We start from the raw sequence: 57,671 nt of genomic DNA on the forward strand, positions 1-57,671 counted from the left end.
ACTCTTTTTTTTTTGCCCTAGACCAAGCTAAATCACCTCCCGCCTTAACAGTTTTGAAGAATTCCACAAATCCGGCATCTATGCTGCCAAACATCCCCCATGCAGCACAATCCTCATACATAGATTCCAAAGTAATTCGCATAACATACCTGTAAAAAACCTTAAGCTTGCATAAAGACACCTGCAAGCAAATCACCCTTCTAATTCTATTCGGTTCCACCATAGCCCGGAAACAAAAGAAGCAGGGAATGAAAATCATCCCTGCTTCTTTTAAGTTCGTTTTATCTAATAAAGGCTACTTCTGTCTCTTTTTCCGGTCGCCTTTCATAAAAGCCATTGGATTGTAGAAGATGTTGTCGCGCAAACGTGCCTGACGTGCCAGTCGCCAGTTCTCAACGTAAGTCAGCGCTTTGCGCAAGACATCGAAATAAAGGGCTACCATCAACACAAAAGTCAGAAGCCACATTACCCCAATATTAAATACAATCGTATCAATCCGCCAGTTGCCGATTAACTTATACGAGGCATAAAAATGAGCAGCTCCATTGTCATGAACCGGCCTGCGAAATATCGGCTCATCGCCCTGATAAATCCGATTATTGAACAAATAAGTTTTGTACGTGCTGTATTTATCCCGAACCAAGGCTTCCAGTTTTTTATTGGAATAGCGCATGCGAAAAGCATTCAGCTGCTCTTTGTCGCCATCAAAGCGATCGGCTAACTCCTGGTACTTATGTTCCAGTTCCCGTGACTTATCGGCATATTCCTGCTTGTAATTTTCTTGCGAGTGGTCGAGGTAACGATCCAAAACTGCTCCCTGTCTGGGTGTAAATTCCGAACTTCCAAGAGTGGCAAAGGCCATCGGTACCGAGTCATTCTGAGGCCCAACTTCCTCCATCAAATCCCCAAAGGAATTCTTAAGCAAAGGGACTAAAGAAGCTGCTTTTTCCTCATCATGCTGCTGGGTCAAACGTCGATAGGCTTCCAGGTATTTGCCAACCTCGGGCACCCAATAATAAGCCTTAAATCCCAAATCATTCTTGTCCTGTTCTTCCCTGAAAAACTCCTTACGATAAGCGTTGTTCTTAAATTGATTCACCGCCAACGCCTCATACGACCATCGTGACACCATCGCATCGCCAATCACAGGCGTGCGATCATAGCTACTCAAGGAAGCGTGCATCTTGTTAAAATCAATAATTACACCACTAAGCAACAGTTGTGGAACCAACATCAACGGAATTAGGATATAAATAGCTACCGCTGAATTTAAGCCCGCCGATAAGTTCAATCCCAACAAGTTGGCAAAGCAGGCCGTGGAAAACAAAATGGCCCAATTGGAAAAGGTGAGATCCCGTATTTCAAGCATGTAGTGCCCTATCAGCACGAAGGACAACACCTGAATGGCCGAAATCAGAAACAAGATGATTATTTTGGATGAAATATAGGCTCCACGGCTCAGGTTCAGGAATTCTTCCCGCTTAAGAATCCTTCGGTCTTTAAAGATCTCTTCAGCACTTATACTTAAACCAATAAACAAAGCCACGACCACACTCATAAATAAGAAAGCCGGCAGGTTATCATTATTGCCCAGCCAGTAAATTTTTTCGGCCGAAAACTTAGAGAAAAAACCAAGAATTACTGCCAGAATAGGAGCTTCGAGCAAGGCAATAGCCAGGTACTGCTTATTCGATCGCTTGGTCTCAAAGTCACGCTTAATAAACAATTTTAACTGACTAAACCAATCCGGAATTTTAAAATGAACCTCCGGGAAAACTTCCTTTTCAGCCGGATTCGTCTTCATGAAATCAATCACCCGCGGCTCCACATGTTTCTTATAGCGCTCATACCAATCTTCAGGTGATATTTTACGCCGACGAATACTTTTCCCGAACGGATTCACCATCCGGGTTTCAATAATGCGCAAAGGCTGTTCTGTCTTCACATTACCACAGCTCAAGCATTCACTTTCATCCGGATTGATATAACTCGCTTGATTTTTAAAGTACGTAATGGCATCCATGGGATTACCAAAGAAAACCACACGTCCGCCTTTATCCATCACAATCATGCGGTCAAACAACTTATAAAGGTCGCTCGAAGGCTGGTGAATATTAGCAAACACCAACCGGCCTTTCAGGCATTGCTTCTTCAACAAAAACATCACCTTTTCCGAATCGGCAGACGATAAACCCGAAGTTGGCTCATCGACAAACAAAATGGCCGGTTCGCGCATCAACTCAAGGGCAATATTCAAACGCTTACGCTGTCCGCCACTCAATATTTTTTTCAGCGGATTACCCACAACCAGGTCACGGGCCTCCACCAAATCAAAGTCGTTCAAGGCCTGATCAATCTTGGCTTCAATTTCCTCATCGTTCAGATCGCCAAAACAAAAACGGGCGTTAAACTCCAGGTTTTTGTATACGGTCAAATCCTCCAGCAGCAGGTCATCCTGCGGAACGTAACCAATCACCCCTTTCAGCAATTCCTCATTGCGCGGATCATGCAAATCGTATCCATTGATGGTGATCGTTCCGCTGTTGGGTTTCAGTTTGCCATTGAGTACGTTCAGCAAAGTGGTCTTCCCTACTCCACTTCCACCCAAAATACCCACTAAATCACCCGAACGCTCCTGAAAGCTCAGCGGATGAAGGCCATAATTCTTTCGGCTAAAGCGGTATTCAATATTTTCAACATTCAGTACAATTCGGGGTTTCCCCTTTTCCTGAATAAAGCGAGTCATCACACTGCTGTAATAGATGGGAATAATCCGGGAAGTTTTCAGAATAGCCCCGGGAGGAAATACATACAGCCGGTGCTGCATCAGCCGGTGTCCGTTCATGTAAAGGTTTCGTGGTCCCCAATACTTGAAAAAAAGCGTATTGATACTGGCTATACGAATTAACTCCAGCTCGACCTGCTGGTTCTCACGAAACAGGTGTTTAATTTCCTTGTCATGATACTCTTCGTTGCCGTTTACCACAAAGAGACAAGACTTGTCCTTTACCCGTTGAATGGAATAAAGGTAGAAGCGATACAGGTTATCATACTCCTTCGGGTTGATTTTGAGTCCACGGGCAACCAGGTTGACTGTTTTTAAATCATCAAGCGTAAATCCCCCTTCTTTTCGGATGAAATTCAGCAGCTGGGCAACAATCATGAACCGGGTTCCCAAATCAAACTGGCCTACAATGTCGTCACAAATCTGACTGAGGTAAGCCTTATTGATTATTTTCCGGCCATTGCCCTGCTGCTCATACAGAATGTCCCGATTGGTGATATGGTAGTGTTCAACAAACTCGAGGTAATGCTTATGATATATTTCAACCAGTTCGCGATTAAAATTCTCATGAAGAAACGATCCGACCAAATCCGATGAATTCTTTTTAGATTCTTCATCGTGGTAATCTGTAATGATCGCAAATAACCTGATCAGCGTTTCAATGATTCCTTCATACATAAGCCCATAGTTTATGAAAAAACGGATTTCTGCATTCCTGATTCAATAGCGGAACAACAAAAACCCGTTTTGTATTTTTACAAGTTAAAAGCGTTACTGCACAAACTTTGCCCTTACCGAAGTTAACAATTCGGTCAACTTAACAACTTGCTCTTTAGTCATCGATGTAGTTCCTTCCTCCAAGGCGTAAATAGCGTTTATGCTAACAATATCAGCATAAACATCAGCTAACAACTCTGAATCTTTGTATGTTTTCATCATGTTTTCCAACTTCAACAAAGGCTCTTTTTGAAACAGGATGGCCTCAATCAATTTTGGATTCTGGAAGGTATTTTCTGAAATATGTGTGGTCAAATACAAACCTTCAATCACCGTTCCGTAAAGTACCAGGTATGAAACTTCCGTTCTTCCTTGCTGGTTCAGATACGAATAAGCGTTTTGAAACATGTCGGTAATAATTTCAACCAATTGGTCTTTGTTATCCAGGTTGGCTTCAATTTTATCGGCCAAATCCTCATCAAAAGCCGAAGTTAAATCCAACTCGCGCACCAAGGTTTCGCTGGCTTTAAAATAAGCCTGAACATCTGACTTTTGGTTGTAAGTTGTAGCATAAGCCAGGTCAGCCGTATAAACCCCCAAATTAACAGCCCGCTCTTTTTCTGAAAAGTAGCTGCCTGCTTTTTCCGGATCGCTGGAAATTCCGACAATGTAGCTGGCCTCAATTTCGTTTAGCATATTGGCTACGTCGAAAGCTGAAGCGATGGGATATGAATATTCTTCAATTTCTTCTTTAATCGTCTCCTCAACAACCTTCGGATCTGCTTTTTTATCCTTTTTGCTGCCGGTACACGAGCTAAATCCGAAGGCAATCAAGCCTGAAAAAATAGCTAAAGAAACAAATTTGTATGTTCTTGTTTTTCTCATGTTTATGGTTTTTAATTATACGTTATTTTCTTCTTATTAAAGCCTGTTCTTCTTGGCGACACAAGTTCAAAAAAAACTCGTTTTAAAATTTTAAGCTAAAATAATATAAAATTGCTCGTAGTTGTATGAATTAACAATGATTTTTCAGTTAAATAATGCGCCCTTAGCCTTCTTCCGATACATCTTCAACCAGCCGTCAAATGGAGGACTCAGGCCAAACACACAACCTTGAGCTTAACAAACAAGAGCTTACGAAAGCTTCGAGCTGATCAGCTTGATAAATTCTTCACGCGTTGCCACGCGTTCAAAGGCCCCCGTAAAATCAGAGGTTGTTGTTATGGAATGCTGCTTTTGAATTCCCCGCATTTGCATGCACAGGTGCTGCGCTTCAATTACCACAGCAACCCCCAACGGATTCAGCGTTTCCTGAATACACTCCTTGATCTGCAAGGTTAAGCGCTCCTGTACCTGCAAGCGACGTGAAAAGGCATCAACAACCCGCGCAATTTTACTCAGCCCGGTAATGTAGCCGTTCGGAATGTAGCCGACATGAGCTTTTCCAATAAAAGGCAACATGTGGTGTTCGCACATCGAATAAATTTCAATGTCTTTCACAATAACCATTTGCTGGTAGTTCTCTTTAAACATTGCCGAACGAAGCATCGCCTCAGGATCCTGCTCATACCCCTGTAACAAAAACTGCATCGCTTTAGCTACCCGCAAAGGCGTCTTTTCCAAGCCTTCCCGACTAACATCTTCTCCCAGCAAACCAATGATCTCCCGGTAATGATCACGTATTTTCTCAGTACTCGGACCATCAAACTTTTCAATCCGTTGGTACCCGCTTTCTTTTCCGTTAAATGATTCTTCCATGTTAATATTTCGAGATGACAGGCCGGTTGCCTGTCGCAGTTCATTAGACAAAAGTATAAACTTATCTTATAAATTACCTGCTATCGTTTGACAAACCAGCCCAATGCTAAGGAACAATAACATTTCCGCTCCCAACAACCCAATTGAAAAAAACAATTGCCTTGGATTTTAGCTGTTCCAAAAACATGCTTCGTCAGAATGCCCAGACAATAAATATTATTTCAGCTAAACGTGGCAATATTTGAACATTTCTTAAGTTTGACTTTTAAACATACCAAGCGTATTACTAATTTTGCCCTATGATTGTTGTTACCGGAGCTGCAGGATTTATTGGAAGTTACTTAACTGGAAAACTCAACCAGTTAGGCTATGAAGACCTCATTTTAGTCGACAAGTTTAACGATCCGCTGAAGATATCCAACTACATTTCGAAAACCTACACCCGCTTGATTGACCGGGATGATTTTTTCAAATGGCTTGAAAACAACCACGCGCAAGTTCAACACATCATTCACCTGGGCGCCCGCACCGACACCATCGGACAGGAAGAAGAAATCTACACCCAACTCAATTTGGAATACTCTAAACAAATTTGGAACAGCTGTATTCGATTTGATTTGCCGCTGATTTATGCTTCTTCAGCTTCAACTTACGGAAATGGGGAATTGGGATTTGATGACCGACACAGTCTGACCAGCCGATTTAAACCCTTAAATTACTATGCCCAGTCCAAACACGATTTTGACTTGTGGGCTTTGGAGGAAAAGCAAGCTCCCCGGTTTTGGGTTGGATTGAAGTTTTTCAACGTCTTTGGCCCTAACGAATACCACAAAGGGCGCATGGCATCGGTCGTCTACCAAGCGTTTCAGCGCATAAGTGAGACAGGCGAAATGACGCTTTTTCGCTCGCACCATCCCGATTATGCCGATGGAGAGCAAGCCAGAGACTTTATTTACGTTGAAGATGTGGCCCAGGTCATTCTGCATTTCATGAACAAGCAAACTTCTTCCGGCATTTACAATGTAGGCACCGGAGTTGCCCGCAGTTTCCTCGACTTAACGCAATGCGTATTTCGGGCGATGAACGTAAAGGAGCAAATCCGGTTTGTGGACACGCCTGCGGATATTCGCAACAATTACCAGTATTACACCTGTGCAAAAACCGACAAACTTCGACAAGCAGGTTATAACAAACCTTTTACGGCTTTAGAGAATGCAATTGAGGAATACATCAATGCGTTTCTGAGAGCTGAGTTCTGTTACTAACCCCCTTTCAAAAAACAAATTTGACTACGCAAACGGCTTAATGATCGCGTGTAAACACCCAGTTTTTTCCTTTGGAAAGTTCGTTGTTGAAATAATAACCATCAAGATCGAAAGCTTTCAAGTCTTCCGGATTCGAGATATTGTTTTGCACGATAAAACGGCTCATTAAACCACGTGCTTTTTTGGCGTAGAAAGAAATGATTTTGTACTTCCCGTTCTTCAAATCCTTAAAGGCCGGGCTTATAATTTCCCCTTCGATTTTTTTCGGATCAACAGCTTTGAAATATTCATTTGAAGCCAGGTTAACCAGCACACCAGTATTTTTTTTCAACTCGCTATTGATGGCCTGACTTATTTTTGACTGCCAAAACTCATACAAGTTTGTACCGCCGTCAATGCCAAATTTCGTACCCATTTCCAGTCGGTAAGGCTGAATCAAATCCAGCGGTTTTAGCACACCATAAAGCCCGGAAAGAATCCGAATTTTTTCCTGAGCCACTTCAAAATCCCTCTCAGAAAAATGACTGGCATCCAGCCCCTGGTACACATCGCCGGTAAAAGCCAATATGGCTTGTTTGGCATTGTCCGGTGTGAACGGTGTTTTCCAGGTCTGATTCCGCTCAAAATTAAGTTCTCCCAGCTTATCCGAAATGCTCATCAACTGAGACAAATCATTGGGCGAAAGCTTCCTCAGTTCCTTATTAATTTGCCGGGCTTCTTTTAAGAAGACCGGCTGTGAATATTTATCGGTTACCGATTTGGATTCAAAATCCAAGGACTTGGCTGGAGAAATAAGTATGAGCATAATTTCAGTTTTTTGTGCATTTAAAACAAGCCAAAAATCAAAATGTTTAGCTATTTCAGCTCAAGTAAAACCACATTTTCCACGTGATGCGTGTGTGGGAACATATCCACCGGCTGAATTTTCACCACCTGGTATTTCTCGTCCAGCAGAGCCAGGTCGCGGGCCTGTGACGCCGGATTACAACTAACATAAACAATTTTCTGCGGAGCAACCGTTAAGATGGTTTTAACCACATCCTCGTGCATTCCGGCTCTTGGCGGGTCGGTAATGATTACTTCCGGCTGCCCGTTTTCAGCAATAAACGCCTCATTTAACACAGCCTTCATGTCGCCTGCATAAAAAGAAGTATTGTCAATACCGTTAATTTCAGAATTGATTTTGGCATCCTCAATGGCTTCCGGTACATACTCCACGCCCACCACTTTTTTGGCTTTCGATGCCACAAAATTAGCGATGGTTCCTGTGCCGGTGTACAAGTCATACACCACCTCATCACCAGTCAGATTCGCAAAACCGCGGGCTACCTTATACAATTCGTAGGCTTGTTCTGAGTTGGTTTGATAAAAACTTTTGGGCCCTATTTTAAAACGTAGCCCTTCCATTTCCTCAAAAATATGATCGCGCCCACGATACGTAATAATCTCCTGGTCGGTAATGGTATCGTTTCCTTTGGTATTGATCACATACATGAGCGAAGTTAAATCCGGAAATTCCGAAGCAATGGCGTTCAGCAAACCTTCCCGCTTTTCAACATCTTCCTGGTAAAAAGCCAGAATCAGCATGGTTTCACCCGTTGAAGCGGTACGTACAATCATGTTGCGAAGAAAGCCCTCCTGGTTGCGGATATCAAAAAACGCCAATCCGTGCTCCAAGGCATAAGCCCGAACAAAGTTGCGGATTTGGTTCGACGGATCAGGCTGCAGCCAGCACTTTTCAACATCCACAATTTTATCGAACATGCGGGGAATATGGAAGCCCAGCGCATTCATTGCTTCAGGCTCTTCTTCGGCATCCATCTCGTCCTTGGTCATCCAGCGTTTGTTTGAAAAACTAAACTCCAGTTTATTCCGATAAAAGGTGTCTTTTGACGATCCCATGATGGGCATGATCTCAGGCAACTCCACCCGTGCCAGCCGTTGAAGCTGATCCACGACTTGTTTCTGCTTGTAAAAAAGCTGCTTTTCATACGGTAAAAACTGCCATTTACAACCTCCACAAATTCCAAAGTAAGCACAAAAAGCCTCGACACGGTCGGCTGATTTTTCATGCACGTGCATTACCCGGGCCTCTTCATAACTTTTACGTTTTTTAGTAACCTGTAGGTCAACAACATCACCCGGAATAACGTGGGTTGTGAAAACAACTTTCTCATTTACACGTGCAATGGCTTTCCCTTCAGCACCAATATCCGTTATTGTAACTTGCTCATAAAAAGGCTTTTTTCTGCGGCTTCGTCCCATGATCTCATCTATATTTTCTGCAAAAATAGAAAAATGAATGACACTCCAAGCTTGGATTCTTTGCAGACTTGAGCAGAATCCCCGGAAAACCTCTCAAAGTTCGTGGATGAAGCCTTTGTTTGAAGGAGGATTACTCTCCAAAAAACATGGAAGTAAGCCCACTCTGTACAGCGAAACAGAATAAACCGAAATTTTCAGCGGGATTGTCTTATCTTTGCACCTCAATTTTCGAATAATTATGATTTCAGTTGATCAGTTAGTTGTCAGTTTTGGCGGATTTGAGCTATTAAAAAAGATTTCGTTTTTAATCACCCCCAAGGACCGGATTGGTCTGGCCGGGAAAAACGGGGCGGGAAAATCCACCCTGTTAAAAATGATTGCCGGGCATCAGCTTCCCAGCGAAGGCTCGGTGGTTGTACCCAAAGACATCCGGGTAGGTTACCTTCCCCAGCACATGAATGTTGCGGACAACCAAAGCGTGTTTGAAGAGGCCAAAACCGCCTTTGATGAAATCCTTCAAATTAAAAACCAAATTGACCACATCAACCATCAAATTTCTACCCGCGAGGATTACGAGTCGGACGAATACATGAACCTGATTACGCAGGTTACCGAACTCAACGATCGGTACCACCTGGTTGGCGGGGTTAATTTTGAAGCGGAAATTGAACAAACCCTTTTGGGGCTGGGATTCAAGCGAAGTGATTTTACACGAGCGACATCGGAATTCAGCGGAGGTTGGCGAATGCGAATCGAACTGGCCAAAATCTTATTGAAAAAGCCGGATGTCTTCCTTCTGGATGAGCCGACCAACCATCTTGACATTGAATCCATTCAATGGCTGGAAGACTTCCTGAAAGTGTATCCCGGAGCGGTAGTGTTGGTTTCGCACGACCGGGCCTTTTTGGATGCCGTAACCAACCGGACCATCGAAATTTCACTGGGAAAAATATACGATTACAAAGCCAACTACTCGCGCTACCTTATTTTACGGCAAGAAAACCGCGAAACTCAGCTGGCTGCCTATAAAAATCAGCAAAAACTGATTGAAGACACCGAAAAGTTTATTGAGCGTTTTCGGTACAAAGCAACCAAAGCTGTTCAGGTTCAATCGCGGACTAAAATGCTCGAAAAGCTGGATCGCATTGAGATTGAAGAAGAAGACAACTCGCGCCTGAATATTCGCTTTCAGCCGCCCGAACGCTCCGGAACCATCGTTGCTGAATGCAAGCACCTGACCAAAAAATACGGGGACTTGCTCGTTCTGGATGACATTCACCTGATGATAGAACGGGGTGAAAAAGTAGCCTTTGTGGGTAAAAACGGAGAAGGAAAGACAACCCTGGCCCGCATCATTCTAAACGAACTGGAATACCAGGGAAACATGAAAATAGGCCACAATGTGAAAATTGGCTATTTCGCACAGGATCAGGCTCAACGTTTGGATGAAAACCTGACTGTTCTGGAAATCATCGACCAGATTGCCGTAGGCGATATTCGGACAAAAATCAGGGATATCCTTGGTGCCTTTATGTTTTCGGGCGAAGATGTTGAGAAAAAAGTGAAAGTGCTTTCCGGTGGAGAACGCTCGCGGCTCGCCATGATCCGCCTGATGCTGGAACCAGTGAACTTTCTGGTGATGGACGAACCGACCAACCACCTCGACATCCGCTCAAAAGAAATGCTCAAGCAGGCTTTGGCCAGCTATGAAGGAACTGTCTTGGTTGTATCGCACGACCGGGAATTTTTGGATGGCCTGGTGAATTGTATTTACGAGTTTAAAGACCGAAAGATCAAACAACACCTCGGAGGCATTTACGAGTTTCTGCGCCGAAAAAAGCTGGACTCCATGAAGGAACTGGAGCGCAAAGACCGAAGCAATCCGGTTGCTGACAAGAAAGAAAAAACGCAGTCTGTTGAAAATAAACTGAGCTACGAAGAACGTAAAGAGATCAACAAAAATATCAGCCGGCTGGAAAAGCAAATTGCACAGGCAGAAGAAACCATCACCGAGATGGAAGCTAAGCTGGAAGAATTCGACTTAAAAATGGCTCAACCGGAAAACATCAACGATTCCGACATTTTTGAACAATACGATCAGTTAAAAACCAGGCTGGAGCAAGTGATGCACGAATGGGAAGCCAACCTGGAGGAATATGAATCTTTGAAACTACAAAAAACATGGTAAACATGAACCGACCACAAAAAAATACCGATGACTTTATTTTTGGCATCCGTGCCGTTATTGAAGCCATCGACTCAGGAAAAGAAGTTGAAAAAATACTGATCAAAAAAGGATTAGGCGGAGAGCTGTTCAAGGAACTTTTCGAAAAAATCAAAGAAAACCAGGTTCCGTTTCAATATGTTCCTCAGGAAAAGATCAACCGGGTTACCCGCAAAAACCACCAAGGCGTATTGGCCTTTATTTCGCCGGTAACATTTTATGATGTGGAGAATTTCCTGCCCGGGCTGTTTGAGGCCGGTAAAAACCCATTGATTCTTGTACTTGATCAGGTGACAGATGTGCGAAACTTTGGAGCGATTGTACGAACGGCTGAATGCGCCGGAGTGGATGCGGTTCTGATTCCTGAAAAAGGTGCGGCCCGAATCAACGCCGATGCAGTAAAAACATCAGCCGGCGCCTTGCACTTGGTGCCTATTTGCCGAACCAAAGACCTGAAGAAGAGTGTCCTTTTCCTCAAGGAATCCGGTTTGAAAATTGCGGCTGCCACGGAAAAGTCATCAGACAACTATACCCAAGCCGACCTGACGGGGCCAACAGCCATTGTGATGGGTTCAGAGGAGCGGGGAATTGAAAAGCAAATTTTGAATTTAGCCGATGCGCAGGTCCAAATTCCAATTCTTGGAAAGATCGAATCGTTAAATGTATCTGTCGCAGCCGGCTTATTGGTCTATGAAGCTGTCAGGCAGCGGCTTCATCATTCATGAATCGGCACCTGACGCTTAAAGGTTTCTTCCAAGGAAATAAAAGTTTCCGTACTTGATATTCCGGGAATTTTCTGCATCTTGTCACTTAAAACCTCTTTGAGGTGTTCATTATCACGGGCATACACTTTTACAAAAATAGCGTACTGCCCCGTGGTATAGTGGCATTCAACAATTTCCGGAATATCCTGAAGTTGCTTGGCAACATCTTCGTAAAATCCTCCCTTTTCAAGGAACACCCCCACATAAGTGCAGGTTTTGTAATCCACCTTCTTCGGATCAATGTGGTAGCCCGAACCGGTTATCACCTTCATCTCAATCATCCGGTTGACGCGTTGATGAACAGCAGCACGTGAGATCCCCACCTCTGCAGCAACATCCTTAAAAGGAATCCGTGCATTTTTAGTTATAATGTCCAGAATGTGTAAATCAATCTGGTCCAAGTTGTTTCGTAGTGTCATATTCTATCTTCTGACTTAATTTATTGCGCCCAAAAGTACGCATTTTTTAGCAGATAGTTTAATTACAGGTGCCCAATCATTCAAAATGAAAATAAACCGTTTCAAACTCACGGAACTACCTTTGCAAAATCCATTCTCAAGCAAGGCAAACCAAAGGAATAAGATGCCCACGACTGATCAATTCTTCCAAACAAAAAAGACTCCCATAATTGGGAGCCTTTCATCTATACGAATCTATCTAAAATGATCTTCAACTAAAGGACAGGCACCAACCTTAGAATTTTTCCAGGGTTCTCAATCGCCACATAAACATAGCCATCCGGGCTCATCTCCACATTCCGAACACGGCCAATTCCCTCCAGTAGTTTTTCCTGATGCGTAACCTCGCCACCTTCCATCACCACGCGCTCAACATACATAAAACGCAGCGAGCCAACCAAAATATTGTTTTTCCAGTTTTCATACCGGTTTCCTTTCACAAAAGTGGTTCCGCAAGGAGCGATGGACGGTACCCAATAAGTTACCGGCTGCTCCATCCCCTCTTTCTCGGTCAGCTCGGTAAAAGTGGTTCCATCGTAATTGATTCCATAAGAAATGACAGGCCAGCCATAATTCCGTCCGGGCTTGATCAGGTTCAGCTCATCGCCACCACGTGGGCCATGCTCTGTTTCCCAAATCTCGCCAGTTTCCGGATCCATGCAAGTACCTTGAGGATTGCGATGTCCGTACGAATAAATACTGCGCATGGCGTTGGGCGTATCGATAAATGGGTTGTCTTCGGGAATAGCTCCGTCATCATAAATCCGGTGTATCTTACCACTGTGATTACTTAAACTTTGTGGGTTTACATCACGGCTTCCGCGATCGCCAATGCCAAAAAATAAATAGCCATCCTTGTCAAACTCCAGCTTACAGCCCCAGTGATGCCCCTTGTTGGAATCAGGCGTTCCGTTAAAAATAACTTCCTGATCTACCAGCTGATTTCCGTTAAGCCGGGCACGCATCACATTGGTGCAACCTTCCTCGCGGTTATCATCGGCATAGCCGGAATATGAAATATAGAGCCAGCCATTTTCCTCATAATCAGGGTGCAGCTCCAGGTCCATCAGTCCCCCCTGCCCTTTCACCATAATTTCAGGCAAGCCGGATATTTCCTGCAACTCATCATTGGTAAAACGGAAAAGCTTTGCCGAGCGCTCAGCAATCAACAAGTCGCCATTGGGAAGAAACTCCAGGCCCCAGGGAACTGCTAAACCGGAGACCACTGTGTCAACCAAAAAGTTTTGCACTTCAGACTTCACCACTTGATTGCCGGAGAGAGCCGGTTTCAAGCTTGCTTTATCCTCCGGAATACCTGCCTTCACATATTCGGCAAGTGCCGAAATCTCTTCGGTGGAAAAGGTGGCTTCAAAGCCCGGCATCCCCATTTCCTCCTGGCCAAAAGTAATGCTGTGAACAATGGCGACATTGTCTTCGCCATACATCCAGTCTTTATCTTCAAATTTTTCAAGCTGATTGCCGTGACATCCGGCACAGTAGTTTTGATAATTTTCTGCAGCCTGTTTCATCTGCTGTTCGCTGTGCTGGCCGTTGCCCACCGAGCAACTTCCAAACAAAAAAAGCAAAGCAAGCAACGAAACAGAAAATTTAGGTACGTTTTGATTCATTTTTTTAGCGCTTTAAGTTTTCATTCATCCCAACAACAATTGGCCTAAAAAGTTAGTGCTTTTGTTGCAATTTTCAGGACTATTTAGTTGATATTAATCAAGCTATACCCGCACTACGAACTTATTTTACCCAAAACGTCAAACAAACAGGTTCCGGAATCTCAAGATTTTGCCCGGTATAGCTAAGCGCTCCGGTTGCCGGATCCACCTGAAAGACACTCACATTGTTACTCTTCTGATTGGCTACCAACAGAAAACGTCCATCAGGCGACAGCGCAAAATTACGTGGCCAGTCTCCCTGAACTGGCTCTGTTTCCTGCAACTTCAGCGTGCCATCATCATTTCTGGAAAAAACAGCAATGGAGTTGTGCCCACGATTTGAACTGTACACAAACTGCCCATCGGCACTCACATGAATATCAGCTCCGTAGCTGATTCCCTCAAAGCCCTCAGGCAAAGCCGACACACTTTGAATCCGCTCAAACGTTTCGCCATCTTTTGCCAGAACACTCACTTCTGAATTCAACTCGTTCATCACATAGATGAACTGCCCGTCAGGAGCAAAAGCGAAATGACGGGGTCCTGCCCCTGACGTCATGGCCACATAAGCCTGTTCGGCAGGTTCAAACTGCCCGGCACCTTTATCATACCGGTAAAACTCCAGCTTGTCGGTTCCCAAATCTGCTGAGATCAACAGCTCGCCGGAAGAGTCAAATAAGGCAGAATGCGCATAAGGCGCAGTTTGCCGGATCGAGTCCTTCCCCGAACCAACATGTTGAATTTGCTGAAACGAGTCGTTTAACCGGCCATCGTTTTCTACCCGAAAAAAACTCAAACTACCACTGCTGTAATTGGAAGCTACCACAAACCTGCCATCGGGCGAAACCGTCACATGACACGGGTGATACCCTTTTGTTGCTTTCTGATTTAATTTTTCAAGCTCACCCGACTTCCCAATCCGGTAAGCGGTTACCGAACCACTATCAATCTGCGGGCTTTCCTTCACCTCCGAAACCGCATACAAGTAGTTTTGATCTGGCGAAAGAGCCAAAAATGAGGGATTTTCGCGATTGGGAGTCACAAATTTCGACAACAGCTGTCCGGTTTCGCTGTCAAAACGGTAACAATAAATTCCTTCGCTATCGCCTCCAGTGTAGGTTCCAACATACAAGAGGGTTTCTTTGGGTGAATTACACGAAACCAATAAAATGGTTATCAACACAATAAACAGCAGTGAATTTTTCATAGAGATATTTTTTGAAGTCAAACTAAATGGTCCAATGCCTTGTTAAATGATTTAGAATTAAACTTTAAAATAACAGAAATGAACCTAAAAAAAACATTTATCGGTGTATTAATTTTATTTTTTTCACTGAATAGTTACAGCCAAAAATTGGTTGAAGTTTGGCGCACAGGCCCAAACATGAAAACTCCTGAATCGGTTTATTATGATTCCAACAATGACCTGATTTATGTGGCCAACATCAATGACAACCCGTCAGAAAAAGATGGTAACGGGTTCATCAGTCAGCTGAATCCCGATGGAACGGTCAAAAAAATGGAATGGGTAACAGGCCTGAGTGCCCCAAAGGGCATGGCCGTCTTCGAAGGTAAACTTTATGTTTCGGACATCGACGAACTGGTTGAAATTGATATCGACAAAGCAAAAATAATCAACCGCTATCCGGCTCCGGGAGCCATTTTCCTGAATGATGTTGCCGCCTGTGGCAACGGAACCATCTTTGTAAGCGACAGCCGGACCAATAAAATCCATGCCCTCTCAAACGGTAAGTTCGAGGTTTGGAAAGAAGGAGATGAGCTGGAGGGGATCAATGGTCTGTACACCGAAGATGGGAAGCTATACATTGGCTCTCAGAAAATTCAGGTGGCCGATGTTAAAAGTAAAAAGTTGAGCACGTTGCAAACCGACTGTCAGGGCGTTGACGGGCTGGAAAAAGACAATGAAGGCAACTTTGTGTTTTCCAACTGGCCCGGACGCATTTTCTACCTGGAAGATGGACAGTTAACCAAACTTTGGGATTCAACAGCGGATAAAATCAATACTGCCGATGTGTTTTTTGCCAAGGAACTAAACCTGCTGTTGGTGCCAACCTTTTTCGACAACCAAGTGGTTGCGTATAAGATTGAAAAATGATACCTTGATGGCTAATCCCAAAGTCAAATTAACCAACGAACTCAAAAAAACAACAAATTATGCCTAAAGGAAAAATAGCCGCAAAAAGTCCGATCATGATGGAAATGCAACCGGGAACCTACTACTGGTGTGCCTGTGGAAAAAGCAACAACCAACCATTTTGTGACGGCTCACACAAAGGCAGTGAATTCACGCCTAAAGAAGTCAAAATTGAAGAAGTACAATCGGTTTTTTGGTGCCGCTGCAAACAAACCAGCAACCCTCCCTTTTGCGATGGGTCGCACAACGACCTGTAAAAATGCAGCATAAATCCCAAAGCAGTCTAACGGAATTTTAAAGATCAGGCAGGCTGCTTTGGGACAATTCACTTTCCTCAAAAAGTAAAAGCAACTATTTCGCGCCAAGCAGTTCGGCATGACGGTAGCAGCTCACCAAGTGATCATTGACCATGCCGGTAGCCTGCATGTGCGCATAAACAATGGTAGATCCCACAAACTTGAAGCCCCGCTTTTTCAGATCCTTACTAATCAAATCGGACAGAGCGGTTTTGGCAGGAAGCTCAGCCAGAGTTTCAAAATGATTCACGATCGGCTTGAAATCAACAAACGACCAGATATACTTGTCAAATGAGCCAAACTCCTTTTGGACTTCCAAAAAACACCGGGCATTGGTAACGCTGGCTGCCACTTTCAACCGGTTACGGATAATACCTTCATTTTGCAGGAGTTCCTGCATTTTAGCATCACCATAAGCAGCCACTTTTTCCGGATCAAAATCATCATAGGCCTTGCGATAATTTTCGCGCTTGCGTAGCACCGTCAGCCAGCTCAATCCGGCCTGTGCGCCTTCCAGCAACAAAAACTCAAACAACTGCCGGTCATCATGAACAGGGACTCCCCACTCCTGGTCATGGTAGTCGATGTACAAATCATTATTCAGGCACCAGTCGCAACGATGTTTCATTGGTCTAATTTTTGTAAAAAATTCAAAATTTGAATAAAAATACGAAAAACAAAGTGATCCGGGTTTAAATATTATTTTTGCTCTTTGTAAATTGCGCTGCAAGAATCGGCTTCAGTATAAAACAACTAAACCAAAGCGTGCGGATGTGACTCCTTCAAAGCACTGAGAGCAAACAAACCAGGAGCTTAAGAGAACAGACACATCTTTCAACTTTGCAAGTAAAGACTTAATCGATGAAAATCAAGTTATCCCTCTTATTTTTACTGCTTTCAAATCTGGCGTTTAGTCAATTAAACATCAGCCACTATATTCGGGTAGGACAAACCCGCATCCAGATTGGCAACTATGTTGGAGCCATTGAAAACTTTAACATTGTTATCAAATTTAAACCCCAACTGCCTGAACCTTATTATTATCGCGGAGTGGCCAAACACCAGCTGGAAGATTTCAGGGGGGCTATAAAAGACTACAACACAGCTATCAGTATCAAGCCCTATTACCCCAACGCATTTATGCACCGCGGGCTGGCTTACCTTGAACTGAAAGACTACGATGCTGCCATTGATGATTACAACCGGGCACTGGAACTGGATCCGAACAATGAAGCGATTTACAACAACCGGGGGATTGCCAAACTTTCGCTAAAAGATATTGACGGAGCCATTGCCGACTATGACAAAGCCCTGGAGCTTAACCCCAATTTCATCAATGGGTTCATCAACCGAAGCAATGCCAACATCCTGAAAGGCGATATTAGAGAAGCTATTCGCGATTTGAACCGTGCCATCATCATCCGTCCGCACTACGCCAATGCTTATCTGCTGCGCGGACTGGCCCGTTTTGAGCTGGAAGATTTTGCAGCGGCTCTGCGCGATTTTGATCAAACCATCAAACTGGATCCGCAAAATGCCTATGCCTACAACAACCGGGGGATCGTGAAGCAGCGGCTGGAAGGTTACCAGGGTGCCATTATGGATTATGACATGGCCTTGTCGATCAACCCCACTTTGCCGAATGCCTATTTTAACCGGGGAATTGCCAAAGAGATTCTGGAACAGCCCGGATTTGAACAAGATTACCAAGTGGCTGCCAAGCTTGATCCGCGCTTAAACATCCGGCAGCGTGCACTGGAAGAAGATGCCTTGGCACAACAGCAACAAGCATCTCAAGGCCAACAGCACTCAACCTCAGCCGGGCAACAACAAGCACAAAACACCCAGCAAAAACCGCCGGCCCAAACGCCTCAACGTCCCAACACCCAGCAAAAAAAAGAGGAAAAGCAAGAGGAAACCCAGGAACAACGCGACCGACGCCGTTTCCGGCTCTCGCTGGCAGACACACGTAACCTACCAACCGACGAAGACGAGGAAATTGAAGACGGACGAATTCAAAACCGAAATATCATCATTGAATTACAGGATATTTTTGTGATCTCCTCATACAGCCAAAACAAGGTGGATTACGACAGGCTGCAGTATTATAACCTGTCGCTGGAAGAGTTGAACCGTTTCAACAACTACACCCCACAAATGACAATCAGCAATAGCGAGAACGCTGATTTTGAAGAATACTTCAGAAATAACATCCTGTACTTCAACGAAAAAATAAAAACCAATGAAGTCGCCGAACACTTTCTGAACCGCGGAATCTTCCGTTTTCTGGTTAAAGAGTACAGCGATGCAATGGATGATTTCAACAAAGCCATTGAACTGGATGAGAAAAATACGTTGGCTCATTTCAGCCGGGCCAACTGCCGCACAGAGATGGTTCAGTTGCTGGAGTCGCTGCCCGATTTTTCAGAAGACTTAACAATCCCTGTAGGCACTTCGAACAATGCCCAAAGTCAGCATGAAGAGTTTATTCATGACTACGAAACAATTCTGGATGACTACCAGGTTTGTGCGTTTATCGATCCCAACTTCCCCTTTGCGTATTACAACAAAGCTTATATTCTTTGTAAGCTAGGGCGTTACCAGGAAGCCATTCGCAACCTCGATAAAGCCATCGAATTGCAGCCCGACTTTGCAGAGGCTTACTTTAACCGTGGGTTAACCAAGATCTACCTTGATGAACTGGAGGGTGGTGCCAGCGACTTAAGTAAAGCCGGAGAGCTGGGAATTCAGGATGCTTACAACATCATCAAACGCTATTGTAACTAACCACTTGCAGCGGTTAAAAAGAATAAAGGGCGACCAAAGCGCGCCGAGAAGAAAAACGAAGTAACTTTGCGGCAAACATTTTTTAAAGCATAGATTAATGAGTTTATCTCCACTTGCAGAACGACTGCGTCCCAAAAAACTGGATGACTACATTGGACAGGACCACCTGGTTGGTGAAGGAGCTGTTTTGCGTAAAATGATTCAATCAGGCAACATTTCTTCCATCATTTTATGGGGACCTCCGGGCGTTGGCAAAACCACGCTGGCCAAAATCATTGCCAATACCCTTGACCGGCCTTTCTACACGCTTAGTGCCATCAATTCGGGGGTTAAAGATGTTCGGGATGTGATTGATAAAGCCCGTAAACAGCAGTTTTTCAATCACCCCAACCCCATTTTGTTCATCGACGAAATTCACCGGTTTAGCAAGTCGCAGCAAGACTCACTGCTGGGAGCCGTGGAACAGGGAACGGTTACGCTCATTGGCGCCACCACCGAAAACCCTTCTTTTGAGGTCATCTCGCCCCTGCTTTCGCGTTGCCAGGTTTATGTGCTGCAACACCTGGACAAGGAAGGACTCATTAAGATTCTGGATCTGGCTATTCAGAAAGACACCGATCTGAAGACGAAGGACATTGTGATTGAAGAGTACGAGTCGCTGCTTCGTTTTTCCGGAGGTGATGCCCGCAAGCTACTCAACATTCTGGAGCTGGTGGTACTGGCCGAAGAAGGTCCCAAAATTGTCATCACCAACGACAAGGTCACCGACCGTTTGCAAAGTAACTCGGCCATTTACGATAAAAACGGAGAAATGCACTACGATATCATCTCGGCCTTTATCAAAAGTATCCGAGGAAGCGATCCGGATGCTGCAGTATACTGGCTGGCCCGCATGATTGAAGGAGGTGAAGACATCAAATTTATTGCTCGTCGGCTGCTTATTTCAGCCGCAGAAGATGTCGGCCTGGCCAATCCCAATGCTTTGTTGCTAGCCCAAAGCTGCTTCGATGCCGTTCATAAAATCGGACCGCCCGAATCTCGCATCATTTTATCGGAATGCACCATTTACCTGGCTACCTCCCCAAAGAGTAACTCGGCTTACGAAGCTATTAATATGGCACAGCAGCTGGTAAAACAAACCGGCAACTTACCGGTTCCGCTGCATATTCGAAACGCCCCAACCAAGCTGATGAAACAGTTGGGCTATGGCAAAGAATACAAATATGCCCATGCTTATGAGGGGAACTTTGCTGAACAGGATTTTCTACCTGAACAGATTAAGAAGGAACGCTTGTACCGTCCGCAACAAAATGCTTCGGAACTAAAAATTAGGGAACGCCTGAAAGCCTGGTGGGGCAAACGTTTTGAACGATAGCCCTTTTGCAACCTTCGTTTTCGCGAAGGCTCAGCAGTATTAAAAGCGGCTGGGAGTAATTGTCTGGAGCTCGGTTAATGCTGAAATAGGGCAAGATGCCAACACGCTAAAAACAATTCGACAAATCGGTTGTTTTTCTGAAAAAAGACAGTCCAAGACAATTCAACCAATGGGAAAAACAGCGTGCAAAAAGAAGGATTATGAAGAACCTGAAAATCCAAAATATTATTGTAAAAAGTGCCTACTGAAAGCCAAAAAGGAAAGTAAAGTTTGTAAACCAAAAAAAATCAAATAGCCTGTTATGAAAAAATGGCTTCTCTCCTTCGCGGCCTTGGTTTTTATTTTTCAGTCTTATTTTTCACATGCTCAGGACACCTGGCAGCAAAAACCAGCTAGTTTGCTGAATGATTCTGTCTTTTCGATTGATGAAGTCACCGTGCATGCTTTTCACTACGAAAGAAAGCTGCAAGAAGTGCCGGCAGCCATTTCCATTCTTTCGGCCAAACAGCTGGAGCAAAATGCCCTGCAATCCATTGATTTTGTATTGAACCAAGTGCCCGGCGTTTACATGCAAAGCGCCAGCCTGACCACCAATCGACTGACTATTCGAGGCATTGGCAGCCGCACGCCTTATGGTTCGAATAAAATCAGGGCCTACTATGCTGGCATTCCGCTAACCAACGGTGTGGGCGAAACCTCAGTCGAAGATTTAAACCAGTCAATTTTATCCAGTGTTGAAATCATAAAAGGCCCTGCTTCGGGCTTTTATGGTGCAGGCTTAGGAGGTACGCTGCTGTTTGAGGCGATTCACCCAACACAAAACCGCTTTGTGGTTGATTACGGTCTGGGCTCGTACCAAACCCAGGAGTTTAACGGAAACCTTTTTCTGACCGGAGAAAAGAACAGCAGCCAACTTGCCATTGAGAAGCTGAACTCGGCTGGCTATCGCGACAACAATGCCACCGACCGGGTTAACCTGAACTATGTAGGACGGTTTGAAATTGGAAAACACGAACTAAACTTTTTGGTAAACCATACCGACCTGAAAGGCTATATTCCGAGCTCACTGGATTGGGAAACTTTTCAGCAAAACCCACAAAGCGCTGCTCCCAACTGGGCGGCTATCCGGGGATATGAAGACTACCAAAAAACACTGATGGGGACTTCCCTCCTGTCGGAATGGAGCAACAACTGGCGATCGACCGTCAGCCTGTTTGGGCAAAACAGAGCCGCTGATGAATTACGCCCTTTCAATTTCTTGACGGAAGAAAGTCGTTATTATGGCGGTCGGGTCGTGCTTGAAAAAACAATTCGAACCCGCCAAGGAAGCTGGAAGCTGATGCTAGGCAACGAAAGCTTTTGGGAAGACTACGACTGGAGCACCTTTAAAAATGCAGACAATGAGCCTACCGATGAAATTCTGTCTGACAATCAGGAAAAACGCAAATACCTCAATTTTTTCGGACAGGTGGATTACCTGCTGACCAGCCAACTGCGGTTTTCTGCCGGACTCAATCTGAATAAAACACATTACGACTATACCAACCTTCTGGAAACAAGTGGTGAACAGTCGGGCAAACACACCTTCAACGCAGTACTTTCGCCACGGTTGGCCATCAACTATACCCTCAGCCAAAACCACAACCTTTATGCACAGATGAGCCATGGGTTCTCGCCGCCAAGCCTCGAAGAGACGCTGCTTCCCGAAGGAGGACGCAACACGGATATTCAGCCGGAAACAGGATGGAATTATGAGTTGGGCAGCCGGGGGCATTTATTTGACCAGTTCTATTACGACGTTTCAGCCTATTTTATGGCCATAAAAAACCTGCTGGTTGCCCGGCGCGTTGGCGAAGATGCCTACCTGGGAGTGAATGCCGGAAAGACGACTCATCCCGGGTTTGAATACTACCTGCAGTTCAAACTTCCAACAATGGGTACATTTATCCAACACCAGCTTACGGCCAACGGAAGCTATTCGCCCTATTATTTTGTGGATTTTGTAGATGGTGAAAACGACTATTCAGAAAAGAAACTGACCGGAACTCCGCGCTACCAAGCCAATTGGGGTTACCACTTCAGTTTCAAACAATGGGCCCATCTTCAACTGCATTATCAGCAAGTGGGCAAAATCCCTTTGCGCGATGACAATTCGGTTTATTCGGATGCTTACGGGCTACTGAACGCCAACCTTCAATTTTTAAAATCATGGGGCAATTTGCAGGCAAAAGCATTGTTTGCCATAAACAACCTCACCGATACACATTATGGTTCGATGGTCCTGATTAATGCCAGTTCTTTTGGCGGAAATGCTCCACGCTACTATTATCCGGGCGCACCTCGAAACTATAGCTTTCGACTGAAACTGACCTACCTTTTCTAAGGTACAAAACCAACGCCTCTGCGAAATGATATCTTGATTATGGTTTCTTTGAAAGTAGCAATCTGGCCTAGATCACGAATTTAAGGTTCAGGCCTAATACATCGGAGGGCCTCCATTGGCCGTTACGTTTTGTTTCCTGCCAAACGTAATAAGCATCAACTTTAAGAATGTCAAGCTCCAACAAATGCAAACCACCATACACACGAGTCAAATACAGTCGCTCATTATTGAGTTTGGTAAATAATTCTTCACCAATATATGGTTTGGGACACCCCGGAAAAGAAGGGAAATGAATAAAGATGTTGTGGTAATACCGAAAATGTGCTTTGCCTTTGCTAAAGGTACGGTATTCAATCCGGTTCGTACTTTTGCAGTTCACTTTCCCGAATTTGTAATGCACGCCTGTCAGAAACTGAGGACGATACTCGAGGATATTTCCGCTCAGCTTTCCAATTTCTGCTCCGCGAAAAGAAAGCCCCAGGTTAAGCCATGGGTTCATTCGTCGCGAAACGGTAAAATCCACATAAGTAAAATCGCGAAAATTGTCATTGGCCCGATATTGAACTTTTGCTTTAAAACTGAACGTATAGTTTTCATCCAACTTCAAACCAAATCCGGTTTCCTGCCACAAATAAAAATCCCGTTCTTCCTGAGCAAACAGCGCTTGACTACCCAAAAGAAACAAACAAAAAACAATAAGCTTTCTAACCATTTTTCTCCCTCTCATTTTCAGCCCGCAAAGATAAGCTTTCGTTTAAAATTAGATATATTCGTAAGCAGAAATCATTTCAAGCTTAATACTATGAAAACAATCATCCCCTTTGTCTTCCTGCTTTTGTTTGTGCTGCTGTCCGGATCATCAGCAACGGCTCAACCGGCAAACTCCTTAGCCTCATTGATCAAGCAAAAGGCAGTGCTGGAAAAAGTAGCTTCGGGCTTTTCGTTTACCGAAGGCCCTGCTGTCAACTCGAAAGGGGAAATCTACTTTACGGATCAGCCCAACAATAAAGTTTACATCTGGAACGAAAAGGATGAAATCAGCACGTTCCCGGTAGACGGTGAACGAGCTAACGGACTGTACTTCGATCAGAATGACCACTTGGTAGCCTGTGCCGACTACCGGAATAAGTTGATTCGTATTGATGCGCAGGGCAACAAAACAGTATTGGCCGATGGTTTTAACGGCAAGCACCTCAACGGCCCCAATGATTTATGGATTCATCCCGATGGTACTATTTTCATCACCGATAGTTATTACCATCGCCCCTGGTGGCCCGAAGGGCAGCAACAGGAGCAAGATGAACGGGCTGTTTACCGGGTATCTCCTGAAGGGGAAATAAAACGGGTAGCAAGCGGTTTTAAAATGCCCAACGGAATTGTTGGAACGCCCGACGGCCAAACCTTATACGTTGCCGATATTCAGGATGGAAAAATCTGGCAATATACCATACAGGAAGATGGTAGCCTGACCAACAAAAGCTTTTTTGCTCCTGAAGGATCGGATGGAATGACTATCGATGATAAAGGCAATGTTTACCTGACCAATAAAACAGTCTCAATTTACTCTCGTAACGGAGTAAAACTTGGTGAAATTGCGGTTCCCGAGCAGCCTGCCAATATTTGCTTTGGCGGAAAAAACCAAAAAACACTGTTTATCACAGCCCGCACTTCTGTTTACAAACTCAGCATGAAAGTTCAGGGTGTCCATTAAGCACTGGCGATTATTCTGAAAGCAAGACAATTACTCCTTTTTTACTGCCAAACAAATAGAAAAGGGTTGATGGCATACTTGTATGAATTTCTGCTAAGCCCACCGAAAATTCCTTTCCCAAAATGATCGTTCATGAGTCGGGAGCGGTCATTTACCCCCCTAAAACATGCCGTTCATGAAATAAACTACTTTATATAATGCCCATTGAATTAATTTATTAATTTTGTGACGACTAATTTCAAAACTAAACTCTGTGAGTATCACTCTTTTATCAAACATCATTCTTAGTTTTATTATTACTTACGCTGTCATTCCGCCCATTGTCAGGGTTTCAAAAGCTAAGAACCTAATGGATGTGCCCGATCAACGCAAGTTGAACAAAACGGTCATTCCAACATTGGGTGGCGTGGCCATCTTTATTGGGGTAAACATTAGTACACTGGTTTTCCTTCCCAACATTCGTTTAACAGAGCTACGTTTTCTGTACGCCGCCATCATCATGATGTTTTTTACCGGTTTAAAAGATGATTTGCTCATCATTTCAGCCCGTAAAAAACTGATGGTTCAAATTGCTGCGTCCACCCTTCTGGTGGTGCTCGGTGGTTTCCAAATCACGCAAGCTTACGGTTTGGGAGGCATCAGCGAATTCAGCCCCTGGGTAAGTATTCCATTGTCAATTATGGTGTTCCTGTTTTTGATTAACGCCGTCAATTTAATTGATGGAATTGACGGGCTGGCTGCCGGCATTGGCGTACTGGTGAGTGCTACGGTCGGTGTCTGGTTTTATATGACAGGCTTTATTGGCTATGCCATTATCAGTACTGCACTTGCAGCTAGTCTACTAGCATACCTGCGCTTTAACCTTTGGGGAAACAGCAATAAAATATTTATGGGCGATACCGGTTCGCTTATCTTAGGTGTTTTGCTGGGAGCCATCATGATTAAATTCAACGAACTAAATGTACTCACGGCCAATCCGTTTCATTTTCAGCAGGCGCCGCTATTTGTTGTAGCCATGCTAATTGTTCCGATTACGGATACCTTAAGGGTGTTTGCCGTGCGTATATACCATAAAAAGTCGCCGTTTTCACCCGACAACAATCACATTCACCACTTGCTGATTAAAGCCGGATTGTCGCATATTGCAGCCACTGCTTTCCTGATTGGCTACACGGCTTTGTTTGCCTTGCTGGCCTTGACTTTTCAGCTGTATATCAATATTTCTGTCAGCTTCATCCTTTTGCTTAGCATGAGTTTTTCAGCCATCGGTTGGCTCAACTACAAATCAAAACAATACCAGAAAAACCAGGAAAAAGCAACAGAAGAAGAATCCAGCAAAATTATTCGTTTGCTGCCACTTGGCACAAAAGTCGCAGAAGAGCCAGGCAAACTCTCTAAAAAGAAACTATTGAAAGTGTAAAAGAAGCGAAATCAAACAAACAACAATTCTTTCATATCAATCAAAAGGAGGCCATCAAAAGTCTCCTTTTTTTATTTCACAAACAGGCACTTCTTGCCGAATACGAATCCAGTTTCGTTCAATTGGTATAATTTACCATATTAAAATAGTTTCGTTCCGAGGCCTCTTTCTGGGCAATAATTCCTAAATTGGAAAACAATAAAAAAATGAAGTCATCATGAAAAATGAAGATCAACTCATTCCTGTTTATACCGGGAGCCAGGTTTCGGTTGTACTACTGAAAGCTAAGCTGGAAGACATCGGCATTCCGGCAATTATCCGTAACGACTTTCAATCAGGGATTGCCGCCGGATTTGGAGTTAGCACGCCCAACGCCGTTGACTTGTACATTCAAGAACGAGACCTGGAGCAGGCTGAACCGATTCTTCAGAATTTTAAGGAATAGTTACAAAAAACACATTCGAAAAACGACAAATCAGATTAACCCAAGAATTATGAATAAACAACTAACCGACACGCTAATGCATGTGCTTTTGGTCTTGTCTACCGTTAGCATTTTAGCTGGAGTGATATTCAAAATACAACATTATCCCTATGGAAGCGAACTCATGTATTATGGGCTGATTGCCCATTTTGTAATTGGCAGCCTGGAAATGAATCGTTTGAGAAAGAGGCTTAAAGAATTGCAGGGAACCCCAAAAGCCCCGGAAGAGACCAATTCAAGATCTTAAAATACACCGTACGAATCAGAAGCCGGAAGCTGGATTACTCCAGTTTCTTGGCTTCGTCCCAATATTTGTCCATTTCGGCAAGCGATAAACCTTTCAAGTCCTTCCCTTTTTTCAGGGTTTGACTTTCGAGGTAGTTAAAACGTTTGATAAATTTCAGATTCGTTCGCTCCAAGGCAGCTTCCGGATCAACACCATAAAGTCGGGCTGCATTGACCATGGCGAAAAACAAATCGCCAAATTCGGCTTCAATTTCATCGCGGTTATCAGCTGTCAATTCGTCCTGCAACTCATTCACCTCCTCTTTCACCTTGTCCCATACCTGCTCCGGATGCTCCCAGTCGAAACCCACTCCGCTGGCCTTTTCCTGTATCCGGTTGGCTTTAACCAAAGCTGGAAGTGAAGCAGGGACACCTTCCAACACCGTTTTCTTTTTGCGCCCCTTTTCTTTCAACTTCAGGCTTTCCCAGTTTTGCTCTACCTCGCGGGCATTGGTTACATCCACCTCTCCGTAAATGTGCGGATGCCTGTAAATCAGCTTTTCATTCAAACTGTTGATCACATCTGCTATGTCAAAAGCCTTTTTCTCCTCTCCAATTTTAGCGTAGAACACAATGTGCAGCAGCACGTCTCCCAGCTCTTTCTTGATTTCCTGCAGGTCAGCCTGCAAAATAGCATCCCCTAACTCGTAGGTTTCTTCAATCGTCAGCTTTCGTAACGATTCAAAAGTTTGCTCCCGATCCCAAGGACATTTCTCCCGGAGTTCATCCATAATTTTCAACAACCTGCCAAAAGCTTCCAGTTTTTCATTCATCTGCCTGCACCTTTTATTTTTGAATGATCAAAATTACAATCTTTCTTTAGAAAATAGGTCTTCGGGGTTCTTTTGAACCAATTTCGAACCTGTCAGGCTCAACCCAAAAACAGAACAAAGGAAGACCTCGGTCAAAAGCCTTGCTTTGTTCAAATCCGGATAAGTAATACATAATAGAACCTGACGAGCTATAAAACCGGTTTTAGTCCACCATATTCAATACCGTCCGTCCTTTCAATTCTCCACGAAGCATTAAGTCAATCTTATCATTGAGCTCATTCAAGCTGATTTCGGTACACGTATCGGCTAAATTATCCGGTTTCCAGTCGTTTGCCAATTTACTCCAAACCTGCTCCCGATAGCGCATCGGATAGTTTTGAGAATCGATTCCAATCAAAGTTACCCCCCTCAAAATGAAAGGAAACACCGTTAGCTCAAGTTTTGGTGAGGCCACATTGCCACAGCAAGTAACCACCCCCATGGGGTTTGTTGATTTTAGTATATTTTCTAAAATAACTCCACCCACCGTATCTATGGCTCCGGCATAAACAGGTTTTAATAGCGGCTTATTCGCCAAAGCTTCAAAATCGCTTCGCAGGATAATCGTATCAGCTCCCAACTTCATCAGAAAATCACGCGCTGTTTCTTTGCCGGTAATGGCTGCTATTCGATACCCCAGTTTATTCAGAATGGAAATACTTAAAGCTCCTACGCCACCCGTAGCCCCCGAAACAATGATTTCGCCATCCTCTGGCTCGATTGTTTCAGTGAGTCTTAATACCGACATCCCGGCTGTCAAACCAGCTGTTCCAATAATCATTGCCTCTTTCATGCTCAGGTTTTCAGGTAACTTAACCGCCCAATCTTCAGGAACGCTGATCAATTCGCTAAAACCGCCATCGGTATTCATTCCCAAATCATAACTGGTTACAATGACTTGATCTCCTGATTTAAATCGGGCCGACTTCGAAGACAACACTGTGCCAACCGCATCAATACCGGGCGTATGCGGATATTTCCGGGTAACACCTTTATTACCGCTCGCCGAAAGCGCATCTTTGTAATTCAGCGAAGAATAGTGAACCTTAATCAGTAAATCGCCCTCAGGTAAGTCACTTACTAACTTTGATTTTATCTCTCGTGTAAAAGCCCCATCCACTTCCTCAACGACCAATGCTTTAAATGTTGATTGTCTATTCATGATTACTATTTTATCGTTTTAAGTAACTTTACGGCAAAGTTCTATGAAAATATACAGACCAACAAGAACTCACACCAAGTACGCTTACGAACATTTCATACCGTTTTGTTCTGCCACAGGATATTGAAAGAAAAAATAAATGAAAAAAAGTTATTGTCCGATAGATACGTTCATCAATACAATTAAGGGAAAAAGAAAAGGAACGATTATTCTTCATTTGTTTCAGGGGAAGAAGCGATACAGTGAATTGGTAAAGCTTTTGCCGGACATCAGTGAGCGCATGCTCACCAAACAACTAAAAGAGCTGGAGGCTGATGGTTTGATTAGCCGAACGGTATATCCGGAAGTTCCACCTCGCGTAGAATATAGCCTAACCGCACTTGGTGAGGAAATACAACCTGTTTTAAAGGGAATGTACAAGGGCGGTTTGCTTTTTGAAAAGAGCATTGCTAAAGACGAAGACTAATTCCCATAGTCCCAACTGAATGCCTCATCATTTCAGGAACTATGAAAATGAATGCCCCCGGAGAATGATAAAACCTATCTTTGCCGGTATCTAAAAGAAGCAAAGCAATGAGTAATGCCGTATCCCGAATTTTATTGAAACATGATGAGCGTATTATCGCAAGCCGCCAGCTAAAAGCCCGTCCGGCCATTTTTGTTGAACCACCGACAAGCCTGCATCCTGAATTACAAAATTGGATGACACAAAACGGATACGAAAAACTCTACTCGCACCAGGCTGAAATGTTCGAAAAAGCATACGCCGGCAAAAGTGTCGTGATTACCACCGGCACGGCCAGCGGAAAGTCTTTGTCGTTTTACCTGCCCGTGGTGCAACGCATTCTGGAAAATCCAGCACGCCGGGCTATTTTTATTTACCCAACTAAGGCCTTGGCGAAAGACCAGTACCGCAACATCAAAGAGTTTGTCGCATTCTTTGGCAAAAACAAAATACAAGCAGGCGTTTATGATGGTGATACGCCTCCCAATGAGCGCAGCCGGATTCGTGAGCAGGCCAACATCATTCTGACCAATCCGGATATGATGAATGCAGGCTTTTTGCCCAACCACAATAAATATGGGTTTCCGCACCTATTTGCCAATCTCGACACGCTTGTGATTGATGAGCTTCATGCCTATCGTGGCGCATTTGGTTCGCATGTTTCCAATGTATTTCGACGGTTGTTGCGAATTTGTGATTATCATGGCAACCGACCTCGCTTTTTATGCAGTTCGGCAACCATTGCCAATCCACAGGAATTGGCTGAAAATATTTGCCACACCCCCTTTGAACTGGTTGATCAGGATGGATCGCCCTCGCCGACCAAACACATTCATTTCTTTCAACCGGAATATTTAGAAAAAGCCCAGCGCAAAAAAGCAGTTACCGAAGAACTCAAAGTGCTACTCCCCCAGTTGGTGCTGTCGGGCGTCCGTTCCATTACCTTTTGTCAGTCGCGTCGCGAAACCGAGATTGTGACCAAAGAGAGTCGCGACATTTTGGCCTCCGATCCAATGGAATATGGCATCAACATGTCCGATAAACTATCAGCCTATCGAGGAGGATATACGCCTGTAGAACGAACCAAAATTGAAACAGACCTGGTTGAAGGGGCTCTGCTGGGAGTTGTTTCAACCAATGCACTGGAGCTGGGGATTGACATCGGAAGTCTGGATGCCGTTGTAATGGGTGGATTTCCAGGAACACGTGCCAGCTTCTGGCAACAGTTAGGCCGGGCCGGAAGAAATGGCTCTGAGGCACATGCCATTGTCTTGCTCAAAGAGAAACCCTTGGATCAATACGTGGGGAAACACCCCGACTGGCTATTACAAGCCGATTCTGAGAATGCCATCATTGACCGGGACAACCTTTATATCCAGCTGGCTCATATTCGGGCAGCCTCTGCCGAACTGCCATTAACCATTGACGATGTAGCTTCATTTCCCGATTTGGGTGAAATAATCCCTTTGTTGCAGCATGAAGGTGAGCTGGCTGAACAAAACAACACTTATCAATGGAGTGGAGACATTTCGCCTGCACATGAAATCAGTTTGCGCAACATTACGGGCGACACCATCAAAGTGGTTGACATGGAAAAAGAGGAAACAGTAACGGTTGTTGATCTGATTCAGGCTAAAAAAGAATTTTACCCGGGAGCTATTTATCTGCACGATAGCGTTCAGTACAAATCAATCCGTTTAGATCTGGAGAGCAAAACTGCTTTCATCAAAAAAGTCAATTCAAACTATTATACCGAACCACACAAGCCGGGAAACATAACCATTTTAATGGAACATGAGCAACACAAAGAACAGCGAATCAATCGTTACTTCGGCGATGTGCGGGTGACCATATTGATCACCGGTTTTAAAATGGTCGAATTCAATACACATCAAAATCTGGGGTTTACCGATTTGTCGGAGATTTTACGCACAAAAATGGAAACAGAAGCCTGCTGGATTGAAATCCCCGAAAATGTTGTACATACATTTGTGGCTACCGGCAAAGCTCCTGCGCTGGAACAAGGAACTCCTGAAGGAAAAGTGCCACGGTTTGATTACACCGAAGGCCTGGTTCATTGCATAAAAGCAGCGGCTTCGATGCGGGTAATGGCTACCGACAGTGATCTGGAAGGTTCTGTCCTTTCATTTGTTGATGCAGAAACCAAGCGAACCAAGTATGCTGTGGTATTGTATGACGGCTATCCCGGTGGACTGGGCTTTTCTGAAAAAGTATTTGATTACATTGATCAGATTATTCAAAATGCAGGCATTCTGGTAAAAAGCTGTAGCTGTAAAACCGGGTGCCCGGTTTGTGTGGGCGATCACCGGATTGATAAAAAACTGATTCTTTGGGCTCTCCGTAATTTCTATAAGGAACTGCAATCGCCTTTGGCCGGAGTGGATCTAAAAGGCCCTCGGAAAACGAATTTGCCGATAATAAAGTGGGACGCAATTAAAAGCAATTGGGAAGGACTACTGGACCGCTTCAATCAGGAATCCCGCTTCGGGGCTAAGTTTCTGAAAGAGGTGAGCCGAGTGGAACAATCGGCCGAAAAAATCACCTTGTATCTTCCTCCGGCCATATTGAAAATAGCGAACACTGAAACCGTTATAAAAGGCTTGAAAAAAGAATTATCAGCCGTGGTTGATGTTCCCGTTTCGTACACTTTAAGCTTGCAGGCCGCCAGTGAAACAGACTTGCGAAAAGAGCTGAAGATTCGTCGGATGATGGGTGGTCAAAAAGAGGATTAAGCGCTGCCCGCAATTTTTTCCAGCAATACCTTGGCAAACGCTTTGGAAAAGGATTTTTCTCCTACAGCGTCGAAATTACAAATCAGTTCCTTTTCCTCAACGGCAATCACTTTGCCTGGGCCGTACTTTTTGTGTTGCACCAACATGTCCTTCTTCCAAAGGTCGGACTCGTGCTCTTCCGAAACGGGTTTAGCAACATCAGCAGCCGAAACGCTTCGCTTTAGCAGCGTCTCAGGAATGGCATTCAGAAAATAAGAAGGTTTTGGTTCGACATGACGCAGCGTGGGTTGCGCATACCAGCCAATCTCAACCTGATTTTTTCCGCGGGTTATTGCAACAAACAAAAGGCGCTTCTCTTCTTTCAGATTTTCACTCCCGCGTTGGTGGCGGGCTAAAGGAATGATCCCGGTATTCACCCCTGCCAGGTACACCCGATCAAACTCCAGGCCTTTCGAAGCATGAATTGTGAGCAAGTGCACGCCCTGGCCCTTTTCCTTAATCCGATCGTTAATCTGAAACGATCCTTCCAACACAACCTGATCGATGGCCACATGAAAGATTGAAGTTGCATCTCCCCACCCCTGCTCTTTCCGGTAGCGCGTCAGTTGCTCCCAGGCTTCAGTTATGGCAGCCAGGTATTCCGCATGATGAATTGAAGTAGGCTTCAGAATGGAGCGAATCTCCAGAAAGTCGATGAGCTGCTCTACCGAGGCATCGGTCTCGGGCAAAAATTCGTCTTTGAAACGTTCCAGTTGATCTATCAGCCGAACATGGACTGTTGCCGGCTGTTTTAGCGTGGAAATATAATCACGAATTGCTCTCAAAACAGAGGTTCCCGTATTCCGTTCCCGGAGAGTCTGAATGAGCTTTTTGCTTCGTTTACAGGTTCCAAAATTGGGGTCGCAAATCAAGGCCAAACAAGCATCAAAATCATTCGGATTGATAGACACTTTAAAAATTCGAAGTAAAAATGCCTGCGCCGGGTTTTCGTGCAATTCGCTTCGCTTTACCAACTGATACGGAATAGCAGCTTGCTCCAGTACTGTTTCCACAATTTTGATTTGTTGATGGGTGCGAAACAAAACAGCAACCGTATCCAAGGCAACCTGCTGCTTTTGCAGGCTAAGCAGCTTCTCCCGCAGGTAAAAGGCTTCCTGCTGATCATCAAAGTGACGGATAATTTCGATAGGAGTTCCACTTTGACGGGTGGCAATCAGGCTTCCCTGGTTACGCTGAAGCAAGGTTTCTGCAGCCGAAAGAATGGTGCCCGTACTCCGGTAATTTTGCGGAAGCTCCATCCAAACAGCCTCCCATTTGGGGTGCACTTCCTGAAACAGATGTTCCCTGCTCCCCCGCCAGCCATAGATGCTTTGGTTTTGATCGCCCACCACAAACAACTGAGCATCCTTGCCTCTTAACAACTCAATCAACTGAAGTTGTTCTGCATTGCAATCCTGAAACTCATCCACCACAATCCACTTGGGTTGAAGGCTCTGCTGTTTCTTCATTAAGGTGTTGCACAAGCTGATTAAATCATCGAAGTCCATGGTGTTGGTGCGGCGCTTCTCTTGCTCTGCCAGAAGTGACAATTCTGCAAAATCATCCTCATACTTCATGTTGCCCATGGTTGTTTCACCATTCTGGTGGAACTTTTGCCAACGTTTTGCCAACTTGTTTTGATATTTAATCTCCAGGTTCTCCTGAACAATCAAGCGTTGCAGAAAGGCCTGTTTTTCCGGTTCATCCATGATCATGAAACCGGGTTTAAACCCCACTTCAGGCAACAGGGGATGTTCCTGCAAAAGCTGACGGGCCACCGCATGAAAAGTGCCAAAGTAGCGCAACTGTTCGTTCATGCCAGCATCCACTTCACCCAAAAAAACAGCAATTCGCTCTTTTATTTCGCGGGCCGCCTTGTTGGTAAATGTCAATACCACAATCTGCTCAAAAGGAACTTGCTCAACAAAATGAAGGTAAAAGATTTTAGCAATCAGAACGGTGGTTTTACCACTGCCCACCATGGCTGAAAGGAGGACATTTGGGGCCCGATGAAACACAGCATGCCGCTGATGTTTATTGAGGCGTTCAAAAGTATATCCCAGTTTCGCATCAATTTGACGAATCCGTTCAATCTCCTGCTTGTAATCAGAAACAGGCTCACTGATAACAGGTATAAACGTTGGCTGCACACCCGTTACATCTGCTTCAAAAGCCTTGGCAAGCTCATCAAAACTATCTTGCCGGGCACCTTTTAGTTGCGAACGAAGATGCTTATAACGCATAAATTGATGATTGAAGCCACAAATTTAGAGCAATATTTTGGCTCACAAAATAAAGTGAAACCCAGCCAATGATTTATTGGTGGAGTTGGCTGCTGAGAACTAAAGACATCCTCAACAACCAACTCCACAAAAAACAGCTGTCCCAAGTTCAGTTTAGCGCAAAACCAAGCACCTCTCCGGTCCTATTTTTCATCCCAAAAAGAGCCTTCTGCTTTCATCTGCTTTTCAAAGCGCTCTAATTCGGTTAACAGTTCTGACACTTTTTCGGGATGCTCGCTGGCCACATCGATTCTTTCGCCCAAGTCCTTTTCAACCTGAAACAACAAAGGAGTCTCCCGCGATGCCGTAAAACCATAGTTATTTTTGGTTTGCGAGCCAATGCGAATGTGCAATTTCCACGGGCCTTTCCGGATAGCAGAAGCCTGATTGTCGGCATAGGAATAGATAAAATTAAAGTCGTCGGGCTGACCGGGATATTTTTCAGGCATCAGTATCGAACGAATGTCTCGTCCATCAATGGTGCGATCCTGCGGCAAGTCAACACCGGCAATTGCGAAAATTGTTGGCAATATGTCTAAGGTGCTGATTGGTGTTTGCTCGTTGCGGTTTCCTTTGATTTTGGCAGGCCAACTGATAATACCTGGTACACGATGTCCGCCTTCCCAGGTTGAGCCTTTACCATCGCGAAAAGGAGTGGCATAACCAACCTGCAAACGCGTATCGCCATACTTCGATTCGGACTTATCACTGAAAAGAATCCACGGGCCATTGTCCGAAGAAAAAATAACAATGGTATTGTCGCTCACACCAACCTCTTCTAAAGTTTGACAAACCGCGCCAATGGCTGCATCAAGTTCTTCCATCACATCCCCAAGCGTTCCATTGCGCGAAATACCTTTAAACTTGTCACTGACAAAAAGCCCCAGGTGTGGCATGTTATAGGGAATATAGGCAAAAAACGGGTTTTCCTTATTGCGTTTAATAAAATCGATGGCGGCTTTGGTACACACCCCGGTCAAGGACTCCGAAGCTTTTACATCCGATGGCAGATTTTTAGCAATTAGGTCATATCCGGGAATCGGGTTGTTCCCCTGTGGATCACTCTTCAGAAGCATGGAATTACTGTAGTCGTGCGACACATTGGTTCCAATCCATTCATCGAAACCATGCGCCAGCGGCAAGGTTTCCTGCGAAAACCCATTGCCCTCATTCGGCGATCCCAAATGCCACTTGCCGAACATGCCGGTTTTATACCCAACCGACTTCAGTCCCTCGGCCAGCGTAATTTCCTTTTCATGAATATGCCTAGCTGATCCCGGGCTAATTACCCAAGACCCTAATCCCGAGCGCCCCGGATAACGTCCGGTCATCAAAGAATAACGCGATGCGGAACAGGCTGCTGTGCCCACATAAAACTGCGTGAAGTTGACGCCACTCTCCTTCAGCTTCGAAATATTTGGTGTCTTTATAGTCGGGTTACCATTATGGGCAAAATCTCCATACCCGCTGTCGTCAAGATAAAACAAAACCACATTGGGCTTGGTATTTTGTTCAATCTCCGAATTATTACAAGCCCCTCCAAAAGCGAGCAGGAAGATTCCTAAAAATTTAAACTGCGTGATTTTCATGATGTACTGCGTATAAATCTGATTTATTTTTTTTTTAGCTGGCGGCCTGTAATGACCGCCAGCAGTATTTCCTTTTTAGTTCGTAAATATCCAAACAGCGCGTGCCTGACTAAAAGTTTGCTTAGTTAACGATCACTTCGTCGGCAAAGATCCATACCGGCAGGCCGGCAGCGTTGTGCCATACCGGAGCTTTACTTACGTTTTTGGCGGCAAGCTTAAGGTAGCGGGCCTGAGTTTCCGGGAAGCTGGCTTTAAAGTACTCCAGGTCGTTCCGTTTACTGTCCTTGCTGATTGGTTTCTGGGTGGAAACAGTTTGAAGTTTCCGGAAGTTGTTGTTGTCGTTTGAAGCAGAGAAAGTCACCGATTTTGGGAAGAACACAATGTGGTTGGTTACCTGCAGGAAGCCAACAGAAATATTGCTAAAGCTCTTGGCCTCTCCTAAATCAATCACTACTTCCATATCATTCCCTTCAAAGCCCAGCCAGTTGGCAAAAAAGTTACTGCCACCCAAAGCGCCGTCGGTAAGTACTTGGGGATTTTCGTCGGCGTATTTCTTTGGTTGGGTGAGTAGCTTCACTTTTGCTCCTCGTGCCAGGTTTGGTTGAGCGGCCCGTTCCAGTGTTTGCTCAAAAGCACTCAGGTATTCATCGACGGTGTAGCCCATTTCATTCATCAGGCTGATCTTGGCCTGCTCACAGCTGGATGCAAAACGATTGAGGCGTGTCTGCACATCGGGGGAGATGGTTCCGTCAGCCAGCAATTGGTAATCCGGCGACATCCCATTGCGGGCCATTTCCAGTTGGGCATAGTCCGTACTGATCCGTGCGGTTCGTACCCGTTGCAAAACAGCAGGCTTGTCGGCAACAGCTGCTTCTGCCTCATCAAAAAAGGCATTGTACTGTTTGAGCAGTTCAGGCGAAAGGAAGGAGTTAAAAGCCTGGGCTGGGTCGCCGTACAGGTATAGGAAGAAATCCGGATCGCTTTCTAAGGATGCATGAACCAAGTCAATGTATTTCTTGATGGCAGGGCCGGCTTCTTCGTAATATCCCTGCATAAATTCGTTGATGATGGCCTCGACATCCAGATCAGGATTCCACAAAAGTTTAGCTGTTACATAGGAGCGCAACTCAAACAGTTCACTTGGATTGTGGCTGTGTTGTTCAAAAATCCAGGTGGCGTGGTTATCCCTGAAAAATTGGATGTTAGGTTGCAGGGTATTCATATTTGGGAAAGGAGCCAGAAAGTTGGTAAACTGAGTGGTATAATCCCAAATGCGAATGTGGTCGGTCAGTTGTTTCCATCCGATGAGGTCTTCAGCGAAATCGCTGCATTTTTCTTCGATTGGTGCACTCCGGTCGCATTCAATGGAGCAAAGGGTGACCAGCACATTGTCAAGGGGCTTGGTTTTGCATGGCTTGCGGGTGTATTGGTAAGCCAAGGTTGAAATGGTTTTATCCGGAAATGCCTGAGCAACGGCATTCACAAAACGAATCATGCTGCCACTGGGCGAACCTTCTTCCTCATCAATCTTTTGACAGTTCTCGCATTGACAATGCTGTGTGTTGTCGTTTTGGCTTACCGAAATCACTTGGGCATTCGGGTATCGGTCAAACCATACTTGTACGGAGTCGATAACAATTTTCAGTACCTCCTGATTGGTTAAGCACAATTGGGTTGGGAGTCGCTTCTTGCCCCGCAGCGCATAGTATTCAGGATGCTTGTCGTAGAAGCTGAGCTCGGGAACAAAGCGGTGAAAAGTGTGCACCCGGCCTTCAGGAACATAGCCCGGAAAGGCTTCGGTAGTCACTTTTTGATGATCAGCGAAGGCATGGTCTTCGTAGAACAAGCGGGAATGGACCGTTCTGGTTGTAATCTCGGGCGTGTACACCAGGTTGACCGGAAGAGCCAAGCTGATGGTTGAACTGCTCGGTACCTGCTCAACGCTCGGCGAAAACCATCGGCAGCCTACATATTGCTCGAGAAACTCGTAAACAGCGTAGCCTGTACTTTGTGCATCGCCTCCCGAGATGAGCAGGTTTTTTCCCTCGGTTTGAATGGAAATGGAATGTGCCTGAGGTAAGCCCGTGTTCGTATAAATAACAATTGCAGGGGAGGAAGGAGCTGCATCGCTTTCCATTACAATGGGAAGCTTGACGCTTGATGCTTTTTCCAGGTAATGTTGAAGTTGCTCTGCTGCTTGCTGGCAGGCCTGATCATTAATCTGGATTTCATAGTTGGAGCGGCCATTTTTGATGATGGCCAGTTCGTTTTTGGAGGTACAAGCCCCCAAGGTAGCTACGGCTAGTAGGATTAAGAGTAGTTTTTTCATTCGAATTCGTTTATAGTGAGTTAATGAATCATCCGTGTAATTGGAGAACTCCCCATGCTTGAGTTTCGTACAACGAAGTTAGAAAAAATATCAGGAGCCTGAACGATAAACAGGAGCGGATAAAGGGTTTCAGCTTTTTTTCACACTGGAGTAAAAGCGATAGAAAAGGGATCCTGCAACGGTTATCTTCCGGATTCACTGATGAAATGTTCTCGTATTTTCCCCTTCAAGGCGCTGCGTATTAAGCATTCATTATGAAGCCAGAAAAGTGGCGACTAATGTCTCTTCTTTTCAACTTAAAAATGTGTAATATTGCCGCCTCAAAAAACAGAGGGAAATAAAGTAGGGTGAGGTATTCCTAACCTTTTTTTAACAGGTAATAACAATCTAAACAGAAAGCACATGCAGTTAAGCACAATGGAAGACGCGATGAATATCATTAGTATTTTGGGGTCATTTGTTTTGGCCATCTCCGGAACACTCACCGCCATGTCAAAACGCTTTGATGCATTTGGGGTGCTGATTATCGCCTTTGTGACGGCTGTGGGAGGCGGAACCATTCGGGATATGCTGCTCACTGGTCGTTCAGCCTTCTGGATTGAGCAAACCGGCTACATCCACATCATTATGGTTGGAACCATCTTTGCCGTTGTTTTTCGCTCTCGCCTGCTGCACATTCATCGTCCACTCGTATTTTTCGATGCCATTGGACTTGCTCTTTATACCATTACTGGTGTTCAGATTGGAATTGAGTATGAACTGGCAGCTGTCAACTGTATTATTCTGGGAACCATTACCGGTGTGTTTGGTGGTATTTTACGCGATATTCTAACCAACGAAGTTCCTGTTATTTTCAAGAAAGAAGTTTACGCCACCGTTTGCATCCTGGGATCCATCTTTTACCTGCTGCTAAATCACTTTGAAGTGATTAACCCTGTGCTGCAAATTGTTCCGGTACTTTTCATCATTGTTATTCGTCTGCTGGTTGTCCACTACAACATTTCGCTCCCTTCTCTTTATCGTAAAGAAGACCGACAAATGTTGGAAGACTAGGCCTGTTGGCGAACAACCAGCAAACAAATTATTGAATTACGGTAGTCTTTCCTTTAAGTTGAAAACGTCCCGAAACGGTCTCTGTTGTTCCGGCATCAGCTTGCCCGCTAAATCCGGGCTGTTTTCCACCTACTGAAACCGAAAACCATCCTGGTTCTACTACACGTTGATCTTTTTTGTTGATCAGCGACAATTGTCGTGGCTCCACGGTAAAGCTCACCATTTTTGTTTCTCCCTTTTTTAGATGAATACGCTCAAAACCTTCCAGTTGACGAATCGGCCGTGGCGTAGAAGCTTTCTCGTCAGTCAGGTACAATTGAACCACTTCATCGCCATCCCATTCGCCGGTGTTGGTCACCTCAACAGAAATTTCAATCGGCTCATTCATGCCTACTTTTGCCGGAACTTGCAAATTGGCATAACGAAACGACGAATAACTTAAACCATAACCGAAAGGAAAAAGAGTCTGTCCTTTAAAATAGCGGTAAGTACGCCCTTCCATGTCGTAGTTTTCGAATGGAGGGAGTTGCTCTACCGATTGGTAATAAGTCACTGGCAAACGTCCGGCCGGATTGTAATCGCCAAATAAAACATCGGCAACTGCATTTCCCCCTTGCTGTCCGGGGTAACCTGCCGTTAGAATGGCGGGGATATTTTGAGCAGCCCAGTTGACCGACAAAGCGCTTCCATTGATCAATACCAAAACAACCGGCTTACCTGTAGCCATCACAGCTTTCATCAATTCAACCTGCGTTGTGGGCAAGTTCAGATGCGTCCGGTCACCTCCTTCAAAGCCATCAGTTTTCACTTTCATTTCTTCACCTTCCAAGCGTTCATTCAAGCCAAGCGCTAAAACTACCACATCCGACTTTTCAGCTATTGCTACTGCCTCTTTCACCATGTCTCCTTTGGGAGTTGTCCACATCAAGCGGGCTGTTGCATCACCATAGTAATTCCGATATTCTGCAACAATTTCGTACTGCTCACCGGCTTTCAAGTTCAACGAAACAGGATTAAGAGCAGCATGATGTTCATGATTTCCACCAGTCACTTCAGTGCCGTTCACCGTAATTTTCATGTATGGCTTGCCCCAATCACTGAAATAATAACGCCCATCTTTAGGAGCAGTTACATAGCCTGACCAACGAATACTGAATTGTCCGCTTTCCAAGCGAGGATCGGGAGTTCCGATGTCCCAGGCAAAATCGACACGATCATCGACCTGCGTATATAAAGGCTGTCCTTCAAACTCACTGTTGGCAAAATATTCGCCAAGCAAGCCCTGTTCTCCATTTTTGGTTTGCAAATAAATAGAAGGAATTGACTCCATCGCTGGAACTCCTTCAGCCAAATCGGAACCTTGAGCGTACAGCACTTTTGTTTGCGGCTCAAGCTTATTCCGAATTCCCTGCAAAACGGTAACCGGATGAGAAGGAACCCCATTGTAATTTCCCCAAAGCGATTGCACATCGTCTGCATTAGGCCCAATAACTGCAATTGTATTCAGTTCTTTCGAAAGGGGAAGTAAATTTTCATTCTTCAATAACACGATACTTGACCGGGCCGCTTCACGAGCCAACAAGTCGTGAGCTGGATTATCATTCACCTCAAAAGGAATTTGCGCATACTCTACCCGCTCAACGGGATCAAACATGCCCAGCTTGATCCGTGTTTTAAACAAGCGCTTTACGGCAATATTAATTGCTTCTTCCGTTACAAGTCCTTTTTCCAAAGCTTCATCCAGCGCTTTATAGCTTACGCCACAGTTCAAGTCACAGCCTTCGGTAACGGCCATGGCTGCAGCCGAAGCAGCGTCGGGAACAATCTTGTGAAATTGAAAGAAGTCGGAAATTGCCCAACAATCGGAAACAACATAGCCTTCAAAGCCCCATTCTTTCCGCAAAATATCGAACAATTGAGGGCTGGCACAAGCAGGTTCTCCGCGAAACCGGTTGTAAGCTCCCATCACCGAATAAACACCTCCATCAACAACTAAAGTGCGAAAGGCAGGCAAATAAGTCTCACGCAAATCGCGCTCACTAACTTCGGCATTAAATTCATGACGTATTGGTTCAGGCCCGGAGTGTACGGCATAGTGTTTGGCCGTGGCTACTACTTTCAGGTAATCGGAGTCGCCACCCTGCAGACCCAATACAAATTCCTTTCCCATTTGTCCGGTCAGGTATGGATCTTCACCATAAGTCTCATGCCCACGTCCCCATCGGGGATCCCGAAAGATGTTGATGTTGGGTGACCAAAACGTCAATCCCTGGTAGATTCCGCGTTCCCCTTGACGAACAAATTCATGATGTTTTGCCCGGGCTTCATCTGAGATAACCGATGCAACACGATTCATCAAAGGCTTGTCCCATGAAGCGGCAATCGAAATAGACTGTGGAAATACGGTTGCATAACCGGCGCGGGCAACTCCATGCAAACACTCGTTCCACCAATTATACTTGGGAATCCCCAAACGCTCAACGGCAGGTGCTTCGTAAAGCAACTGACTTATTTTTTCTTCGACGCTCAAGCGAGATACGACGTCTTCTACCCGTTCATCAATCGGTAAATCAGGATTTTGAAAAGGAAATTCATATTGAGCAGATGCCTGAATTAACAGGCCAAAAATAAAGACAAATAGCAATGTCGTTCGTTTCATCATTAGCTGGTTTTAACTATTCTGTTCTGGTCTGTAAATATACGAGATTTTTCGTACAAGCTAAATACAAACGGAAGTCTTTTGCGAATGACAAGAGACTTCCGTTAAATCAATTAATAATCTTATCTACTTGGAACCCACGCCCCAATTCTTATTCGGCTCAGGTCCCATTTCCAATTCGAGTTTTCCGCCTTTTAACAATTCGCTGGCCGGAAACTTAAAATCGTTCAACTTTTTGCCATTCAACTTAGCTGATTGGACATATTTATTCTGTCGGGAAGCATGTTTCGCTTCAATGGTAAACTGGGTACCCCGTCCAAAGCGTTTGCCCAAATCAATTTCAACTTTCTCAAACAAAGGGCTTCCAATTTCATAGACCGGATCAACCCGGCAACCACCATCGGTTTGGAACAGCCCAATGGATGCCATGATAAACCAGGCACTCATTTGCCCTTGGTCTTCATCGCCCAAATACGCATTGGAAATACCATAACCATAGTAGCGTTCCATAATGGAACGGCTCCACTTTTGCGTTAACCACGGCTGCTGCACCCAGTTAAAAAGAAAGGCAAAATGCATCGACTGCTGATTTCCCTGGATTACCGGGTAATTCCAATACTGGTCATTCATCCCATTGTAACGAGTTTTATCACTTTCTCCAAATCCCCAATCCAGGCGCTCGATGAAACGATCTTTGCCAATTACCTGGGCTAAAGCTGGTACATCCTGGGGCACTAAGTAGGTTAACTGCCAGGCATTTCCTTCCACATAGTGATGGTTGGCTCCTGACTTGTACGGATCAAAATCAGGGAACCACTCCCCTTTGGAATCTTTCATTCGGGCAAAACCAGTTTCCGTATCGATCACATTTCGCCAGTAGTATCCACGCTTCGAAAAGGTTTGATAATCATGCTGCTTACCTAAGACTTTTGCAAACTGCCCAACCGTCCAATCGTCAAAAGCATACTCCAGCGAATTGGAGAAACGGCCTTGGTCGTAGGGTACATAACCATGCTCCAAATAAGTAACTAAGTCGCGGTTACCGGCAAAACCTCCACCCACCTCCTGTGCGGGCGTTGTTTGCATCTTTTTCACGGCCTCGAAAGCTTTCTCCACATCGTAGTCGCGAATCCCCATTTGGTAAGCACCAACAATCAGCGGAATCTCATGCTCGGCCACCATCACCGGAACATATTCCATCCCGGCCGGTCCCTTGGCCAGCCAACCATTGGCGTCATACATGGCCAACTGCGATTTCACCCAGCGGTTGCTCCATTCCGGCGTTACCAGATTCCAAAACTGATTCAGGTTCCAGAAGGTATTCCAGAAAGCATCGCAGCCCAAAGCCGGAGACGACGGGTCATCCATTCTTCGGATTTCTTCCCCGGCATCCCGCCACTCGCCATTCACATCGCTAAACGTATTACGGCTGCACAAAGCACGATACATATTGGTGTAAAAACGTGTTTTTTCATGCTTGTCATTGCTGCCCACCTTCACACGACTAAAAAGGTCATTCCAGGTAGCAACATTATTTGTTCGCACGGCCTCAAAGTCCCATCCAAAAGGATCGATGACTTCAGTTTTCAGGTTCTCTCTTGCATTTTCAAGGCTCACATAAGAAATCCCTGTGCGAAGCTGGACCAGCTTATTTTTTTTCGTATCGAAATCAACAATAACTCCGGCATCTTTTGCTCCCTGAACATTTAAGCTTGCAGCACCTTTTTCCACGCCATTTTCAGTCCACGTGCTAAATCCGGCTATCGGCCGGTCAAACTCTACAACAAAGTAAATGGTGTACTCCTGCGAGATTCCACCACTCCAGGTATTTGGAGAAAGCTGATGGCTAAAACCTTCAATTGTATTTTCGCCCGTTTGTTTTACCGAAGCTTCAAGCAGTTCATACCGGTATTCTGATGGAATCACCAAATCTAGCAAAACGCGCGATCCATCGCGGTCTTTCGGAAAAGTATAGCGCTGAAAACCACAACGAGTAGTTGCAGTCAATTCCGCCTGAATGTCGTAATCGGTTAAATGCACTTTGTAATAGCCCAAAGGCGCCTGTTCTGTTGATTTATCAATTCGCGAACGGTAACCACCAGCCACATCTTTTTCATCGCCAACTTTCGTTTGAAGTGCCCCATTGGTGGGCATGGTTCCCAATCCGGCCATGGTCCACTCGTGAATGTGCGAGAAGCAAGCCACTGACTCAAAGGTTGGTTCATAACCAGACTGCCAACCATCGTTCTGGTTGTCGGGACTTAATTTGACCATGCTGAATGGCATCCAAGGTCCCGGGGCAATCATCCAGCGGGAATGGCCAGTTCCGATTTTGGTATCCACATAGCCGGCTGGCGAAGTTAAAACCTGCGGCAATCTTGTTATTTTGCCCGCCTGAAGCTTTTCTCCATTAAGCCAAATTTCGTAGCTGCTCTTTTGCGCTTTCTGAACTGCCGGCATTGGCACTTCAAATACATATCGACCTTTTTCCAGCGTTGATGCAAAAACTTCTTCGTTATCCAGAATCACGGTCATATCAGGCGTTCCGGACAGATGCTCAACATCAATCAATAGTGGTTGCGCCTTGTTGCGGTAATGCTCTATTTCATAATCGGCAGGTTCCACTTTTCGCAAAAAAGCCTGCTTGTTCTTCGTCAGTTCCACTCCCTTAGGCCCTTCAAGTTTGATTTGATCAAAACGAATCCAGGATCCTTCAAGGACAGTTAGAGCAATTTCATTTCCCCCGTTTGCAATTAAGCCTTTAGGGAGGGGAATTTCAACCAGATATTCCGACGAATTATCAGGATCATTATCGATTGAACTTGCTGGGTTGATTACCGGAATTCGGTATTTCCATGATTTCCCGTTAACCGTCACTTTAAACAATGGCAAATCATCGGGATTGCAATCCAAAAGATCAACAACCAGTTTCCAATCATTGGAACGAGGCTGCTGATCCACCCCAAACAGAATGGTCAGGGTACTTGAACGCCAACCGGATGTTCCCCAGGTCCCACCCCAGGTGTCACTTGTTCCGGGAATGATGTATGGCCAGTCTTTTTGATCGTTGGATGTTCCTATCAGGAAATACTTGTCTTCCCAGCCAAAGTCATTCGCAATGTAATCAGGATAGCCCTTGGGGGCCAACGCAAATTCCGCACAACTATTGTTGTTTTCACCGATTTGCCAAATCACGCTTTGGTCTTTGGCATAAGCCTTTGTTCCTGCCAGAAAACACAACAAAAGCAGGTAGCTTAAGCTTTGTTTTATTTGTTTTCTTCTGCCCATTGGTTAAATAGTTCGATTGATTTTCCTAATACCCCGGCAGATCCTTTGAAATCGCCAGAACCTGCCGGAGTTCCATCGATTTTATACCACTCGTAAAACCCTTTGTTTTTAATAACACGGTTCATCATGGGTTGTACCAATTGGTAAGCTTCGTCGACCATGTCATTCACAATAAGCTGTTGGATCATTCTTCCGCCAAACCAAGTCCAGTCTCCACCATTCTGATATTCATAGGGAGCAGATACATTCTTGCCCAAAACATCGCTTGGATAAGTCGGGTAAAGTGTCAAACCAATTGAAGGAGCGCCTGATTGCTCAACATTTCTCACCATATGCTTAAGGACTGCGGCAATTTCATCTCTGGTTAAAACGCCTGCTTCAATGGCAACTGCTGTTCCCCCATGATAATGAATTTCATTTTCGTTGAAATCGTCTGGAAAAGGAGAACCATCCAGATAAATATGTGGAATGAATTTGCTGTTTTCAGCATCCCACAAATACTTTCGAATATTCACCAGCAAATCTTCCTGCATCGTTTTCCAGCGCTGTTTATCCGAGTTATCATCCGTTAATTCAGCCAAGTTATCCAAAGCAATGGCCAACATTGCATTATCGTACACATCAATGCTCCAATGAGTCAGGCTATCCACGTCCACCACAGCACCCCCTTCAACCTGCACATCTCCCCAGTCAAAGGTTGTAGCACCGGTAATCAGACCATATTTTGCAGCGTACCTCTCATTCAGCAAGTAATTGATTGACCATTTCAATCGCTCGTAAACAGGCTTACCGGCCACCTCTTCATCAAGGATTGATTTGTCGCCCGTCTTCGCCACATATTTATAAATAGCCTGAATCAGCGAGGTTTCCTGATCCGTTTCTACCGTATTTTTAAAACCGATGTGTCCGGGAGCTGTTTCCGATTCGTAAGTGTTTGGGTCTCCCCAGGTAAAAGCTTCTCGGGGAACATAACCATCGAGCAACTCGCCATTTGCCTGCTGAAAATGAAAAAACATCAACAGGTTTTTACGAATAACGTCCTGATCATATTCCTCACAGGATAGTTCAATGAAAGTGTTTAAGTCGCGCGACCAGACCATTTGGTAGCCCGATCCGGCATAAAATCCATTCTTCATTAGCTGGCGAGCCATGCTGTCTACTTCCTGCATCGTTTGATCTGCAAGTATTTTATCGGCGAGTTCTTTATTATTCGAACTACAAGAGCTTAATAATAGTCCTGCCAGTATAAGAATTGTTGAAATCTTGTAAAGTCTCATATGTTTAGAATTAGAACCAAGACAAGAGTATCAAGACACAAGATTTTAGATTTTCGGATACGCAGATTTTCAGACTGGTATCCGGTCTCCGTTTTCCTTCCTTCTTCTTTGTGTCAAAAAACCTTTGTCTTGGATGTTTCACATTAATTGGTTTAGGTATTCTTTCCTAGAAATTACTTCACAAATGCTTTTACGACCAAGGCTTCACCTTCTCCTTCATTGGTTATTTTGTAGGAACCTGCAGCAGCAGGAATCACAAATGTTTCGGCATAGTTAAAGCGCTTCTTCAGGCCATTCTCCGTCTCTACCAAAATGCTGCTTCCTTCAACCAAGCTCAGCACATGGCAACGGTTTTCGGTTTGCACTTCAACTTCTCCGGTCAAATGGAAACGATGTACATCATACAAATGCTTTTCGTGGGTTGGCAAGTGATACAACTTCCATCCGGTACCTTCCTCCAACAAGGTCGGTTTTGCCACCAATTTATCGGTTACGTAATCGCCTTTTCGGTCGAAACAAACATTTTCCATTCCCCGCTCAATATTGATCGGACGCGGTTTTCCATCCATGTCCAAACGCAGCCAGTCATACATTTTGAAGGTAAAAATGTAGGGGGTTGAGCTAATTTCCAGCACCAGGTTGTTAATTCCTGAACCATGGATGGTGCCCGGAGGGATCAAAAATAAATCGTGTTTGTGCGAGTCCAACACTTGCACATGGCGGGTAATATCAATGGGTTTATTGTTCTCAAAACTATACTTCAAATCAGCTTCAAAAACTTTGGGATCAATGTCCTCATTAAATCCAAGATAACATTTCGCATCGGGCGCTGCATCCAGGATGTAGTAGGTTTCCTCCTGGGTCATGTTTTCGCCAAAATGCTCTTTAATGTAGTCTAAATGAGGGTGACATTGAATGGACAAATTCCCTCCGTCGAAGGTGTCCAAAAAGTCGAAACGAATGGGGAATTCGGCTCCAAACTGAGGATGCGCTTGCCCCAAGACATTCTCGCCCTCCTGAAACATAACCGTATCGAACGACACTTCTGCAACATGACCTGAGCTTTCGAAAACCAAGCCGTTTTCAGGAACAATCAACTCAAACGACCAGGCATAATTCGGCACATCTTTGTTCAATCCTTTCACCTTTTCGCCAAGCCATTGTCCGCCCCACGCACCGGGTTCAAACCATGGGCGCACCCGGAATACATTTTTGCTTATTTCATTTAATCCTTGCCTTAAATCGTCTCCCTTTAACCAGGTTATTTCATCCAAACGCTGCTCATCAACAAGCACATCGATCTTCGAGAGCAATTCCTGTTTGCGCTTGTTCAGAACTACCCAATCTACAAAGTAGAAGCGCTTGTACATGGGCTTAATCTCGTCCGGCTTCGATGCCCCGATATTGCTAATCGTCTTTGCACGGGCCCGGAATTGCAATTCGTTTTTAGGCAAATCAACGTATACCAACAAGCCCTCAATTCCTACAAGACTAGCTCCTACACCGTAAATTATGCTCTTTCCTGAAGTAATTTTATCCTGAATTTCACTCCATCGTGTTGTGTCAAAAAGATCAATCAACTCAATGGTTGCCCGTTTCCCAAAAATCGGATCATCACCCCCAAGAAATGGCTCGATAAGCGCATTGATTTCGGCCTCTGGTTTTAAGTATTCAGCAACATCAATCCAGTTTACGTCAATCCCTTTTTGTTTAAACTGTGCGTCGAGCTTCTCTTTCAGTGTTCCGAAAAACACGCCCTGGTAACCATCGATTATAATCGTTTCATGTTTTTCAAGCTCTTCAACCAAGCTCTCCACCCCCAAATGTATTTTTCCTTCGCCCAACGAATGGGCTGGATACAAGCCATAATCGCCTGCACTTTCCTCTTCCTTTTGAGCCGGCATCAAATACTGGCTCGTCTTTCTCCAATTCTGTGTACTCATATTTTGTTTTATCTTCTAATTTCAATGTCTTTCACGCAAAGAGGCTAAGCGGAAAACTTCCAGATTCAAGAGACAAGAACTTAGACACAAGACTAAATCTCACGATCTAACTTGTTTTCATTTTCCTCTTGGCTCTTTGCCCCATGCCCTTTGCCTATTATTTATCTTTCGCGTAGTCCTCAAACATCAAAATAGCTTTGTACAATACACCGGCTGAACCCCGGAAAGTACCTGAACCTTCAGGTTGATTATCTACTGTGTACCATTCAAAAAATCCATCATTTTCCTTTACCCTCTTAACCATAGGCTGCATTTGCTCATACGCCTCATCAACAAAACCATACTTGATCAATTGTTGAATCATACGGCCACCAAACCAGGTCCAGTCTCCGCCATTTTGATAACCATACGGATACATGCCTTTATTTTCAAACGAACCTTCGGGATAGGGAGGATACATGGTTAAGCCAATTGAGCCAGCTCCCGATGCTTTGACGTTTTCAATCATTTTATTGAGCGAAATCTTAATTTGCTCTTTCGACAGCAATCCGGCTTCAATAGCCGTAGCTGTACCTCCGTGGTAGTAAATTTGGTTTTCGTCGAAGTCGGCAGGGAATGGAGAACCATCGAGATACACGTGTGGAATGAACTTTTGATTCTGCTCGTCCCACAAGTATTTCATCGTATTTTTTGCAATTCCATCGCAAATGGGTTCCCACTTGGTTTTGGTTTCAGGAACAAGCTCCATTAAGTTGTTCAACGCAATCACCAACATGGCATTGTCATAAATGTCAAGACAAAACTTGGTGTCATCTGTGATGTAAACGCCCCAAGGATGGCTGTGCTGCACATCTCCCCAATCGGCAGTAGTCGCTCCGTAGACCAAGCCATACTGATCGCTCCAACGTTCATTCAACAGAAAGTCCATAGACCACTCCAGGCGTTGAGCAACCGTTTTGTCTCCAATTTTTTCAGTCAGGAAAGCGGTGTCCCCGGTTTTCTTCACATACTTATAAACGGCCTGAACCAATGATGTTTCATGATCTGTTTCAACCGTATTTTTATGCCCGGCATAGTTCGGCTCCAGCTCGGTAAAAATATAGTCGTAACCACCTTCCGATGCCTTGGCTTTTTCTTTCGGAATAAATCCATCAATAATGTTTCCATCATCTCCCTGCAAACGGAAAAAAACACGCAGGTTTTCTTTCAAGGTTTCCTGAGGATAAACTTCCGCAGAAAGTTCAATAAAAGTGTTGTAATCGCGAATCCACACTTCGCCATAACCATCGCCGGCATTAAACCCCGTTTTGACAATGTCGAGTGCTTTTGCTTTTGTAAACGCAAAATATTCATTGTTTCGAATCTGATCTTTGAGATCCGGCTGAGTTGATTTCGACGTACAACACGTAATTCCAAGTACTAAAAAAATAGCAATAATTGCCTTCATATCTATTAAAGTTGTTGATTAATAAAGTTTTGTTTGACACGCAGGACAACGACCGACGGGGCCGTTGCCATTATTCATTAAACGTTTTGATGATCTGTTTTCCATTCCACGGAGCCAATTCCAGCTGAAGTTTATTGAGATCTACCTCTTTTGCTAGGTGCGATAGATCAATCGCAATTTGCTTTTGCTCACCGGGGAAAAGGGTCAGGTAGTTATCTTCAAAAAAAACAGGCAGCATCAACTCGCCAGTTATTCTATCCGTAATTTTCAATCGAATAAAAAAGGCGGTTGACTGATCCTTGTTGGAAATATCAGCCAGGTAGTGGCTTCCTTCCGGTCTTTTCAAATTCACCTGAAGGTTTACTGGAGCGAGTTTATCGAGTTGTTGCCAATCGGAAGGTTCGCTCACCAACCAATAAAGATTTTCATCAATTAGTTCATCCTGCTTGTTTTTCAGGCTTAAACGAGCAAAATAGAATCCCTCCGGCTTTTCTTGCTCAAACAGTCGTCCGGCATTTTTATAGGCATTGGCCTCAACATCAAGCTTGAAGGTTCGTTCATGCAAAAGCTTTCCGTCCAGCCCGATCAACTGCGCTACAACGGTAAGATCGGTGACATCTGAAAGCGTCTGGTTCATCACACAAATGGTAGAATCATTCAAATTGAGTTGAGCATGAATTGGGCTTGCGCCATGCTGATAACCATAAAATCCACCTGTCTGATCCAGAAACACATCGTAAAACTGTCCGCGCAAAGCGGTCCACGGATTTTGGTTTTTCCACACCAGCATGCCCGTATATTTATTCCACATGCCCGCATTAAAGCCTTCCTGCAAAGCCCGGTATTGCTCGTAATTGACCAGTTGAGCCTTTTTACAGAAATCCTCAATCCCCTTGATTTCGCCCATTTGCTCAATGGTATTTCCGTAGCCAATGTACTTATGGTAACGCCACACCTGGTTCGGCCGATCATTGCGCGGTGGAACCAAATCCTTTGCATCCATCATCTTGCGCATGGCCTCAACATTGGGAAGGCCCACCGACCCTAACTCCGGATTAAACGGATACGACTCCACCACAAAAAAACGAAGTGGATCTTGTATGCCGTAGGGTCCGTCGCCATTTCCACCAATCGTATTTCGAAGAATACTGTCTGAAGTTGACTCATTCACGTAGTAACGGGTACCATCAAATTCCGGGAAAATCCGTTCTTCCAATTGCTTGTTAATATCGGGTGGAGGTGGAAATTCATTGCCTCCGCACCACAGGTATAAACTCGGATGATTCCGAAGCATCTTAATCTGATCGATAGCCGAAGCCAGAAACAACGAATGATCATCTGGATATGCCTGTCTTCTGGTTTGCGACTCTTTTTTCTTTGGATCGGGCCAGCGCCCATTGCAGTCGCCCGACACCCACAAATCCTGCCACACCAGGAGTCCATACTTATCGCAGGCCTCATAAAATTCGGGGCGTTCAGGCATCGCACCTCCCCAAACCCGGATCATGTTCATGTTCATCTCCGCATGCATCCGAACCTCTGCCTCATACCTTTCGGGCGAAAGTCGCAACAGTGCGTCCGAAGAAATCCAATTTCCGCCTTTAATAAATACCTTCTGTCCATTCACCAGAAACACACGCCCTCCGACTTCCTGATCAAAATAAGTTCCGGTTTCGCGTATTCCAAAACTGACTGCTTCGTTGTCTGATTGCGTATTATTCTGCTGAAAGCTCAATTCCAATTGGTACAAGTTTGCTTCACCCCATCCATTCGGCCACCACAGTTTCGGATTCTCCATCTTAATCTCAGGAAAGCTTAGTGTAACTTTTTCCTGAGCCTTAAGCATAGCAGGCAAAGTCCACTTTTGATCACCTATTTTGGCAACTAAAACCCCTTGCTGATCTTCTGCTGTTGCATTAACCAATTCCGCAGAAATGGTTAAAAAGGCCGGCTTTTGTTTCTCTCCGGGAGTTCGTTTTCCGGGCACTCTTGAACGAACAAATGGATTTTGAATATCCACAGGTCCGGTAATTTCAATGGCAACCTGATCCCAAATTCCGGTATTTCGGTCACGAATCGGACAAATCCAGTCCCAACCTGCGGTAAATTGCTGCGTAACCGACCGGGCAATTGTTCCATCACCTCCTTGCCCGCCATTGGCATGCCCAACCGGATTGGGCGGATGCACTATTACTGCCAGGTTATTAGCAGCACCATCCTCTTGATTCAAAAATGGCGTGATCAGGTACTTTTCCCGAAGAAACATACCATGATGAGTATCGGTATTCACACGCTGTCCATTCAAAAAGACGTTAGCCGAATAGTTAATTCCTCTGAATTTTAGCCAAGCCTGTTGCCCCTCCTGCAACTCCAGCTTCGACAAACGCTTGTGAAACCAAAACGTATAGTAATCTGCTCCTGTAGCGTAAATATCAGGAATCAGCTCGTTGTTCAACCCGTAAAAAGGATCTGGCACTTTGCTATTTTTCAGCATGGTGGTCAACACCGTTCCCGGCACCTGAGCATCCATCCAGTCATAAAATTCAAAGTCAGCCGAAGAAATGACGGTTCCATCCACCGGAAGCTCACTTGCCCGATTCGCTTTCCACCCTGTGTTCAACAGAATCTCCTCTCCCTGAGCAAATCCCACAGACATGAATGCGAACAAAAAGAACACCGTTAAAACAGAATTTTTACTCATCGCTTTTGGTTTTTGGTTGACAGATTCTACTACTTCGTCATAGACGGAGGAGGCATTCCTACTCCCCAATTTTTATTAGGGCTGCTACCCATTTCAAAAAGCAGGGTTCCCCCTTTCATCAGTTCATTTCGCGAGATCCAGCAATTTTCCACAGGCTGGCCATTCCAGGTAACCGACTGTACGTATTTGTTTTCTTTGGAGTTGTTGCGGGTTTCGAGAACCAAAGTCTTTCCTTCGTAATAGTTTTCATCCAGTTGAATGGTCACTTTGTCAAACATCGGACTTCCGAACTGGAAGGATGGATTCATTGCCGCATGCCCCTGAACATCGAATAGCCCAAGTGCACCCATCACGTACCAGGCACCCAGCTGTCCCTGATCTTCATCCTGCCCAAAACCATAACCATGCAGTGGTTCTGTTCCATAAAATTCATCGCAAATGGTTCGTGTCCAATGCTGGGTTTGCCAAGGCTTGCCCGAGTAATTGAACAACCAGGCCTGGTGCAGGCAAGGCTGATTTCCCTGATTGTACAGCTTCTCTACGCCTGAAAAACTGTGCACCTCGCGACCTCCTCCAAACAATGATTTTTGACTTTCGACAAATGTTTTCTCCAAACGAACGTTGAACGTATCAATTCCAATTTTTTCGATCAGACCAGCCGGGTCATGCGGAACATACCAGGTATATTGATAGGCATTCCCTTCCTGAAAACCACGCCATCCTTCCAGCGGATTGAAGTTCTCAATAAAGCGACCATCTTCGTAGCGCGGCCGGATAAAACGGGTTTCCGGGTCAAAAATATTCGCCCAGTTTCCAGCCTGAGTCATTAATTTCTGGTAATCAGCCTTATGTCCCAATGCTTTGGCAAATTGCCCTACGGCATACGAACTAAAAGCATATTCCAGGGTGTGAGATGCTCCAAAGTTGAACACCCAACCATTAGCAATCACCGTATCTTTTGATGGCACATAGCCATTCTTTACGAAATAATGCAAATCATATTTCCCATTTCCCAGGTTTCGGCCATGGTATTCAAGCTCATTTCTCAAGGCTGCCTCATAGCCTGTTTCCACTTCAAAATCGCGAATACCTGCATTGTAAGCCGAAGCCATTAACAAGCCCTGAAAGTTGGTTTGGACTCCGTTTGTGTAGGTTCCGGCGGCCATGCCATCGTGCAGCCAGCCACTTACTTTCGAGAAATCGATATTGGACTGGACATATTCACTCAAGTAGCGGGGATAAGCCAGCGCCCAAAGCTGTCCAAGATTCCAGAAACCGCCCCAAATACCATCTGTGTTGTACTGATGATACCGAGGTGTACCCGATTCATCCAACGGAATCTGCCCAATTGTTTTATCGTACTGAATGTATTGGCCATTCACATCGCTGGCTATTCCGCGTCCTAAGAGGGCATGGTACAAGCCCGTATAAAACTTGGTTCTATCAGCCTCGGTGGCGCCTTCCACCATGAAGCGGGAAAGTTTTTCATTCCATTTTAATGCAGCGGTTTCTTTCACCAAGTCAAACGTCTGTCCCTCAGCTTCCACATTCAAATTATTGCGTGCATTGGCAATACTCGTGTATGACAAGCCGACCTGCATTTCAACCAATTCATTTTCATCGGTTTGAAATGTAAGATAAAAACCATTGTCAACTCCCTTGCTTTCGGTTTTACCGGCTTCCTGTTGCTCATTGACAAACGAGCCAAAAGCTGCCGGTTCTTTATCCAACTGAATGACAAAGTACATTTTCACCCGGTTACCCGGATCACAAAAAGTAAGATAAACCGGGTAAGTTTCGATATAACCTTCCAGCTGTTTTTTCCCGTTCATCCGGATAAAAGCATTGGTTACCGTGCTACTTTCCCCTTGCTTATGCCCAATGTCAATAATCAGGTTCGACTGCTCCGACTTTGGGAACGTGTAACGATGAAAACCTACGCGCTCCGTCGCTGTTAGCTCTGCCCGCACACCATAATCCTTCAACAACACTGAATAATAGCCAGGCATTGACTCTTCGCTGGCCTTGTCGAACCGCGAGCGATAGCCTGTATCCGGCTCTTCCAATGTTCCGGGAACCGTCTTCAATGCTCCCGTTGTAGGCATGACCACCAGCCCACCAATCTGAAATTCATGAAAATGCCCAAATCCTTCGATGGAACCATGCCGGTCGTCATATCCCTGGGGCGACCAACTACCTTCGCCCTCATAAGCATTGGTGTGCGGAGCCAATTTTGCCATCCCAAAAGGCAAGGCTGCCGGCGTGTAAAAAAACCAACGTCCGTGCACCGACCCGATTTGAGGATCGACATACTGGATGGCATTAAATTCGGGGTGTAATTTAGTTTCTGTTTGACATGACAACAGGAGTATGATTGCCACAAAGTAAGCCAAGCGTTTCATTCGTTCATTATTTTTTTAGTGCATAAATAGCTAAAAACAAAAGATATACTGAACATGCGATTAGTACGAACATTCCGGCTGTTACGTTCAGCATATCGGTTACTTTTCCAACGACAGGAGGAATAAATGCTCCACCGGCTACTGCCATAATCATCAGTCCTGAAATTTCATTGGCACGATCGGCATATTTTTCAACTGTTAATGAGAAGATCAACGGGAAAATATTTGAGGCACCCAAACCAATGGAGAATATTAATGCCAATGCAAATACCGGTGACGGCGAAAAAATGAATGCCACAATTGTAATCAGGGTTACCACTGCCGAACCAAGCAGAAATTTTCGTGCAGAAAAGCGAGTAAGTAATAGAGCCCCTAGAAAAGTACCCAACATTTTTCCGAAGAAATACAAACTACGGCCGTGCATGGCAGGCTCAGCATCCATTCCCAACTTTTTCATTAAAAATTGCCCTGATGCCGCATTGATCCCCACATCGATTCCTACAACAAAGAAAATTCCCAGTACCATTAAGGCAATGTAACCGACGCCCAGAAGTTTAAGGCAGGACCCAATTGTTGCTTTATTCTCTTTTGATAAGGTTTCGGTTATTGGGGTAAAGTGCAGCCATATTACCGATAAAAGAGAAACGCCGCCAAAAACGAGAAGAAGAATCTTCCAATCGCCAAAGCGAAGGGCAAAATAAGTGGCCAGGTAGGGCGCAACCATCGATCCGATTGCTTTTATAAACTGCGAAAAGCTTAAAAAGCTGGAAGCTCTTTTGGCAGAAACAACATCTATTAACAAGGGATTTGCCGACACCTGAATAATGGTATTCCCGATACCGAGCATGGCAAAGCCGCCCAGCAAAACCAGAAAGGAATACATGAAAAAAGGAACTATCAAGCCAAGCGCAGTCAGCAACATACCAATATTCAGCATGTTTCGCTTCCCGATGCGATCCTGTAAAATTCCGACAGGTACCGATAAAATAAAAAACCAGGCAAAAACTGCCATCGGAATTAATTGCGCCAACGTGTTGTTCAAATTAAAATCGGCTTTGGCGTTATCAACACCAATTCCTACCAGGTCGCAAAAACTCATTACAAAAAATGAGAGCAACACCGGGATAATATACTTTGCTGAGATTTTTGATTTTGTCATGATTTAGTTGGTTTAGATTAGGAGCTATTAAAGTTTTGTTTTTTTGAATTCGTATTACATTTCAGCCAATAAGGGTTCTACCCGCGCGTAAAAAGACTGGTCAGCCAAGACGGCACTACCGATAATGGCAGCCGTTTCTTTCAGGCTTGATATTTCTACACGCACTGTACAGTTGTGATCTTTTAAGGCTGCCGTTAAAGCCGGCTGAAACCAATCATAAGCATTGGCTATATTTCCTCCAATAACCAAAACTTCCACCTGAAAACGCTCCAGCCACGGATGCAATAAATTTACCAACTGCGATCCAAAATCGTTAAAAAGCTCACGAGCTATTTCGTCTGTTGGTGCGCTCATGGCAATCTCTTTAACACCTTTGACCGACTTCCCTGTTTTTTGCTGATAGCGGCCCACCAGTCCTCGAGTTGAGAAGTAATCGTCGGCAATTCCGTCTTTAAAAGGAAGGTGCCAAATACAGCCTTGCTCCGGAACATCATCGCCCGAAGTAACCGGAAGATTGTCCTTCAGAAAAGCCGAGCCAAAGCCGGTTCCCAGCGTAATCGATAACGACCGCTTGCTGCCTTGAGCTTTCCCGGCCCAATCTTCGCCAATGGCAAATGCTGTTGCATCATTGATGAAGCGGATCGGGAAGTCGCCCGGAAGATTCAACGACTTTCGCAATGCTGCCGAAACATCAATCCCATAAATGTTTTCGTACTTATTATTTTCTCCGGTAAATAGCGGAATCCCTTTTTCATAGTTGAAAGGACCAGGCATGGCAAATCCAATTCCGGACAGGTTTTCCAAGCCAACTGCTTCGATGGACCGAGCAATCGTTTTACTCCACACAGCAATAATCTCATCCGCCGGACCATGATTATCCAGATCACTTTCTGCAAAGGTTTCCGGCAAGTATTTCTTTTCATTCAAATTGAAGGCAGCACAACTAACATGGCTTCCTCCTACGTCAATTCCGATAGCTATTTGTTGTTTCATCTTATTATATTTTTTGTGTGAACGAAAAATTTCAAGCTCAAGAGACTATCTTCTTATATCAATTTTATAGGTGAATTTGTCGGCTTTGTAAAAACCAATATTGTATTCCAATGGGCGATCGCCAGGATCGTAAACAAACCGCTCGCGAACTAAAACCGGGTCACCGGCACCAATCTGCAAACGCTTGGCTGTAATGGTCGTTGCCAAACGTGCCTTTAGCTTTTCGCGTGACAAAGAGGCTACAACATGAAAATCATTCTCAAGCAAATCATACAAAGGCTTTGAAAAGTCTTCGTTCCCGGTCAAGCCAATGCGCGGATGAAAGTAACTTTCGAAATAGACAAAAGGAGCTTCTTCATCCCCCCGCAAACGACTTAGCTTCAAAACAGATGTAGCTTCCGGAATATTAAAAAAAGTAGCGATTTTTCGATCAGCCTCCACCCATTCAACCACTAAGCGATAGTTCTTAAAGCTCAAGC

Annotated in this window: 40 protein-coding genes (1 of these 40 only partly in view); 15 read left to right on the plus strand and 25 right to left on the minus strand. The window is 44.7% G+C overall.

Annotation, left to right across the window (positions count from 1 at the left end; genetic code table 11):
• Nucleotides 1–295 precede the first annotated feature (295 nt).
• The 3 genes from ACRD6K_RS04695 to folE all read right to left on the minus strand — a co-directional run bounded on the left by ACRD6K_RS04695 (nt 296) and on the right by folE (nt 5,260).
• Nucleotides 296–3,463, minus strand: coding sequence for an ATP-binding cassette domain-containing protein (locus ACRD6K_RS04695; protein ID WP_430972264.1), 3,168 nt, complete (start codon nt 3,461–3,463; stop codon nt 296–298).
• A 93-nt stretch (nt 3,464–3,556) separates the two neighbouring features.
• Nucleotides 3,557–4,387, minus strand: a complete 831-nt coding sequence (locus ACRD6K_RS04700) for a hypothetical protein (protein WP_299582251.1) — start codon at nt 4,385–4,387, stop codon at nt 3,557–3,559.
• Nucleotides 4,388–4,636: 249 nt separating this feature from the next.
• Nucleotides 4,637–5,260, minus strand: a complete 624-nt coding sequence (gene folE, locus ACRD6K_RS04705) for a GTP cyclohydrolase I FolE (protein ID WP_299582248.1) — start codon at nt 5,258–5,260, stop codon at nt 4,637–4,639.
• A 299-nt stretch (nt 5,261–5,559) separates the two neighbouring features.
• On the opposite strand from folE, the gene rfaD reads away from it, so the two are divergent.
• On the plus strand, nt 5,560–6,525 hold the full coding sequence (gene rfaD, locus ACRD6K_RS04710) for an ADP-glyceromanno-heptose 6-epimerase (protein WP_430972265.1): 966 nt from the start codon (nt 5,560–5,562) through the stop codon (nt 6,523–6,525).
• Nucleotides 6,526–6,562: 37 nt separating this feature from the next.
• Here the strand turns inward: rfaD and yaaA are convergent, their stop codons facing one another.
• Complete coding sequence (gene yaaA / locus ACRD6K_RS04715; RefSeq protein WP_430972266.1) at nt 6,563–7,330, minus strand: peroxide stress protein YaaA; 768 nt, start codon at nt 7,328–7,330, stop codon at nt 6,563–6,565.
• 50 nt (nt 7,331–7,380) lie between these two features.
• Nucleotides 7,381–8,790 (minus strand): 23S rRNA (uracil(1939)-C(5))-methyltransferase RlmD, encoded by a 1,410-nt coding sequence (gene rlmD / locus ACRD6K_RS04720; RefSeq protein WP_430972267.1) that lies wholly within the window; start codon nt 8,788–8,790, stop codon nt 7,381–7,383.
• A gap of 238 nt (nt 8,791–9,028) precedes the next feature.
• Here rlmD and ACRD6K_RS04725 point away from each other — a divergent pair, with 238 nt between their 5' ends.
• Together ACRD6K_RS04725 and rlmB are read left to right on the plus strand one after the other, a co-directional pair.
• Nucleotides 9,029–10,978, plus strand: coding sequence for an ABC-F family ATP-binding cassette domain-containing protein (locus ACRD6K_RS04725; RefSeq protein WP_430972268.1), 1,950 nt, complete (start codon nt 9,029–9,031; stop codon nt 10,976–10,978).
• Nucleotides 10,979–10,980: 2 nt separating this feature from the next.
• Entirely contained in the window at nt 10,981–11,739 is a 759-nt protein-coding gene (gene rlmB / locus ACRD6K_RS04730; RefSeq protein ID WP_299582233.1) for a 23S rRNA (guanosine(2251)-2'-O)-methyltransferase RlmB, read from the plus strand.
• On the opposite strand, the gene ACRD6K_RS04735 is transcribed toward rlmB, so the two are convergent.
• The 3 genes from ACRD6K_RS04735 to ACRD6K_RS04745 form a co-directional block, all read right to left on the minus strand.
• Nucleotides 11,730–12,197, minus strand: a complete 468-nt coding sequence (locus ACRD6K_RS04735) for an Lrp/AsnC family transcriptional regulator (RefSeq protein WP_299582230.1) — start codon at nt 12,195–12,197, stop codon at nt 11,730–11,732. The genes rlmB and ACRD6K_RS04735 overlap by 10 nt on opposite strands.
• A gap of 254 nt (nt 12,198–12,451) precedes the next feature.
• Complete coding sequence (locus ACRD6K_RS04740; RefSeq protein WP_430972269.1) at nt 12,452–13,864, minus strand: PQQ-dependent sugar dehydrogenase; 1,413 nt, start codon at nt 13,862–13,864, stop codon at nt 12,452–12,454.
• Nucleotides 13,865–13,985: 121 nt separating this feature from the next.
• Nucleotides 13,986–15,110 carry a lactonase family protein gene (locus tag ACRD6K_RS04745; protein ID WP_430972270.1) on the minus strand — a complete coding sequence of 375 codons (1,125 nt, stop codon included), beginning with the start codon at nt 15,108–15,110 and terminating at the stop codon, nt 13,986–13,988.
• 78 nt (nt 15,111–15,188) lie between these two features.
• Between ACRD6K_RS04745 and ACRD6K_RS04750 the strand changes: the two genes are divergently transcribed.
• Nucleotides 15,189–16,019 (plus strand): NHL repeat-containing protein, encoded by an 831-nt coding sequence (locus tag ACRD6K_RS04750; RefSeq protein ID WP_430972271.1) that lies wholly within the window; start codon nt 15,189–15,191, stop codon nt 16,017–16,019.
• 59 nt (nt 16,020–16,078) lie between these two features.
• The gene (locus ACRD6K_RS04755; protein ID WP_430972272.1) at nt 16,079–16,315 is read left to right on the plus strand and encodes a CDGSH iron-sulfur domain-containing protein; all 237 of its coding nucleotides are present in this window, start codon (nt 16,079–16,081) and stop codon (nt 16,313–16,315) included.
• 94 nt (nt 16,316–16,409) lie between these two features.
• Here the strand turns inward: ACRD6K_RS04755 and ACRD6K_RS04760 are convergent, their stop codons facing one another.
• Nucleotides 16,410–16,982, minus strand: a complete 573-nt coding sequence (locus tag ACRD6K_RS04760) for a DNA-3-methyladenine glycosylase I (protein ID WP_430972273.1) — start codon at nt 16,980–16,982, stop codon at nt 16,410–16,412.
• A gap of 233 nt (nt 16,983–17,215) precedes the next feature.
• Here ACRD6K_RS04760 and ACRD6K_RS04765 point away from each other — a divergent pair, with 233 nt between their 5' ends.
• The 3 genes from ACRD6K_RS04765 to ACRD6K_RS04775 all read left to right on the plus strand — a co-directional run bounded on the left by ACRD6K_RS04765 (nt 17,216) and on the right by ACRD6K_RS04775 (nt 22,899).
• Nucleotides 17,216–19,141, plus strand: coding sequence for a tetratricopeptide repeat protein (locus tag ACRD6K_RS04765; protein WP_430972274.1), 1,926 nt, complete (start codon nt 17,216–17,218; stop codon nt 19,139–19,141).
• Nucleotides 19,142–19,238: 97 nt separating this feature from the next.
• Nucleotides 19,239–20,516 (plus strand): replication-associated recombination protein A, encoded by a 1,278-nt coding sequence (locus ACRD6K_RS04770; RefSeq protein WP_430972275.1) that lies wholly within the window; start codon nt 19,239–19,241, stop codon nt 20,514–20,516.
• 301 nt (nt 20,517–20,817) lie between these two features.
• Entirely contained in the window at nt 20,818–22,899 is a 2,082-nt protein-coding gene (locus ACRD6K_RS04775; RefSeq protein ID WP_430972276.1) for a TonB-dependent receptor, read from the plus strand.
• Nucleotides 22,900–22,966: 67 nt separating this feature from the next.
• Here the strand turns inward: ACRD6K_RS04775 and ACRD6K_RS04780 are convergent, their stop codons facing one another.
• On the minus strand, nt 22,967–23,611 hold the full coding sequence (locus ACRD6K_RS04780; RefSeq protein ID WP_430972277.1) for a DUF2490 domain-containing protein: 645 nt from the start codon (nt 23,609–23,611) through the stop codon (nt 22,967–22,969).
• 90 nt (nt 23,612–23,701) lie between these two features.
• Here ACRD6K_RS04780 and ACRD6K_RS04785 point away from each other — a divergent pair, with 90 nt between their 5' ends.
• From ACRD6K_RS04785 to ACRD6K_RS04800, 4 genes are all read left to right on the plus strand, one after another.
• Entirely contained in the window at nt 23,702–24,610 is a 909-nt protein-coding gene (locus tag ACRD6K_RS04785) for an SMP-30/gluconolactonase/LRE family protein (protein WP_430972278.1), read from the plus strand.
• A gap of 253 nt (nt 24,611–24,863) precedes the next feature.
• On the plus strand, nt 24,864–26,030 hold the full coding sequence (locus tag ACRD6K_RS04790) for an MraY family glycosyltransferase (protein WP_299582196.1): 1,167 nt from the start codon (nt 24,864–24,866) through the stop codon (nt 26,028–26,030).
• 217 nt (nt 26,031–26,247) lie between these two features.
• The gene (locus tag ACRD6K_RS04795; RefSeq protein WP_299582193.1) at nt 26,248–26,475 is read left to right on the plus strand and encodes a putative signal transducing protein; all 228 of its coding nucleotides are present in this window, start codon (nt 26,248–26,250) and stop codon (nt 26,473–26,475) included.
• A 49-nt stretch (nt 26,476–26,524) separates the two neighbouring features.
• Nucleotides 26,525–26,761 (plus strand): hypothetical protein, encoded by a 237-nt coding sequence (locus tag ACRD6K_RS04800; protein ID WP_430972279.1) that lies wholly within the window; start codon nt 26,525–26,527, stop codon nt 26,759–26,761.
• Nucleotides 26,762–26,795: 34 nt separating this feature from the next.
• Here ACRD6K_RS04800 and mazG read toward each other — a convergent pair whose 3' ends face one another.
• Together mazG and ACRD6K_RS04810 are read right to left on the minus strand one after the other, a co-directional pair.
• The gene (gene mazG, locus ACRD6K_RS04805; protein WP_430972280.1) at nt 26,796–27,572 is read right to left on the minus strand and encodes a nucleoside triphosphate pyrophosphohydrolase; all 777 of its coding nucleotides are present in this window, start codon (nt 27,570–27,572) and stop codon (nt 26,796–26,798) included.
• A 202-nt stretch (nt 27,573–27,774) separates the two neighbouring features.
• Nucleotides 27,775–28,773 (minus strand): YhdH/YhfP family quinone oxidoreductase, encoded by a 999-nt coding sequence (locus ACRD6K_RS04810; RefSeq protein ID WP_430972281.1) that lies wholly within the window; start codon nt 28,771–28,773, stop codon nt 27,775–27,777.
• A gap of 139 nt (nt 28,774–28,912) precedes the next feature.
• Between ACRD6K_RS04810 and ACRD6K_RS04815 the strand changes: the two genes are divergently transcribed.
• The gene (locus ACRD6K_RS04815) at nt 28,913–29,239 is read left to right on the plus strand and encodes a winged helix-turn-helix transcriptional regulator (RefSeq protein ID WP_430972282.1); all 327 of its coding nucleotides are present in this window, start codon (nt 28,913–28,915) and stop codon (nt 29,237–29,239) included.
• 107 nt (nt 29,240–29,346) lie between these two features.
• Nucleotides 29,347–32,031, plus strand: a complete 2,685-nt coding sequence (locus tag ACRD6K_RS04820; RefSeq protein ID WP_430972283.1) for a DEAD/DEAH box helicase — start codon at nt 29,347–29,349, stop codon at nt 32,029–32,031.
• On the opposite strand, the gene ACRD6K_RS04825 is transcribed toward ACRD6K_RS04820, so the two are convergent.
• The 3 genes from ACRD6K_RS04825 to ACRD6K_RS04835 form a co-directional block, all read right to left on the minus strand.
• Nucleotides 32,028–34,313: an ATP-dependent helicase gene (locus tag ACRD6K_RS04825; protein WP_430972284.1), complete on the minus strand. Its 2,286-nt coding sequence runs from the start codon at nt 34,311–34,313 to the stop codon at nt 32,028–32,030. The genes ACRD6K_RS04820 and ACRD6K_RS04825 overlap by 4 nt on opposite strands.
• A 182-nt stretch (nt 34,314–34,495) precedes the next feature.
• Complete coding sequence (locus ACRD6K_RS04830; protein WP_430972285.1) at nt 34,496–35,941, minus strand: sulfatase family protein; 1,446 nt, start codon at nt 35,939–35,941, stop codon at nt 34,496–34,498.
• A 121-nt stretch (nt 35,942–36,062) separates the two neighbouring features.
• On the minus strand, nt 36,063–38,270 hold the full coding sequence (locus tag ACRD6K_RS04835) for a glycoside hydrolase family 20 protein (RefSeq protein WP_430972286.1): 2,208 nt from the start codon (nt 38,268–38,270) through the stop codon (nt 36,063–36,065).
• 402 nt (nt 38,271–38,672) lie between these two features.
• Here ACRD6K_RS04835 and ACRD6K_RS04840 point away from each other — a divergent pair, with 402 nt between their 5' ends.
• Entirely contained in the window at nt 38,673–39,323 is a 651-nt protein-coding gene (locus ACRD6K_RS04840) for a trimeric intracellular cation channel family protein (protein ID WP_299582150.1), read from the plus strand.
• 28 nt (nt 39,324–39,351) lie between these two features.
• Here ACRD6K_RS04840 and ACRD6K_RS04845 read toward each other — a convergent pair whose 3' ends face one another.
• From ACRD6K_RS04845 to ACRD6K_RS04890, 10 genes are all read right to left on the minus strand, one after another.
• Nucleotides 39,352–41,985, minus strand: coding sequence for a glycoside hydrolase family 3 protein (locus ACRD6K_RS04845; RefSeq protein ID WP_430972287.1), 2,634 nt, complete (start codon nt 41,983–41,985; stop codon nt 39,352–39,354).
• Between the two features lie 123 nt (nt 41,986–42,108).
• Nucleotides 42,109–45,270 carry a GH92 family glycosyl hydrolase gene (locus ACRD6K_RS04850; protein ID WP_430972288.1) on the minus strand — a complete coding sequence of 1,054 codons (3,162 nt, stop codon included), beginning with the start codon at nt 45,268–45,270 and terminating at the stop codon, nt 42,109–42,111.
• On the minus strand, nt 45,249–46,547 hold the full coding sequence (locus ACRD6K_RS04855; RefSeq protein WP_430972289.1) for a GH36-type glycosyl hydrolase domain-containing protein: 1,299 nt from the start codon (nt 46,545–46,547) through the stop codon (nt 45,249–45,251). Before ACRD6K_RS04855 ends, ACRD6K_RS04850 begins: the two co-directional genes overlap by 22 nt.
• 173 nt (nt 46,548–46,720) lie before the next feature.
• Nucleotides 46,721–48,490, minus strand: coding sequence for a class I mannose-6-phosphate isomerase (locus tag ACRD6K_RS04860; protein WP_430972290.1), 1,770 nt, complete (start codon nt 48,488–48,490; stop codon nt 46,721–46,723).
• Nucleotides 48,491–48,647: 157 nt separating this feature from the next.
• On the minus strand, nt 48,648–49,937 hold the full coding sequence (locus tag ACRD6K_RS04865; RefSeq protein ID WP_430972291.1) for a GH36-type glycosyl hydrolase domain-containing protein: 1,290 nt from the start codon (nt 49,935–49,937) through the stop codon (nt 48,648–48,650).
• 70 nt (nt 49,938–50,007) lie between these two features.
• Nucleotides 50,008–52,638 carry a glycosyl hydrolase 2 galactose-binding domain-containing protein gene (locus ACRD6K_RS04870; protein ID WP_430972292.1) on the minus strand — a complete coding sequence of 877 codons (2,631 nt, stop codon included), beginning with the start codon at nt 52,636–52,638 and terminating at the stop codon, nt 50,008–50,010.
• Nucleotides 52,639–52,667: 29 nt separating this feature from the next.
• Nucleotides 52,668–55,040, minus strand: coding sequence for a GH92 family glycosyl hydrolase (locus ACRD6K_RS04875; protein ID WP_430972293.1), 2,373 nt, complete (start codon nt 55,038–55,040; stop codon nt 52,668–52,670).
• Nucleotides 55,041–55,047: 7 nt separating this feature from the next.
• On the minus strand, nt 55,048–56,199 hold the full coding sequence (locus ACRD6K_RS04880) for an MFS transporter (RefSeq protein WP_430972295.1): 1,152 nt from the start codon (nt 56,197–56,199) through the stop codon (nt 55,048–55,050).
• Between the two features lie 54 nt (nt 56,200–56,253).
• Entirely contained in the window at nt 56,254–57,192 is a 939-nt protein-coding gene (locus tag ACRD6K_RS04885) for an ROK family protein (protein ID WP_430972296.1), read from the minus strand.
• Nucleotides 57,193–57,237: 45 nt separating this feature from the next.
• Nucleotides 57,238–57,671, minus strand: the 3' portion of a protein-coding gene (locus ACRD6K_RS04890; RefSeq protein WP_430972297.1) for a GntR family transcriptional regulator. It continues 295 nt past the right edge of the window; only the last 434 of its 729 coding nucleotides appear in the window; its start codon lies off the right edge, out of view; it ends in the stop codon at nt 57,238–57,240.

The organism is Sunxiuqinia rutila (assembly GCF_050589705.1).
GTDB lineage: Bacteria > Bacteroidota > Bacteroidia > Bacteroidales > Prolixibacteraceae > Sunxiuqinia > Sunxiuqinia rutila.

Excerpts from the sequence above, each read along its gene's own strand:
- ACRD6K_RS04695 (WP_430972264.1), bottom strand. The coding sequence starts at position 3,463 with ATGTATGAAGGAATCATTGAAACGCTGATCAGGTTATTTGCGATCATT.
- ACRD6K_RS04700 (WP_299582251.1), bottom strand. The coding sequence starts at position 4,387 with ATGAGAAAAACAAGAACATACAAATTTGTTTCTTTAGCTATTTTTTCA.
- folE (WP_299582248.1), bottom strand. The coding sequence starts at position 5,260 with ATGGAAGAATCATTTAACGGAAAAGAAAGCGGGTACCAACGGATTGAA.
- rfaD (WP_430972265.1), top strand. The coding sequence starts at position 5,560 with ATGATTGTTGTTACCGGAGCTGCAGGATTTATTGGAAGTTACTTAACT.
- yaaA (WP_430972266.1), bottom strand. The coding sequence starts at position 7,330 with ATGCTCATACTTATTTCTCCAGCCAAGTCCTTGGATTTTGAATCCAAA.
- rlmD (WP_430972267.1), bottom strand. The coding sequence starts at position 8,790 with ATGGGACGAAGCCGCAGAAAAAAGCCTTTTTATGAGCAAGTTACAATA.
- ACRD6K_RS04725 (WP_430972268.1), top strand. The coding sequence starts at position 9,029 with ATGATTTCAGTTGATCAGTTAGTTGTCAGTTTTGGCGGATTTGAGCTA.
- rlmB (WP_299582233.1), top strand. The coding sequence starts at position 10,981 with ATGAACCGACCACAAAAAAATACCGATGACTTTATTTTTGGCATCCGT.
- ACRD6K_RS04735 (WP_299582230.1), bottom strand. The coding sequence starts at position 12,197 with ATGACACTACGAAACAACTTGGACCAGATTGATTTACACATTCTGGAC.
- ACRD6K_RS04740 (WP_430972269.1), bottom strand. The coding sequence starts at position 13,864 with ATGAATCAAAACGTACCTAAATTTTCTGTTTCGTTGCTTGCTTTGCTT.
- ACRD6K_RS04745 (WP_430972270.1), bottom strand. The coding sequence starts at position 15,110 with ATGAAAAATTCACTGCTGTTTATTGTGTTGATAACCATTTTATTGGTT.
- ACRD6K_RS04750 (WP_430972271.1), top strand. The coding sequence starts at position 15,189 with ATGAACCTAAAAAAAACATTTATCGGTGTATTAATTTTATTTTTTTCA.
- ACRD6K_RS04755 (WP_430972272.1), top strand. The coding sequence starts at position 16,079 with ATGCCTAAAGGAAAAATAGCCGCAAAAAGTCCGATCATGATGGAAATG.
- ACRD6K_RS04760 (WP_430972273.1), bottom strand. The coding sequence starts at position 16,982 with ATGAAACATCGTTGCGACTGGTGCCTGAATAATGATTTGTACATCGAC.
- ACRD6K_RS04765 (WP_430972274.1), top strand. The coding sequence starts at position 17,216 with ATGAAAATCAAGTTATCCCTCTTATTTTTACTGCTTTCAAATCTGGCG.
- ACRD6K_RS04770 (WP_430972275.1), top strand. The coding sequence starts at position 19,239 with ATGAGTTTATCTCCACTTGCAGAACGACTGCGTCCCAAAAAACTGGAT.
- ACRD6K_RS04775 (WP_430972276.1), top strand. The coding sequence starts at position 20,818 with ATGAAAAAATGGCTTCTCTCCTTCGCGGCCTTGGTTTTTATTTTTCAG.
- ACRD6K_RS04780 (WP_430972277.1), bottom strand. The coding sequence starts at position 23,611 with ATGGTTAGAAAGCTTATTGTTTTTTGTTTGTTTCTTTTGGGTAGTCAA.
- ACRD6K_RS04785 (WP_430972278.1), top strand. The coding sequence starts at position 23,702 with ATGAAAACAATCATCCCCTTTGTCTTCCTGCTTTTGTTTGTGCTGCTG.
- ACRD6K_RS04795 (WP_299582193.1), top strand. The coding sequence starts at position 26,248 with ATGAAAAATGAAGATCAACTCATTCCTGTTTATACCGGGAGCCAGGTT.
- ACRD6K_RS04800 (WP_430972279.1), top strand. The coding sequence starts at position 26,525 with ATGAATAAACAACTAACCGACACGCTAATGCATGTGCTTTTGGTCTTG.
- mazG (WP_430972280.1), bottom strand. The coding sequence starts at position 27,572 with ATGAATGAAAAACTGGAAGCTTTTGGCAGGTTGTTGAAAATTATGGAT.
- ACRD6K_RS04810 (WP_430972281.1), bottom strand. The coding sequence starts at position 28,773 with ATGAATAGACAATCAACATTTAAAGCATTGGTCGTTGAGGAAGTGGAT.
- ACRD6K_RS04815 (WP_430972282.1), top strand. The coding sequence starts at position 28,913 with ATGAAAAAAAGTTATTGTCCGATAGATACGTTCATCAATACAATTAAG.
- ACRD6K_RS04820 (WP_430972283.1), top strand. The coding sequence starts at position 29,347 with ATGAGTAATGCCGTATCCCGAATTTTATTGAAACATGATGAGCGTATT.
- ACRD6K_RS04825 (WP_430972284.1), bottom strand. The coding sequence starts at position 34,313 with ATGCGTTATAAGCATCTTCGTTCGCAACTAAAAGGTGCCCGGCAAGAT.
- ACRD6K_RS04830 (WP_430972285.1), bottom strand. The coding sequence starts at position 35,941 with ATGAAAATCACGCAGTTTAAATTTTTAGGAATCTTCCTGCTCGCTTTT.
- ACRD6K_RS04835 (WP_430972286.1), bottom strand. The coding sequence starts at position 38,270 with ATGAAAAAACTACTCTTAATCCTACTAGCCGTAGCTACCTTGGGGGCT.
- ACRD6K_RS04840 (WP_299582150.1), top strand. The coding sequence starts at position 38,673 with ATGCAGTTAAGCACAATGGAAGACGCGATGAATATCATTAGTATTTTG.
- ACRD6K_RS04845 (WP_430972287.1), bottom strand. The coding sequence starts at position 41,985 with ATGATGAAACGAACGACATTGCTATTTGTCTTTATTTTTGGCCTGTTA.
- ACRD6K_RS04850 (WP_430972288.1), bottom strand. The coding sequence starts at position 45,270 with ATGGGCAGAAGAAAACAAATAAAACAAAGCTTAAGCTACCTGCTTTTG.
- ACRD6K_RS04855 (WP_430972289.1), bottom strand. The coding sequence starts at position 46,547 with ATGAGACTTTACAAGATTTCAACAATTCTTATACTGGCAGGACTATTA.
- ACRD6K_RS04860 (WP_430972290.1), bottom strand. The coding sequence starts at position 48,490 with ATGAGTACACAGAATTGGAGAAAGACGAGCCAGTATTTGATGCCGGCT.
- ACRD6K_RS04865 (WP_430972291.1), bottom strand. The coding sequence starts at position 49,937 with ATGAAGGCAATTATTGCTATTTTTTTAGTACTTGGAATTACGTGTTGT.
- ACRD6K_RS04870 (WP_430972292.1), bottom strand. The coding sequence starts at position 52,638 with ATGAGTAAAAATTCTGTTTTAACGGTGTTCTTTTTGTTCGCATTCATG.
- ACRD6K_RS04875 (WP_430972293.1), bottom strand. The coding sequence starts at position 55,040 with ATGAAACGCTTGGCTTACTTTGTGGCAATCATACTCCTGTTGTCATGT.
- ACRD6K_RS04880 (WP_430972295.1), bottom strand. The coding sequence starts at position 56,199 with ATGACAAAATCAAAAATCTCAGCAAAGTATATTATCCCGGTGTTGCTC.
- ACRD6K_RS04885 (WP_430972296.1), bottom strand. The coding sequence starts at position 57,192 with ATGAAACAACAAATAGCTATCGGAATTGACGTAGGAGGAAGCCATGTT.